Here is a 57,215-nt window from a genome sequence, read left to right as displayed (position 1 = left end):
CGCGACCGACTGCACGTTGGTGGATGCTTCCTCGGAGGCCGCCGCAACCACGGTCGCGAGTTCCTTGCCGCGCTGGGCCGTGCCGCTCAGCGTGCTCGCGGACGCCTCGAGCTCGGTCGAGGCCGACGAGACGGTCTCGACGATCTCGCCGATCATGGCCTCGAAATTACGCGTGATGCCGTCGACCCGGCGCGCACGCTCGATCTTGGCCTCGGCATCGCGCGCCGCCGCCTCGTCGGCCGCCTTTTTCGCGATCAGCGCTTCCTTGAAGATCTGGAGCGCATCGGCCATCGAGCCGATCTCGGTCCGCGCGCCGCGATGCGGGACTTCGGCCGAGAGCTCGCCATTGCCGAGCGCCTGCATCGGCTGGACGATCGAGGCGATGCCGCGCGAGACGTCCTGCACCAGGAAATAGGCGGCCGCGATCGCGATCAGAACCGAGATCACGATGATGCCGAGCAGAACGCGAAATGTGAGGGCATAGCTGTCGGAGGCCTTCTTCGTCTCCGCCTCGGCGCCCTTGTTGTTGAGCTCGATGTCCTGCTGGAGCAGCGGATCGGCGGCCTGCGCCATCTTGGCGACCCGGGTCTGCAACAGCTCGTTGGCGTCAGCCGGGAAGTGACCGACGCCCTTACGCGACAGCGTCATCACCTCCTGCACGCCATTCAGATATTCGGCCCAAGCCGTGCTCCACCGGTCATAGAGGGCCCGCTCTTCGGGCGAGGTGATCAGGGGCTCATAGCTCTTGCGCGTCGTCTCAATGCGCTCGCGCAGCGACGCCAGCCGCTTGTCGGCGGCGTCCTTGCCCTCGGCGCTTTCCTGCATCAGGTGCAGGCGGAGTGCGACCCGCAGCTCGTTGATGTCGGCACGCAGCGATCCCAGCGCGCGGACGCTGGGCAGCCAGCTCTCGGAGATTTCGACCGTATGCGCGTTGATCGCCTGCAATGTCGAGATCGCCATCACGCCGATGCCGGCGAGCGCCAGCACCAGGGCGCTCAGGACGGTCAATATCTTCACTCGGATCGACAATTTCGACATTGCAAGACCTCGACAGGTGGACGGTACGCAAAGCAGGCACGCGATCGTTGCCGCCACGATCGCCGAAATGCGGCGATCGGACGGGGGTCATTCCGACAAATGCTGGCTGGTTCTCTTTGGGCCGAAGATGCACCACAAGTTCCAAGCCACGGTTAATTCGAAACTCCGTAGTATTACGGACTACGACGTCCTACAGCCTCAAATTGTAATCTCCGACTATGCCGCACGAACGGACTCCAGGAAGCGCGCGACTTCGCTCTTCAGCCGATTGCTCTCCAGCGACAGCGACTGGGCCGAGGCATGAACCTGGGCCGAAGCAGCACCCGTCTCCCCGGCCCCCCGCTGCACGTCACCGATGTTGGCGCAAACCTGCGAAGTGCCGTGCGCTGCGTGCTGGATATTGCGGGAAATTTCCTGGGTCGCAGCACCCTGCTCCTCTACGGCGGCGGCGATGGTCGAGGCAATCTCGGACATCCGCGCGATGGTGTCGCCGATCTCCCTGATGGCACCGACGGAATCGCCCGTCGCGGTCTGGATGGCGCCGATATGCTGGCTGATTTCGCCGGTCGCCTTTGCGGTCTGCTCGGCGAGGGCCTTCACCTCGGTCGCGACGACGGCGAAGCCCTTGCCGGCCTCGCCGGCGCGCGCCGCCTCGATGGTGGCGTTGAGCGCGAGCAGATTGGTCTGGCCGGCAATGGTATTGATCAGCTCGACCACGTCGCCGATGCGGCTCGCCGCCTTGGTCAGTTCGGCGACGCGTGCGTTCGTGCGCTGCGCCTGCTGGACCGCGGCATCCGCCACGCGCGCCGATTCCTGCACCTGACGGCTGATCTCGGTGATCGAGGAGGTCATCTCCTCGCTTGCCGAGGACACCGACTGCACATTGGCGGAAGCCTCTTCCGAGGCTGCGGCAACCGCGGTGGCGAGGCCGTTGGAGCGCTCCGCCGCCCGCGTCAGCGTATTGGACGAGGCTTCGAGCTCTGTTGCCGCCGACGACACCGTCTCGATGATCTCGCCGACCGCACCCTCGAAACCGTCGGCGAGACGCTGCATGTCCGCCTTGCGCGTCTCGCGCTGCCGCACCTCCACCTCGGACTGCTCGGCACGCAGCCGCTCGGCCTCCGCCATGTTGTTGCGGAAGATCTCGACCGCGCCGGCCATCGCGCCGATCTCGTCCTTGCGCCCGAGACCGGGCACGGTGATCGAGAGCTCGCCACGCGCAAGCCGCGTCATCGCGCTCACCATGGCGGAAAGCGCTCTGGAAATCGAACGTCCCAGCAAAAATCCGACCGTGGCCAGCAGCAGCACCGTGACGCCGAAGGCGACCATCATCCAGAAGCCCACCGCATTGCGCGTCGCGGCCTCGGCGGCGTCTGCCTCCTTGTAGGTGCGATCGACGGCATTGCGGACGTCGATGATCAGCGGCTCGATCTCGCGAAACGTCTTCATCATGCTCGCGTCATAGGCCGCGCTCTGTTGCGCCGTCTCAGCCCAGCTCGAAAACTCCGACTGGTACTTTTGCAGCTTGGCCGTGATGTCGGCCATGACCGGTGCGGGCACGGCCGCGACCTCCATCGCCTTGACGAATTCGAGTGCCGCCTTCTTCAGCTCGGCGACGTATTTCGGGTCGCGTCGCAGCATGAAATCCTTTTCATGCCGCCGCATCATCAGCATCCAGCTCGTCAGCCGCGGATTGTCGATCTCCCTCAGCTTGGCCTCGATGTCATGCACGGCGGCGCGCAGCGAGCCGGAAAGGCCCAGATTCTCATTGAGGCCGAGCTTGGTTTCGGTCGCGACCAGCGCGGTGAAATCGACGGCATAGTGTTTGAAGCCATCCTCGGCCTGCCGCGTCTTGTCCGACAGCGCAGTCATGCCGCCGGCCGACATCAAGCGCTGCAACTCGTCGAAATCCCGCGTGATGGGTCCGATCAGTTCGGCATGGGCCTTGGCATAGCTCTCGTTCCTGCGCTGCTGAAAGTTCTTCTCGTTGCGGCGCGCCTCGAGCAGCTCGATCGAGAGCTGCTTGTTGAGGTCGGAGATCGCACGCGCGCGGTTCGCAACGGCCCGCGAATTGTCCTGCGACAGGCTGCCGATCTCGTAGATCGAGCCGAACGCCATCAGGCCGACGAGTCCGAAAAGGCCGATCGCCATCACCTTATGGGTGAGGCGGATGGAGAGGCCGCTCATGAATGTGCTCCGAAACGCTCGACGTGCAAATGGCCGAAAAGGACAGGGCGGGGTGACAGAAATATTACGGGGATGATGCCTGCTCGGCTTTTCTGGAAAGTTAACCGTACGGCTTTTTCATCGCTGCATCGCACAACCGCCGCGGCTCGCCCGCGGCGGTTCGGACGAGATCGGACTCGGAAGGCAGAGGCGAACAGCCGCGCGATCGTGTCCGACGGCAGTGCTAGGCCGCACGCACGGTATCGAGGAATTTTCCGACCTCGAGCTTCAGCCGGTTGCTGTCACCGGCGAGCGACTGCGCGGCCGCCAGCACCTGCGTGGACGCCGCCCCGGTCTCGCCCGCGCCGCGTTGAACGTCGGTGATGTTGGACGACACCTGATGCGTGCCCTGCGCCGCCTGCTGCACATTGCGCGAGATTTCCTGCGTCGCAGCGCCCTGCTCTTCCACTGCGGCCGCAATTGTCGAGGAGACCTCCGACAGCTTTTCGATGGTGTCGCTGATATCGCGGATCGCGTTGACCGACTCCTGCGTCGCCGTCTGAATGCCGGAAATCTGCTGGCCGATCTCGCCGGTCGCCTTGGCGGTCTGCTCGGCCAGCGCCTTGACCTCGGAGGCCACGACGGCGAAGCCGCGACCGGCCTCGCCGGCGCGCGCCGCTTCGATGGTGGCGTTGAGCGCGAGCAGGTTGGTCTGGCCGGCGATGGTGTTGATCAGCTCTACGACGTCGCCGATGCGGGTGGCCGCCTTCGACAATTCGCTGACGCGCTCGGTCGTGGTGCGCGCCTGGCCGACTGCCTCATTGGCGACGCGCGCGGACTGCTGCACCTGCCGGCTGATCTCGGTGATCGATGAGGAGAGCTCCTCCGTCGCCGAGGCAACCGACTGCACGTTGGTAGAGGCCTCTTCGGACGCCGCGGCGACCATCGTGGTCAGCTCCTGCGCGCGGTCCGCAGTGGACGTGAGCGTCGAAGCCGATGCTTCGAGCTCGGTCGCGGCAGAGGACACGGTGTCGACGATCTCGCCGACTGCCGCTTCGAAACCGTTGGCGAGCTTGTGCATCTCGGCCTTGCGCTGCGCGGCGGCAATCTGGTCCTGCCTGATCTTGGTCTCGGCTTCCTCACGCGCCTTCTGCTCGGACACGACCTTGAACTTCTCGACGGCCGCGGCGACGCCGCCGACCTCGTCCTTGCGGCCGAGCCCCGGCAGCACCACGGAGAAATCGCCGCCGGCGAGCTTGTCCATTGCCACCGTGAGCGCACGGATCGGCCGCGCAATCGTCAGGAACGACATGAGCCAGGAGAGCATCAGGACGAGCACGGCACATGCGCCGACCGCCATGCCGGTGTGCTCGCTGGAGGCCATCTCCTGCACGGCTCCGGCGATCTCCTCCTCGCTCCTGTGCTTGGCGAACTCGGCAATCCGGCTGGTGGCCTCGTCCATTTGGCTCGCGGTCGGCAGCGTGACCTCGCGGCTGATGCGCGCGCTCTCTTCAACAAGTTTGCTGAGACGAGCAGCAGAGTCCGTGCCGGTTGCAGCGATGACCTCGCTACGGATCGCTGCGATCTGCTCGGCACCTTTGACATAATCGCCGGAGAGATTCTTGACCTTCTCGATCCGCGCGTGATTTTCCGGTGATTTCGACAGCTTGAGCATCGCGTCGGCGGTGGTGTTCAGCGACCTTGCGCGCTCGAGGAGAACGTCAGTCGCTTTTTGCAGCTCAGCGGCATTGTTGGCGAGCCGGATATCCCGGACGCTGAGTTGCATGCTGCGCACCCAGAGCCTGGCTTCGACAGCGTCGCGCGCCAGCTCCTGCTGCGCGAACGCCTCCTGGTTGGAACGACGCACACTGCCGTTGCCAACGATCTGGCTCGCGATCATGGCGACGACCAAGAGAACACCGAACGCCGACGTCGCCGCCAGCTTGGTACCGATCCGCAAATTCTGGACAAGGCTCAGCATGGGTACGTTTCCCGGAGATGTGCGGCCACATCATTGTCGGCCGCCGCGGCGTTGATCGCCCTTGCCTAAAAGCTGAGCGCCGGGAATTCCAATTTGGTTAACAACACACGCCGGAAAAATACGGGAACTATGCAGAAAACCCATGAAAAGCAGCACGGAATGCGCGCTTAACAAGTTAACCACACGCGGCGGTAGGCTGCTCGGATTCTAGTCAATGCGGCTGCGCTCGTTCACGACCTCGCCCGCCAGGCTGATGCGAAACACGAGTTGCTTGTTCTCGTCCAGGAGATCCATGTGCCATTGCGCGTTGGGCTTCAGGCCGCGTGCGATACCGCCGAGCAGGCTCGCGCAAACTTCCGTCATCTCGCTCCAGGCCGCCGCGCGATCCTCGAAGTCATAAGCATGATCGGATGCTCCGGAATAGCGGCCGGTGCTGATCCGAAAGTAATACAGCGCCATCGTCGAACCCTATCATCAGGCCGCTCCCTGCCGGCCGCGACGCAAGGCTGTGGTGCAAACGGCTACCAACGCATGAAAACCGCCGCCCGTATGACTACGGCGCGGCGGCGGACACAGCTCGTCGGGTTTCAACGATAACGACGCGGAAAGCGTACGCGCTCGTTTGGCAAGGCTAGGTAGAAGGCTCGGTCGAAGGCTCAGTCGGTCGAGCGGCGCAGCTCGAGCGGGCCGCCATTCTTCGGCGCTTCGGGCTTTGCTTCCGACTTCACGGGCTCGATGCGACCGGTCTCGACGCGCGGCGTCTCGACACGCGCGGCGACTTCGGTTGCGGATGCACTGACGGAGCCGGTCGTGCGCGGCAATCGCGGCCGCGCCGCCGCGCGCGCCATCAGCATCTGGTTGCCACCCTGGTGGTGGAAATCGCAATAGGCAAAGCCCATGCCCGAGACCGAGCCGCGGAAGCTGCGATCGTCGGTCTTTTCCAGGTTGAAGCAAGGTTCGAACGGAATGCCCTTGATCGAGGCGCAGACGTTCTGGCCGCGAATCTGGAGCGTGTTGCCCGGCAGGCGAAGATGCCGGACCGGACCTGCGCCCGAGAACTGCACTGCGCCGGCGGCGCCTAGGTCGTCGAGAATGCGGCCTGCCCCGCGGGTCCCGTCGAAGCAGGTGAAGGCGAACACCTTGCCGGCGACAAAGCGGCGCGCCTCATCGGCATTCATGCTTCCAGCAAAGGCCGGCACAATCGCTGCTGCCGCCGTAACGGCCCCCAACACAAAACGCGCAAGCATGCTCTTACTCCGACAACCCCAGTAGCGGGCAAGCCTGATCTCTTTACCCGCTGCTTACCATACTAACCGTGGCGACATTGAGTTACCAAAAGCAGAATATCATCGGCCTTGGCCGATGGCAGATTTCGGTAACCATACCAATTCAACCGTTGCGACATTGAAGCAGCTTGGTTGGTAAAGTCTGAACGCCGTTAGAGAATTTTTACCACGATACGGCCGCGGACCTCGCCCGCAAGAATCTTCGGGCCCCATTCGAGGGTTTGGTCGAGTGGAATTTCCTTAGTGATTTCAGATAGTTTGGTCCGGTCTAGATCGGAGGCGAGGCGCTGCCAGGCGGCTTTTCGGGGCTCGATCGGGCACATCACCGAATCGATGCCGAGAAGGCACACCCCACGCAAAATGAAGGGCGCGACCGAGGACGGCAGGTCCATGCCGGCGGCAAGACCGCAGGCGGCGATGGCTCCGCCATACGTCGTCATCGACAACAGATTCGCGAGCGTGGTCGAGCCGACGCTGTCGACGCCGCCGGCCCAGCGCTCCTTGGCGAGCGGCTTGGCGGGCGCTGACAGCTCGTTGCGGTCGATCACTTCGGCCGCTCCCAATTCCCTGAGATAGCCTGCTTCCGCCGCGCGGCCGGTGGAGGCGATGACGTGGTAGCCGAGCTTTGACAGCACGGCGGTCGCAACCGAGCCGACGCCACCGGCCGCGCCCGTCACCACCACGGGACCGCTCTTCGGCGAGATGCCCTGCTTCTCCAGCGCCAGCACTGCGAGCATCGCGGTGAAGCCGGCGGTGCCGATCGCCATGGCATCCCGCGCCGACAGGCCCTGCGGCAGCGCGACCAGCCAGTCGCCCTTCACCCGCGCCTTCTCGGCATAGGCGCCGAGATGCGTTTCGCCCATGCCCCAGCCGGTGCAGACGACCTTGTCACCCGCCTTCCATTGCGGATGGGAGGAATTTTCGACAGTCCCGGCGAAGTCGATGCCGGCGATCATCGGGAAGCGCCGCACCACCGGCGCCTTGCCGGTGAGCGCGAGGCCATCCTTGTAGTTCAACGTCGACCACTCGACGCGCACGGTGACATCACCGTCCATCAGTTCGGCTTCGTCGAACTGCGTGAGCGCGGCGGTCGTTCCCTTGTCCGCCTTGTCGATCCGGATCGCCTTGAACGTTGCCATGGCAAAACTCCCTGAATTGTTTTCAGGCGATGTTTAGCCCATCAGGCAGGCTGCGCAACCGCTCGCGCGACGGGTTTCTCGACGATCGGAAGATTGATCAGCGCGGAGAGTACGCCGAACAGGATCGAGAGCCACCAGATCGGCGTATAGGAACCGAAGCGCTCGAACACGATGCCGCCAAGCCAGACGCCGAGGAAGCCGCCGACCTGATGGCTGACGAAGGCAAACCCATAGAGCGTGGCGAGCCAGCGCGTGCCGAACATCAGTGCCACCAGCGACGAGGTCGGCGGCACGGTCGAGAGCCACATCAGGCCCGACACCGCACCGAAGGCGACCGCGGAGAACGGCGTGATCGGGAACGAAATGAAGGCGAGCGTTGCGAGCGCACGAATGAAATAGATCGTCGAAAGAATGTAGCGCTTGGGCAGATAATTCTGCAGCCAGCCGACGCTCAGCGAGCCCACCATGTTGAAGAGCCCGATGGCGGCGATCACCCAGCCGCCGACATGCGTGGAGATGCCGCGATCGACGAGGAACGCCGGCAGATGCACGGTGATGAAGGCAAGCTGGAAGCCACACGTGAAGAAGCCGAGCACCAGCAACACGTAGGAGCGATGGCCGAAGGCTTCAGCAAGCGCCCTGGTGAAGGACTGCTCGTCGGTGGCGGGCGTGCCGGACGGGCTCGCAACCGGCGGCGTGGACAGCGCGAGCGACAGCGGAACGATCAGAAGCATCAGGCCGGCGAACACCGTGAGCGCCTGCTGCCAGCCGAAATTATCGATCAGCGCGACGCCGACGGGCGCGAACAGGAATTGCCCGAACGAGCCGGCCGCAGTGCCTGCGCCCAGCGCGAGGCCGCGCTTCTCTGCCGGCAGGAGCTTGCTGAAGGCCGACAACACGAGATTGAACGAGCAGCCGGCAAGGCCGAAGCCGACCATGACGCCGGCGCCGATGTTGAGCGACAGCGGCGTCGAGGAATAACGCATCAACAGGAGGCCGCCGGCATAGAGCACGGCACCGACACACATCACGCGAAACAGGCCGAAGCGATCTGCGACCGCACCGGCGAAGGGCTGGCCCAGCCCCCACAACAGATTCTGCAGGGCGATCGCGAGGCCGAAGACGTCGCGGCCCCAGGAAAATTCATGGCTCATCGGCTGGACGAAGAAGCCGAGGCTGGACCGCGGGCCAAAGCTCAGCATACCGATGGCGCAGCCGCAGAGAATGATGATCGCCGGCGTGCGCCAGGGAGAAGGAGACTTGGAAGAACGCGAAACCGGACCGGCATCGCCCACACTTGCTGACATGCAATATCCCCTTTTCTGCCGTTGGCGGTCCGCACCAGATCGCCGCGCCCGTAGCAGTTAATGCATCTGCATGAAAATCCCAAGAGGGGCGCCGAACATTGCAGACCTGCAGAATCTTGCGCGGAGCCACCGCACGGGAATGTGTCCGGATGGCTCTGGCGGTCGGCACTTTCGCATGCTATGTTTGATTTACTCATATTGAGCATATCGATATGAGCTACGGACCCCTTCCCGAGCTGCGGATGTTGTCCGGCAAAAGCTGATTGCGGCTCGCGAACCCAACCGGCCGGAAAGGCCGGATTTCTAACGGCCTACATATACTCAAATTGAGTATATAGAACGGGAGACCTCGATGCCGATCTCTGCAATTTACGGTCCCGACGATCTTACCAAGCTGCCGCTGGGCCACCCGGCTCCCATTGCGCGCAAGCCCGCCCATCGCGGCCCGGCCTTGCCACGGCCTTCGCTGGAATGGACGCCTGAGGTCGAGCAGGCCACGGCGCTTCTCTACGAGCGCGTGAAGCACGTGATCCCGTCGATCGAGTGGCCGCTGATGGCGCCAACCATCAAGGCGATCAACGAGCTGAAGCGGGCGCGCAATGCGGTGATCCTCGCGCACAACTACCAGGCGCCGGAGATCTTTCACTGCGTCGCCGACATCGGCGGCGACTCGCTCCAGCTCGCGGTCGAGGCGACCAAGGTGAAGGCAGACGTCATCGTGCAATGTGGTGTGCACTTCATGGCGGAGACCTCAAAGCTGCTCAATCCGGACAAAACGGTGCTGATCCCGGACTCCCGTGCCGGCTGTTCGCTCGCCGCCAGCATCACGGGCGCAGACGTGCGCCTGCTGCGCGAAAAATTTCCGGGCGTGCCCGTCGTCGCCTATGTCAACACCTCCGCGGAAGTTAAGGCCGAGGTCGACATCTGCTGCACCTCATCCAACGCGCTGCAAGTGGTCGAAAGCCTCGGCGCGGGAAGCGTGATCTTCCTGCCCGACCAATACCTCGCGAGGTACGTGGCCTCGAAGACCGACGTGAAGATCATCGCCTGGAAAGGCGCCTGCGAGGTGCACGAGCGCTTCACCGGCGAAGAGCTGCGCAGCTTTCGCGAAGCCGATCCGTCCGTGCAGATCATCGCGCATCCGGAATGCCCGCCGGACGTGCTGGCAGAGGCCGACTTCACCGGCTCGACCGCACACATGATCAACTGGGTGCGCGAGAAGCGGCCGAAGCGGCTGGTCATGATCACCGAATGCTCGATGGCCGACAATGTGCGCGCCGAATTGCCCGACGTCGAGATGCTGCGCCCCTGCAACCTCTGCCCGCACATGAAGCGCATCACGCTGTCGAACATTCTGGAAAGCCTGCTGACGCTCGGCGAGGAAGTCACGATCGATCCCGCCATCGCCGAGCGCGCGCGGCATTCGGTCGAGCGGATGATCAATCTGAACAACTAGCGCCACAACCAACACTGTCGTCCCGGACAAGCGCAGCGAAGCGGAGCGCAGATCCGCGACCCATAACCACAGGCAGATGTCGTCGCGAAGAACGACGTCAAACAGCTTCGCAAAACAGCTTCTGCCGCGGGTTATGGGTCCTGGCTTTCGCCAGGACGACAATAAGGAGAAAGCCATGTCCAACACCATCCACAACCTCACCCGCACCACCGACGACGTCGTCATCGTCGGCGGCGGCCTTGCCGGGCTGTTCTGTGCGCTGAAGCTGGCGCCGCGACCCGTGACGCTGATCTCGGCGGCGCCGCTCGGACAAGGCGCGTCGTCCGCATGGGCGCAAGGCGGCATCGCGGCGGCCGTCGGTGAAGGCGATAGCCCCGAGGCGCATGCGGCCGACACGGTCGCGGTCGGCGCCGGTCTCGTCGACGAAGCCGTCGCGCTCGGGATCGCACGCGAGGCAGCGCCGCGCATTCACGATCTTCTCAGCTACGGCGTACCGTTTGACAGGGATCTCGAGGGCAGGCTCGCGGTGGGGCGCGAAGCCGCGCATTCGGCGAGGCGCATCGTACATGTGCGCGGTGACATGGCCGGCGCGGCGATCATCGCAGCGCTCAGCGAGGCCGTACGCCGCACGCCGTCGATCCGCCTGATCGAAGGCGTTGTCGCCGAGGCGCTGCTGGCCGAAGATGGCGCCGTCACCGGATTGCAGCTCCGCGACGTCGGCAATGCGACGTCCCGTCCTGTCATCATCGCTTCGCGCGCAGTGGTTCTGGCCACCGGTGGTATCGGCCATCTCTACGCCGTCACGACCAACCCGCTGGAAGCAAACGGATCGGGGCTCGCGATCGCTGCACGGGCCGGCGCCGTCATCGCCGATCCGGAGTTCGTGCAGTTCCACCCAACCGCCATCATGGCCGGCCGCGACCCCGCGCCGCTTGCGACCGAAGCGCTGCGCGGCGAAGGCGCGGTTCTGATCAACGGCAGGGGCGAACGCTTCATGGCGCAACGCCATCCGCTCGCTGAACTGGCGCCGCGCGACATCGTCGCGCGCGGCGTGTTCGCGGAGATCGCCGCGGGCCGCGGCGCATTCCTAGATGCGCGGGAGGCGTTGGGTGCGCGCTTCGCGGAAAGATTCCCGACCGTCCACGCAAGCTGCATCGCCGCCGGCCTCGATCCGGTAACGCAGCCGATCCCGATTGCACCGGCTGCGCACTATCACATGGGCGGCATCGCGGTGGACGCGCGCGGCCGCACGTCCATCGACGGGCTCTGGGCCGGTGGCGAGGTTTCGTCGACCGGCGCGCATGGCGCCAACCGCCTTGCCTCGAATTCGCTGCTGGAGGCCGTCGTCTATGCCGCGCGCATCGCGGAGGACATCGCCGGACACACGATCCCCTCGCCGGCCCGGCTACCGGAGGCGCTGATCACGCCCCGCAACGTCACAATCGACAAGCGGGCCGAGACCGGTCTGCGCGCCATGATGAGCGCGCATGTCGGCGTGATCCGCGACCGGGAAGGGCTTGCGCAGGCCGTGCAACATTTAGCGGAGCTCGAGCGCGCTGCCGGAAGCGCCGCGCTGCGCAACATGGCGACCACGGCACTGCTCGTCGCCGCCTCCGCCTTCGCGCGGCAAGAGAGCCGCGGCGCGCATTTCCGCTCCGACCATCCGGCCGAGGCGCCGGCCTTCGCGAAACGGACCATGACAACTCTCACCGCGGTGCGCGAGATCGCCGCAACGCTGACCGAGCAACCCGCGCGCCGGACGGCGCAAGCCATGATCGCCTGACGGAGATTCTTGTCATGACCCCAGCTTCCCTGCTCCATCCCGACGCCTTCCTGTCACCGCTCGCGATCGACGAGGCCGTACACCGCGCACTCGACGAGGATCTTGGCCGCGCCGGCGACATCACCTCGCTCGCGACGATCCCCGAGGCCAACACCGCCCAGGCAATCCTGGTGGCCCGGCAAGCCGGCGTGATCGCCGGCCTGCCGCTGGCGCTGGCGACGCTGCAAAAGCTCTCCGATGCAATCAAGGTGCAGGCGCACGTTCGCGATGGCGCGAGCGTGAAGGCCGGACAGCGCGTGCTGGAGATCACCGGCCCTGCCCGCGCCATTCTCACCGCAGAGCGGACCGCGCTGAACTTCGTCGGCCGGCTCTCCGGCATTGCGACACTGACGGCCGACTATGTCCGCCAGACCGAAGGCAGCAAGCTGCGGATCTGCTGCACGCGCAAGACCACGCCGGGGCTGCGTGCGCTGGAGAAATACGCGGTGCGCTGCGGCGGCGGCTTCAACCACCGCTTTGGCCTGGATGACGCGATCCTGATCAAGGACAACCACATCGCCGTCGCCGGCGGCATCCGGCCCGTGCTGGAACGCGCCCGCAGCCACGCCGGCCATCTCGTCAAGATCGAGATCGAGGTCGATACGCTCGCACAACTGCGCGAGGTGCTGAACACGGGCCTTGCCGACGCGGTGCTGCTCGACAACATGGATGTTGCGACGCTGCGCGAGGCGGTGAAGCTCGCGGAAGGCCGCGTCGCGCTGGAAGCATCCGGCGGTGTCACGCTGGAGTCGATCCCGGCGATCGCAGCGACCGGCGTCGACTACGTCTCGTCCGGCGCGCTGACACACTCGGCACCGAACTTCGACTGCGCGCTGGATATCGAGGCGTGACGGCCTTGCCTCTCCCCGCTTGCGGGGCGAGGGAGCGGACCGACGCTTGGACTATGATTGCGCTACTCTCTAACGCTACCGCCGCTCGGTCGCACCGAGTTCGGCCGAGCTCTTGGCTTCCTGCGCGAGCTCGGCTGAGAGCGCGGCGGTCTGCGCCGGCGTACCCCAGCTCGGCTCCTCGCTGCCGTCACCCCAGGCGCGCGGCCGGTAAAAGGTGTGCACGCCGAACTTGTACATCTTCTTCATCTCGGCGACCCAGGATGGGCGCACCCAATAGGCGTGGTAGTGTGTCGACTTGCCGACCTCGGGCAGCCAGATCTGGCCGTCCAGCGTTGCCTTCGCGATCTTCTTGGCGCGCTCCCACATATCGGGCTCACGGATCACGTCGGGATTGTTGTCGCAGGCGAAGGTGAACTGGCAGGCGAAGTGGCGGTACTTGTTCTGATAGACCACGCCGCAGACGGTGTCCGGATATTTGCCGGAGAACACGCGGTTCATCACCACCTGCGCAACCGCCATCTGGCCACGCACGGCCTCGCCGCGCGACTCGAAGTACACGGCTTCGGCCAGGCATTTCTCTGATTTGGCGCGCGACTTCTCGTCGAGGGCGAGCCGTTCGGCCGGCGACCGGACACGCTGGTCGTCGGCGTTGACCTCGCCCTTGGGCGCAACGCTCTCGCCGCTCTCGGTCGCCCTTTGGGCCTCCTCCGACGACGGTGGCAGCGAGGCCATTACCTTCATGTCGGGGTCCGGCATCACGATCAGCGGCTCGGCGCCGGGCTGCCAGCTCTCCATGCTCTCGAGACTGCCGCCGAGGGACGAACTGCCGAAGAACAGGTTCGAGGTCTTGACGCTGAAGGGATCGCGCGACGGCGCGGCCGGGGCCCGCTTCAAATCGTTAAGCGGCTGCGAAAGCGACAGCGCCGCTTCGCTTGCCGGTGGCGTGGTCGAATATTGCGGCAGCGGCGGCGCGCGCAGCGCCTCCTCGAGTTCGGGATCGAGCGCGGCCGCGGACTCCGGCGACATCGCCTGTGGCAACACGGCCGTCTTGGCGCCAAAGACCGAGCTGTTCGACGTTGCCGGATCCTGCGCGGCGGGCGCTGCGGATGGCGCGTCGGATTCAGCGGGCGCGGGCGTGACGGTCGCGAGACGATCGCCCTTCAGCGTGCGATCCACGCGCGGAAAATCGGCGGCCTGATAGCGCGGCGGCGTCTGGAGCGCCGGATTGCGCGAGATGCTGCCCGTGATGTCGCGATCGTCCAGGCTCGCGAGGCGATAGCTCGCGCTCTGCGGAACCGCGGTTCCGATCGGGCGAGCAAAGCTGTAGGTGGCGAGCTGGATCGAGGACGCGGCGGAAAATACCTGCTTCTGCCAGCGCTCGGCGACGCCCGGCTGGCGCGCGAGCAGCGAAGCAATGTCCTGATATCCGGTCTCTCTCGGCATCAATGCGAAGATGCAGAGACCGATGCCGAAGGACGCGAACCGCGCGCCCTTCGGATGGTTACGCAACACAAACATCGATACGCTCACGCAACGCTTACGCTTGAGAAGATCGAACACAGTGCGTCCGCGCAATTCGATCCGTTTTGTTGGTATCTAATTTAGGTTGCCGCGGAGTTAATCGACGTTGCTCGTGCACCACACTCAAGCAATCGCAGATGTTTTCGCGAGGTGATCGGGCGCGCTGGTAAATGCGACCTCACGCGAAGAGGTAAATGCCTGGTCAACGCACATGGTGAAGGAACTCTTTATGACGCGTGTCATCGCGGGACATGCATCAACCAACACCGTCATTGCGCAACGAGCAACGAGCCTTCCAAACAGCCGCTGTCATTCCCCGCGAAAGCGGGGAATCCAGTACGCCGGGGCTTATCGATTCTAGCACGACCGTCTCGGAGTGCTGGATCGCCCGGACAAGCCGGGCGATGACATCGAGAGCGTGTAGAGCGCTTACCCCAAGCTCCTCATTGCGAGGAGCGAGCGATGAAGCAATCCAGATTTTTTTTCGCGGCGGCAGTCTGGATTGCTTCGCTGCGCTCGCAATGACGGCGCGGATAGCACGGCGACCAAAATGAAAAGAGGCGGAGCATTCGCCCCGCCTCTTCGTTTTCGAATCTCGGTCGCGTTCTACGCCTGACTTGCGACCTGCTTGCCGAGCGCGGCCTGGGCTGCCGCAAGGCGTGCGATCGGCACGCGATAGGGCGAGCAGGACACGTAGTCGAGGCCGATCGCGTGGCAGAACGCCACCGATGCGGGATCGCCGCCGTGCTCGCCGCAGATGCCGACCTTGAGCGAAGCGCGAGTCTTGCGGCCGCGCGCAACGCCGATCTTGACGAGCTCGCCGACGCCTTCCTGATCGAGCGCAATGAAGGGATCGATCTGCAGAATTCCCTTGGTCACATAAGGACCGAGGAAGCTCGCGGCGTCGTCGCGGCTGATGCCGTAGGTGGTCTGCGTCAGGTCGTTGGTGCCGAAGGAGAAGAACTCCGCCGACTGCGCGATCTCGGCCGCAAGCAGGCAGGCGCGCGGCAATTCGATCATGGTGCCGACCTGATAGGCGAGCTTGGTGTTGGTGTCGCGCATCACCGCCTGGGCTGTGACATCGATGCGCGCCTTGACGAGGTCGAGCTCGGCCTTGGTCGCGATCAGCGGCACCATCACCTCGAGGCCCACGGCCTTGCCGGTGCGCCGCTGCGCCTCGACCGCGGCCTCGAAGATCGCGCGCGCCTGCATCTCGGCGATCTCGGGATACGCGATCGCGATGCGGCAGCCGCGGAAGCCGAGCATCGGATTGAACTCCGAGAGCTCGCGCGCACGGTCAGCCAGGCGGCGCGGGTCGGTGTTCATGGCGCGTGCCACCTCCTCGACCTCGGCATGGGTGTGCGGCAGGAATTCATGGAGGGGAGGATCCAAAAGCCGGATCGTGACGGGCAGGCCCTTCATGATCTCGAACAGCTCGACGAAGTCCGCGCGCTGCATCGGCAGGAGCTTTGCGAGCGCAGCACGGCGCGACTGCTCGTCCTCGGAGAGAATCATCTCGCGTACCGTGCGGATGCGAGTCTCCTCGAAGAACATGTGCTCGGTGCGGCACAGGCCAATGCCTTCCGCGCCGAACTTGAGCGCGGTGCGCGCATCCTCCGGCGTATCGGCGTTGACACGCACGCCGATCTTGCGGACCTGGTCGGCCCAGGTCATCAGCGTGCCGAACTCGCCGGACAGTTCCGGCTCGATCATCGGCATGCGGCCGGCAAGCACCTGGCCGAGCGAACCGTCGATGGTGATGACGTCGCCGGTCTTGAAGGTGCGCGAGCCGATGCTCATGGTGCCGCGGCCGTAATCGACGCGGATGGTGCCGCAGCCGGAGACGCAGGGCTTGCCCATGCCGCGCGCGACCACCGCCGCGTGCGAGGTCATGCCGCCGCGGGTGGTGAGGATGCCCTCGGCCGCATGCATGCCGTGGATGTCTTCGGGGCTGGTCTCGATGCGGACCAGGATGACCTTGCGTCCGTCGGCCTGAAGCTTGGCGGCTTCATCCGAAGAGAACACGATCTCGCCGGAGGCCGCACCAGGCGAAGCCGGCAGGCCGGTCGCGATCACATCGCGCTTGGCATTGGGATCGATGGTCGGATGCAGCAGTTGATCGAGCGAAGCCGGATCGATGCGCGTCACCGCTTCCTTCTTCGAGATCAGGCCTTCATTGGCGAGCTCGACCGCGATGCGCAGCGCGGCCTTGGCCGTGCGCTTGCCGCCGCGGGTCTGCAGCATCCAGAGTTTGCCGCGCTCGACGGTGAACTCCATGTCCTGCATGTCGCGGTAGTGCTTCTCGAGCTGCGTGTAGATGCGCGTCAGCTCCTTGAACGCCTCGGGCATCGCCGTTTCCATCGACGGCTTGTCGGACCCGGATTCCTTCCGCGCATCCTCGGTGATGTCCTGCGGCGTGCGGATGCCCGCCACCACGTCCTCGCCCTGCGCGTTGATCAGGAACTCGCCGTAGAGCTTGCTCTCGCCGGTCGAGGGATTGCGGGTGAAGGCGACGCCGGTCGCCGACGTCTCGCCCATGTTGCCGAACACCATGGCCTGCACGTTGACCGCGGTGCCCCAGGATTCCGGAATGTCGTGCAGCTTGCGGTAGGTCATCGCGCGCGCGTTCATCCAGGATGAGAACACGGCGCCGATCGCGCCCCAGAGCTGGTCGTGCGGATCCTGCGGAAACTCCTTGCCGGTCTCGTGCGCCACCGCATCCTTGTACTTGCCGACCAGGTCGACCCAGTCCTCGGCGGTGAGGTCGGTGTCGAGCGCGTAGCCCTGGCTGTCCTTGAAGCTGTCGAGGATTTCCTCGAAGTGGTGATGCTCGAAGCCGAGCACCACGTCGGAATACATGGTGATGAAACGGCGATAGCTGTCATAGGCAAAGCGGCGGTCGCCCGACAGCTCCGACAGCGCTTCCACGGTCTCGTCGTTGAGGCCGAGATTGAGCACGGTGTCCATCATGCCCGGCATCGAGGCGCGCGCGCCGGAGCGCACCGAGACGAGCAGCGGGTTCTTGGCATCGCCGAACGCCTTGCCGGTCAGCTTGCCGACATAGTCGAGCGCCTTCTCGACCTGCGCTTTCAATTCCTTCGGATAGGTCTTCTCGTGGGCGTAGAAATAGGTGCAGACCGAGGTCGGGATGGTGAAGCCGGGGGGCACCGGCAGGCCGAGATTGGCCATCTCGGCGAGGTTGGCGCCCTTGCCGCCGAGCAGGTCGCGCATTTCGGATTTGCCCTCGGCCTTGCCGTCGCCAAAGGTGTAGACCCACTTGCCCGCCTTGGCGGCAGGTGCCGGCTTCGCAGCCGGCTTGTTCGAAGGCTTGCTCACTGCCTTGGCCGCCGGCTTGGCGACCGGCTTCGGAGCAGCCTTGACCGGGCTCTTCACGGCGCTCTTGGGCAGCGCCTTGCGGGCCGCCGGCGCGGTCTTCGCCTTTGCGGAGGACTTTGATTTCGCTGGTATTTTTTTAGGCTTCGAGGCGGCTTTGGCCATGGCTTGCACACAACCTGCGAGAGGAACGGGAAATCGCGGGCCTTACACCATTTTGGGCGGGCTCGCGCAAGTCGGACTGATGGAGGATTAGGACTTTACAGGTGAAGCCACTTCAAAAGGCCAAGCCCGATCGCGCCGTTCAGGATCAGGAAGATCGCGACGATCAGGTTGAGGAGCCGCGGCATGATCAGGATGAGCACGCCCGCGAGCAGCGACATGATCGGCGAGATGTGGGCGACGGTGAGGTGCATGAAATATCTTTCTCGAGGCATGTGGGTGATGCGAATCGCGGCCGGATCATACCGGCCCCGGTTCCGCGAGTAGAGACGCACGAGCTCATGTTTGAGTTCCGTCCTTCGCGAAAACTGCCTGAAATTGCCTCGGATGCGGCGCTCAATCTTTCGGAACAACGGGCGGGGCGCATGCATTGGCCAACCGGGTCGCGCCACTGGCGTGGCGCCGAATCATCTTCGTGAGGAGTTGCCCATGCGGAACAGGATTCTTGCACTTGCAGCGCTTGGCGTCGCACTCGGTGCGCCCGTCGCGGCACAGGCGCAAGCTGACGTCACGATCGGCCGTGCGCCCGTCGTGGTCGAGCGCAGCCCTGGCATCGCCGTCGAACAACGTCCGGCGTTTCGCGATTACGTCGTCGAGCAGCGTGTGCCCGCCTTCAGCGTGCCCGACCGGATCGTGGTCGGCACCGTGCTGCCGGAGACCGGCGTCACCTCTTACGACGTGCCGCAGCGCTTCGGCGCGACGACCTATCGCTACACCGTCGTGAACGGCGAGACCGTGCTGGTCGAACCGCGCTCGCGGCGCATCGTCGAGGTACTCGACTAGGTGTCCGGCGCGTCTCACTGGACTTGTCAAAGCAAGCCTTGGCGCGAATAGAGTTTTCGGACATCAGGCCCTGCCCGGTCCTCCCCCCGCCGGGCGGGGCTTTTTCTTACGCGCGCTCTCGTGTCCCGGGCAAGCGAAGCGCTGACCCGGGACCCAGAAGCAGAAGCAGAGTGCACGCGGCATGGGCCCCGGATCAGCAGCGCACCACGCCGCAAGCGGCGGCGCGCTGCGCAGCATCCGGGGCACGAGATCGTCAATCCTGGATCTTGGAGAAGTCCGCCACCGCGCGCGTGGCGCTGCGGATTTCGTTCAGCAGCTTCAGCCGGTTCTCGCGCACCTTCGGGTCCTCGTCGTTGACGCGGACCTTGTCGAAGAAGGCATCGACCGGCGGACGCAGCTTGGCCATCGCGCTCATCGCCCGGGCGAAATCTTCCTTTGCAACGGCTGCGCCTGCTTCCGCCTTCACCTCGCCGATCGCTTTCGCCAGCGCTTTCTCCTCCGTGAGGCTGTAGAGCGCCGCATCAGGTACGCCGTCGAACGTGCGCTTGTCCTTCTTCTCCTCGATCGAGAGGATGTTGCTGGCGCGCTTCGTGCCGGCGAGCAGGTTCTTGCCGTCGTCACTGTCAAGGAACTTGCCGAGCGCCTCGACGCGGCGAACGATCATCAGGAGATCATCCTGGCCGCCGAGCGCAAACACCGCGTCGACGAGATCGTGACGCGCGCCCTGCTCACGGAGCTGGACTTTCAGGCGATCTGCGAAGAAGGCGAGGAGATCGTTCGGGATCTTCTGCGCATCTGCGGGCTTGACCGACAAACCGCCGAGCGCTGACGCAGCCACCTTCAGGAGCGACAGGCGAAGCGCGTTCTCGGCAATCAGCCGAATGACACCCAACGCCGCACGGCGCAGCGCATACGGATCCTTGCTTCCCGTTGGCTTTTCGTCGATCGCCCAGAAGCCGGCGAGCGTATCGAACTTATCCGCCAGCGCAACTGCGACGCTGACCGGATCGGTCGGCACGCGATCGGCCGGCCCTTGCGGCTTGTAATGCTCCTCGCATGCGGCGGCGACGGACGCGTCCTCGCCCTGGGCCAACGCGTAGTACTTGCCCATCAAGCCCTGCACTTCCGGAAATTCGCCGACGACCTCAGTCAGCAAATCCGCCTTCGCCAGACGCGCCGCGCGCGTTGCCTTGGCGACATCGGCGCCGACCAGCGGCGCGATCTCGGCCGCCAGGCGCTCGATGCGCTTGATGCGCTCGGCCTGTGTGCCCAGCTTCTCGTGGAACACGATCTGCTCGAACTTCGGCAGCCGGTCCTCGAGCTTCGCCTTCAGGTCGGTCTCGTAGAAGAACTTCGCATCGCTCAGCCGCGCGCGGATCACGCGCTCGTTGCCGGAGACGATCGCCTTGCCGCCGTCGGTCGCCTCGATATTCGCAATCAGGATGAACTTGTTGGCAAGCTTGCCCGTTTTGGGATCGCTCACCACGAAGCACTTCTGGTTGTTGCGGATGGTGGCGCGGATCACTTCAGCCGGGATCGACAAGAACTCCTGATCGAACGAGCCCATCAGCACGACCGGCCATTCAACGAGGCCCGCGACCTCGTCGAGCAGGTTCTGGTCCTCGACCAGCTCAAAGCCTTGCGCAAAGGCGAGCTGCTTGGCGTCGGTCAGGATCGCATCCTTGCGGCGCTCCGGATCGAGCACGACCTTGGCGTCGAGCAGTTTCGCCTCGTAGTCCTCGAAGCGGCGCACGTTGATCGCGGCTGGTGCCAGGAAACGATGGCCGTAGGTGGTCTGGCCGGTCTCGATGCCGTCGACGGAGAACTTCACCACGTCAGGCTCTTCGGTCTCGAGGCCGAAGGTCGCGGTGATCGCGTGCAGCGGACGCACCCAGTTGAGCGAGCCCGACTTGGCCGAGCGCGCGCCCCAGCGCATCGATTTCGGCCAGGGGAAGGTGCGGATGATCACGGGCAGGATCTCGGCGATCACGTCGATCGCCGCGCGGCCCGGTTTCTCGATCAGCGCGATGTAGAAGTCGCCTTTCTTGTCGCTCTGGATTTTTGCCTCGCTGAGCGACGACAGACCCGTGGCTTTCAAGAATCCCTGGATCGCGGGCTCAGGTCCGCCGACGCGCGGGCCACGGCGTTCTTCCTTGAGATCGGGCTGACGCACGGGGATACCGTGCACGGTGAGCGCAAGGCGGCGCGGCGTCGCAAACGCCTTCGCGCCTTCATAGACGAGGCCTTCGGCGACGAGCTTGTCGGTGACCATGCGCCGCAGATCGTCGGCCGCCTTGGCCTGCATGCGCGCGGGAATCTCTTCCGAGAACAATTCCAAGAGAAGATCGGGCATCAGGCCACTCCGCCCGCTTCGGTGTGCACCCAGGCCTCGCCGCAGGCCTTGGCAAGCTCGCGCACCCGGAAGATGTAGCTCTGCCGCTCGGTCACGGAGATGACGCCGCGCGCATCGAGCAGATTGAAGACGTGGCTCGCCTTGATGCACTGGTCATAGGCGGGCAGCGCCATCAGGTGCTCCCTGCGGTTGCTGGCTTCGCGCCAGCCGGCGGCGAGATATTTCTTGCAGGCTTCTTCCGCCATCTTGAACTGCTCGAACAGCATCGCGGTGTCGGCATATTCGAAATTGTGCCGCGAATATTCCTGCTCGGCCTGAAAGAAGACGTCCTTGTAGGTGACCTTCTGGTCGCCTTCGCGGCCGTTGAAGTTGAGGTCCATGATGCGGTCGACGCCCTGCAAATAGCAGGCAAGCCGCTCGAGCCCGTAGGTGAGTTCGCCCGCGACCGGCGCGCATTCGACGCCGGCGACCTGCTGAAAGTAGGTGAACTGCGACACTTCCATGCCGTCGCACCAGCATTCCCACCCCAGGCCCCACGCGCCCAGCGTCGGGCTCTCCCAGTCGTCCTCGACGAAGCGGATGTCGTGCACGGCGGAGTCGATGCCGATCGCGGCGAGCGACTTCAGGTACAGCTCCTGAAGGTCCGGCGGCGACGGCTTGAGGATCACCTGGAACTGGTAATAGTGCTGGAGCCGGTTGGGGTTCTCGCCGTAGCGGCCGTCCTTGGGGCGGCGCGAGGGCTGCACATAGGCGGCATTCCACGGCTTCGGGCCGAGCGCGCGCAAGGTGGTCGCGGGGTGAAAGGTGCCGGCGCCGACCTCCATGTCGTAGGGCTGGAGGATCACGCAGCCGTAATCCGCCCAATAGCGTTGCAGCGCCAGGATCAGGCCCTGGAACGAGCGGTCCGGGCGCATATGGGCGGGCAATGAGGCGTCCATCGTCAGGTCAGGCTTTCGCGGGGGGTTTGAATCGCGCGGGACCGTATCGACGGAGGGGACGGGAATCAAGGCAGAGGGGGGCCTTCTTACCTCTCCCGCTTGCGGGAGAGGTCGGCGCGAAGCGCCGGGTGAGGGTTCTCTCCATACGGGGCTTTCCCAATGCGGAGACAACCCCCTCCCCGCCCTCCCCCGCAAGCGGGAGAGGGAGCGCACCTTCACGGCGGCTAGAGTGAACTTCCTATCGGCTAACCCGGCCGGTACGCCCCGGTGACGGGGTCGCGCTTCAGCGTCTGGATTTCTCCCGCGCGGGCGGTTTCGGCGACGCGCGACAGGCGCATCTCCTCCAGCTCCTGATTGATCCGGACAGCGGTCTTGTAGGCCCAGCGGACCACGGCAAGTCCGCCCAGGACGCCCGCGAATGCGACGAACGGCGGCATCGGTCGATCCTTGTTCAATGCTCAGCCCCCAAGCGCATTCTCGCGCAGACGGGCTCGCGCCGCAATTGGCTTGGTTCGGACCAAATGGCGCGGACAGGCGGCTGCTAGAACCCGAATTTCGCCCAAATCGCCCGTGTTTCCAGCGCCGAGATCAGCTCATCCGGCAGCCCGGCCATCCCGTCCAGGGCCGAAAGCTGGCCTGCGCCGGGTGATTTGCGGCCAAACAGGCCCGACAGCAGCCCGGTCGGCTGCGCGATCACGGGGGTGAGAACCTTCTCGCCAAAGCGGGCACGAAGAGTTGAGCGGAGATCGCCGATCCCGTCGGCAAGCCCCAGCGAGATCGCGGTATCGCCCGCCCAATATTCGCCGGTGAACAGCGTGTCCTCACCGCCCTTCAGGCGCGCGCCGCGGCTCTCCTTCACCAGCGCGATGAAGATTGCATGGATCTCGCGCTGAAGCTTCTTCAGCCGCGCCACGTCGTCCGGGTTTTCGGGCAGGAACGGATCGAGCATCGCCTTGTGCTCGCCGGCGGTATAGAGCCGCCGCTCGATGCCGAGCCGCTTGATCGCCTCCTGGAAGCCGAAGCTGCCGCCGACCACGCCGATCGAGCCGAGGATCGAGGAGGGATCGCAGAAGATCTCATCGCCCGCGCAGGCGATCATGTAGCCGCCGGAGGCGGCGACGTCCTCGACGAACACCAGGACCTTGAGCTTCTTCTCGGCCGCAAGCTGCTTGATGCGCAGGTAGATCTGGCGCGACTGCACCGGTGAGCCGCCGGGCGAGTTGATGACGAGCGCCACCGCCTTGGCATTCCGGAAGGAGAAGGCGCGCTCCAGCAGCCGCGCGATGCCCGCGAGCGTCATGCCCGGACGCAGCGGCGTCACCGCGCCGATCACGCCGGAGAGCCGCACCACCGGCACGACCGCAGCCCCGGGGCGAAAGCGCGCCGGAAGATATTCCATGCATTTGTCGATCAGGCCGGACGTGTTGGGATCATTCGAATGTTCGGCCATGCCGTTACCTCGTCTTAACCATTTCTTATCACGCGACTGTCATTGGAAGTACCTGGAACGTGTTTTGCAAAGTCTCCGTTGGGAGGCTGCAATGAGGCAGCGGAGAACACCATGAAGATTTATCTGCTGATGATGCTGATGGGTGCGCTTTTTGCGGCGATTCGCTTCACCACAGCGCAGGAACAGCAGTCGAATTCGCTTCCCCAATAGATCTTCAAGCTGTCGCCAGCGGCAGCACCGCCCTCCCCGAAAGCACGTCCTGTAACTCTTTTTTAGGCACGCCTGACTTTTCGTTGAGCATCAGGCTCGGCAGGATGCGCGTCGGCGCCCTGCCACCCTTGATCGCACGGACCAGCACGCGGATCGCAGGCTTTCCCGTATCGCCATGAACCGGCAATACCGAGAGGCTCCCGAAGCCGCGTGACAGCGCTGTCAGTACGTCTGCTATCCCATCTGCGCGCCAGATCAAGGTCAACACGCCACCGGATTTGAGAATACGCCGCGCTGCGTGCACCCAGGCATGCAGGGTCTTCTCCGTCGCGACATGCGCGACATGACGCGCTTGGTCCGGAGAGCCGCGATGGCGCACGGCATCGTTGAAAGGCGGATTCATCAGGACGACGTCGACACTGTCAGGCGAAAGCCCGCCTGCCGCAAACCTCTCCGCACCGGCGGTGACGTCGAGGACGACAACCTCGGCATCAATCGCATTTGCGGCCGCGTTGGCGCGCGCGAGGCCAGCGAGTTCCGGATCGATCTCGACCAGCATCAGGCTGATCCCGGGGATACGACGCGCCAGCGCCAGCCCCGCCGCGCCGACACCAGCGCCGAAATCGACGACGCGATCGCCTGCCTTGGCCGAAGTTGCCGCGGCCAGCAGGATCGCATCGTGACCGGCGCGGTGGCCGGTCCGCTTCTGCATCAGCCGCAATTGTCCGCCGAGGAACGCATCCTCCGTGAGGCCATCCTCGGTGACGCTTTGGGCAAGTTCAGTCATCGCCGCGCAATTCGTGGCTGAGGCCGGCCTCGGTCAGGAGCTGTCGCGCCTCGCTGGCATCGTCCTCATGGACCAGGATCCGCCGCGGCAGGATACCGAGCGAGCCCTCGATGATGCTCATGTTCTGGTCCAGCACCAGATGGTGGATATTGGCGCCGTCGAGCAGTGCGCCGATCGCCGACACCAGCACCATGTCGTTGGTCCGAACCAGTTCGCGCAAAACGGGCCTCCTGCCTGACGCGGGGTGGACGGAAATGTCAATGGTTCCGCGGCACTTGCCGCGTCCGCCCGCAGTTTCTATTGTCTTCTCATCAGAATAGCCCTTCCCGGGCAAATATTGGAGACCGGCGTGGCCGTAATCGTACCTTTCGAAACTCCCGGCGCGTCGATCGAAGAGCTGGTTGGCCTTGTCGCCCCCGACATGGAGCGGGTCAATGCGACCATCCTGTCGCGGACCGGCTCCGAGGTCACCATGATCCCGGAGGTCGCCAACCACCTGATTTCCTCCGGCGGCAAGCGTCTGCGGCCGATGCTCACCCTCGCCATGGCCAACCTCGCCGGCTACACCGGCGATGGCCATATCAAGCTGGCCGCTTCCGTCGAGTTCATGCATACCGCAACGCTGCTGCACGACGACGTCGTCGACGAGAGCGAGATGCGCCGTGGCAAGCTGTCGGCACGCATGCTCTGGGGTAACGAGGCCAGCGTGCTGGTCGGCGACTTCCTGCTCGGACAAGCCTTCCGGATGATGGTCGAGGTCGGCTCGTTGCGGGCGCTCGACATCCTCTCGGCAGCGGCTGCGACGATCGCCGAGGGCGAGGTGATGCAACTTGCGGCGGCCAAGAACACCGCGACTACCGAGGACGAATATCTCGCCGTGATCCGCGCCAAGACCGCAGAATTGTTCGCGGCCGCCTGCGAGGTCGGGCCCGTGCTCGCCAACCGGCCCAAGGCCGAGCAGACCGCCTGCCGCTCGGTCGGCATGAATCTCGGCATCGCCTTCCAGCTCGTCGATGACGTGCTCGACTATGGCGGCAAAAGCGCCAAGCTCGGCAAGAACACCGGCGACGACTTCCGCGAAGGCAAGATCACGCTGCCCGTCGTGCTCGCCTTCCGCCGCGGCAATGACAGTGAGCGCGCCTTCTGGGTGCGGGCACTGGAGCGCGGCGAGATTGGCGACACCGATCTCGATCACGCCATCGGGCTGATGAACAAGCATCGCGCGCTTGAGGACACGTTGAGCCGCGCCCAGCACTACGGCGCCATGGCCGTGGACGCGCTGGCGCTGTTCCCGTCCTCGCCGATGAAGAGCGCGCTGGAGCAGGTCGTGGCGTTCTGCCTGGCACGGTCGCATTGAATCCCCGCAACGGTGGACACCGCATGCCGAACATTCGGTGTCGTCCCGGCGAAAGCCGGGACCCGTTATCCCGGTCAGTGTTGTCCGGGCGCGCTTTGGCCGCCATCTCGCGCCGCAACTTCTCCCTGTGCTTATAGGTCCTGGCTTTCGCCAGGACGACTTTGGGATGAGGGTGCGCGCTGCTGATTCAACAGGGATCGCGCCACGATGCTCACTCCGAAAAGTTGCTACTACGAGTCTCACGGCCTCAAGCTGCAGTACGCAGATTGGGGCAATGAAGACGCCCCGGTCGTCATCCTGGTTCATGGCGGCCGCGATCATTGCCGGAGCTGGGACGTCATCGCCCGCGCGCTGCAGCCGCATTTTCACGTGCTCGCGCCCGATCTTCGCGGCCACGGCGATTCCGACTGGACCAAGGGCGGCAGCTACGCGCTGACCGAGTATGTGTACGATCTGGCCCAGCTCGTCCGCGCCATCGCCGCGCAACAGGTGATCCTCATCGGCCATTCGATGGGTGGCATGGTGAGCCTGATCTATGCCGGATCGTTTCCGGAGCAGGTATCCGCGCTGGTGGTTCTCGACGGCGTGACGGTCCTGCCGGATACACCGAAGCCGCCGACGCATGAGCGCATTACCAAATGGGTCGGCCAGCTCGACAAGCTGCACGACCGCGCACCGCGCTCCTACCGCACGATCGAGGATGCGGCGGCGCAGATGAGGACCTACAACAAACGGCTGTCACATGAGCTGGCGTTGCATCTTGCAACGCACGGCGTGCGGCAGAACGAGGACGGCACCTATCGCTGGAAGTTCGATCCCTACCAGCGCGTCAGCGCGCCGCAGCGGCTATGGCCGGATGATCACGTCGCGCTCTGGGCGCGCATCGCCTGCCCCACGCTGCTCCTGAATGCCGACGAAAGCTTTCTCGCCGGATCAAAGGCGACAGGCCTGGAGCGTTATTTCCGACACGCGCGCATCGAGACCATCAGCGGTGCCGGACACTGGCTGCATCACGACCGGCCGCAAGAGGCGCTCGGCGCGATCCGGCGGTTTCTCGGAGTTACCGATGGCGGCGGTTAACGGTCGGCCACCCAGCGAAGGCCGTGGGCGTGGCACGCATCTCCATCCACGTCATTGCGAGCGCAGCGAAGCAATCCGGACTGTCTCGACGGAGATTCTGGATTGCTTCGCTGCGCTCGCAATGACGGCGAATTCTAACTCAACGTCCCCGCATGCACCCACCATCCGGGGTGCTCGCTCCGGATCGCCTCGGCGGCGGCATGCGCTTCGGCCGTCGCGCCGAATATCGCAAAGCAGGTCGCGCCCGAACCCGACATGCGGGCGAGCTTGACGCCGGTACAGGCGCGCAAGGCGTCGAGCACGTCACCGATCACGGGCTCGATGCGCATTGCGGGGGCTTCGAGATCATTGGGAACTGTCGAGAGGATGTCGACCCAGTCTGCGGTCGAGGCGCCTTCCTCCGGCCAGTTCGGCGCTTCGAGAACGTCGGTGGCGCCGACCAGCAGTTCGCCGTTGCGCAGGCCGAGCGCCTGGAACACGTCCTTGGTCGCCACCGGCACGCGCGGGTTGACCATCACGGAAGGCATGTTCGGCAGCTTCAGCGGCAAGAGCTGCTCGCCAACGCCGGTCATGTCGCAGGCCTGGGAGAGCAGGCAAACCGGTACGTCGGCGCCGGTCGCAAGCGCGACCTCCTGCAAGCGGAGATCATCGAGCGACAGATTGTTGAGGCGGGCGAGCAGCCGCAAGGCTGCCGCAGCATCCGCCGAGCCGCCGCCGATACCGGCTGCAACGGGAAGCACCTTGTCGAGCGTGAAGGCGCCGAGCTTCAGGTTCGGCACGGCCTCAGCGAGAAGCCTCGCCGCCTTGAGCACCAGATTGTCTGATGTCTCGCCGCAGGCCGCGGCCAACGGGCCCGTGGTGATGAGCTTCAGCTCGCTGCCCGGCTCGAGCGTGAGACGATCGGCGCAATCGGCGAATGCAACCACGCTTTCGAGATCATGATAGCCGTCGGTGCGACGGCCGACGACGCGAAGGCTCAAATTGACCTTCGCCCGTCCTTCTTCAATCAAGGCCGACATCGGCGACCAACCCCCAACTCTGTTCTTGCGCATGATCTCCGCGCCAACGCTACGCGTTTGTCGCGAGGGAAACCGCTACATACTTTTCCGGATCATGCGCGCCCCGATCAGCCGCCCTTGCCGTCGTCCTTCTTCTTCTCGGCCTGCGCGGCCGAAGAATTCGAATTATCGTCGGTCAGACCGTTGGCGATCTTGGCCTCGATCTTCGGCAGATCGTCCGGCTCGGGCTTCAGATCGCGCGCATGCGACCACTGGAATTTGGCCTCCAGCGTGCGACCGATGCGCCAATAGGCGTCGCCGAGATGGTCGTTGATGGTCGGATCCTCGGGCTTCAGGTCGATCGCACGCTCGAGGTTCTTCACCGCCTCCTCGTAATTGCCGATGCGGTAATAGGCCCAGCCGAGCGAGTCGACGATATATCCGTCGTCGGGCCGCTGCTCGACGGCGCGCTTGATCATCTTCATGCCGTCGTCGAGATTGACGCCCTGGTCGATCCAGGAATAGCCGAGATAGTTGAGGACATGCGGCTGGTCGGGCTGGAGCTCGAGCGCCTTCTTCATGTCGGCTTCCGCCTTGCCCCACTGCTTGGAGCGCTCCTCGCAGATGCCGCGGTAGTAGTACCAGACGCTGTTGGTCTTGTCGGCGCCGGCCGGCAGGACGTCGATGCCCTGCGAATAGGTCCCACCGCAATCGCCGAACTTCTTGCGGCCGCGCTCGATATTGCCGAGCGCCATGATGGCTTCGAGATCCTTCGGATCTTCCAGGACAACGGATTTGAGAATCTTGATCGCCTCGTCGGTCTTGTCGGCGGAGTCGAGATCGACCGCGAGCTGGATCTGCGCATTGCGCTTCAACGGCGAGTTCGCCGGCACCCGCTCATAGATCTTGATCGCCATCTGCGGCCGCTTCACCGATTCATAGAGATCGGCGAGCGAAAGCAGCGCGAGCGGATGGCTCGGCTGGAGATAGAGCGCGAGTTGGAGATAGACCAACGCGAGGTCCTCGCCGCCGCGACGGGTCAGCGTGGCGCCGATGCCGTAGAGCGCCTCGGCGGCGCCTGCTTGCGCGGAATCGATCAGCGGCGGCAGCTTCTTGCCGGCGCGGGTCTCGCGCAGGCCTTCCTGGATCAGCGGATGACGGGCGAGCTTCTTGTCGAAGGCCTCGTAGACCGTGGTCGCGGCGGCCGCATCCTTGTTGCGCGACAGCCAGCGCGCATAGGCTTCGGTGATGCGCAGCATGGAATCGTCGAGCTTGTAGGCGCGCTCGAAGCGGGTTCCGGCGTCCTTCTCCTTGCCGGCGAGCTCGAGGATCATGCCAGCATGGAGATCCTTGAACAGCGGATACCATTCCGGGCCGGTCAGCTTGTCGATGCTGGCGACGGCGGCCTTCGAGTCGCCCGCACCATAGGCGGCCCAGCCGGACAACAGCGTCGCGACCAGATCGGTGATCGGTCCGCGGATCGACTGGTTGATGTTGCTCTGGGCGGTCGCATATTTCTTCATCTTCAAATCGTGCACGCCGACGACGAGGCGCGCGACACGGTTCGACTTGTCGATGGTCAGGATGCGCTCGGCAAGCTTGACGGCTTCGTCGATGTCACCATCCGCGACGGAGGAGATGAAGGCGCGATCGAGCAGCTCGTTGTTCTTGGGATCGGTGCGCAGCGCCGAGCGGTAGAAGGCAGCCGCGGACGAGGCGTCGCGTTCGACGCTGGCGTGGCGCGCGGCGAGATAGCTGCCGGCGCCGGTGAGCGACTTCAAATCATTCCGGGTCGGAAACTGCACCGCTGTGTCGGCCGGATGATCCGGCGTCTGCGCGAGGACCGCGCCGGGGACCGCCACGATCGCAGAACCGGCAAGGGCAATGGCAGCAGCAGTCCAGCGGTTGAAACGATTTGAAAACATCAGGGCTCGCCTTAAGTTTGGAAAGTCGGGGTCGTCTCGCTTGCAAACGCGACCGGTGGCATCGGGACCCGGAACCGTCATGGCCGGGAACAATGCCGCTTTTGGGGCCCAATCGCAAGGATTCGGCGGGGTTTTCGGAAGCCGATTCGGCACTCGACCCTTACCGGCCCTATCCGCCCCAAGATCCTGCCCAAGACGCTTTTACTATGGCCTTATCGTGGCCGCGGACGGTGATCCGCGGTTACTGCGCCTCACGCAATCGTGCGGCAGTTTGCCCGAATCCTACATGGCCTCGTAGTTCGGACCGCCGCCACCCTCCGGCGGAACCCAGGTGATGTTGCCATTCGGATCCTTCACGTCGCAGGTTTTGCAGTGGACGCAGTTCTGGGCGTTGATCTGGAAGCGCGGAGCCGCGCCCTCCTCCACCCATTCATAGACACCGGCCGGGCAGTAACGGTTCGAGGGACCGGCGAAGACGTCGTGCTCCGAAGTCTTCTGAAGGTTCATATCCGCAACCCTGAGATGAACCGGCTGGTCCTCTTCATGGTTGGTGTTGGACAGGAACACCGACGACAGCTTGTCGAAGGAGATCTTGCCGTCCGGCTTCGGATAGTTTTTCGGTGCGTGGCGCTTTGCCGGATCGAGCGTGGCGCGGTCGGGCTTGGCGTGCGACTGCGTGCCGAACAGCGAGACACCGAACAACGTGTTGCACCACATGTCGAAGCCGCCGAGCGCGACACCGAGCACCGTGCCGAACTTCGACCATAGCGGCTTGACGTTGCGCACCAGGAACAGGTCCTTGCCGACCGAGGACGAGCGCCAGGCGTTCTCATATTCGGCGAGTTCGTCATTGGCGCGGCCCGCGGCGAGCGCGGCTGCGACATGCTCGGCGGCGAGCATGCCCGAGCCCATCGCGTTGTGCACGCCCTTGATGCGCGGCACGTTGACGAAGCCGGCCGCGCAGCCGATCAGGGCGCCGCCGGGGAAGCTGAGCTTCGGCACCGATTGATAACCGCCCTCGGTGATGGCGCGCGCGCCATAGGCGAGCCGCTTGCCGCCTTCGAAGGTGCCGCGGATCGACGGATGGGTCTTGAAGCGCTGGAATTCGTCGAACGGCGACAGATAGGGATCGTCGTAGTTGAGATGCACGACGAAGCCGACGGCGACGAGATTGTCGTCGTAATGATAGAGGAACGAGCCGCCGCCGGTCTTCATGTCGAGCGGCCAGCCGAAGGAATGCTGGATCATTCCCTTCTGATGTTTCGCGGGATCGATCTGCCAGACTTCCTTCAGGCCGATACCGAATTTCGCCGGCTCGCTCTTCGCGTCCAGCGCGAACTTGGCGATAAGCTGCTTGGTGAGGCTGCCGCGCGCGCCTTCGGCGAACAACGTGTATTTGCCGAGCAATTCCATGCCGCGGGTAAAGGAGTCCTTCGGCTTGCCGTCCCGGCCGATGCCCATGTCTCCGGTAGCGATGCCCTTCACCGTACCGTTCTCGTCGTAGAGCACTTCGGCAGCTGCAAAGCCCGGATAGATTTCGACGCCGAGCGCTTCGGCTTTCCGCGCCAGCCAACGACAGACATTGCCGAGCGAGCCGATATAGCAATGATGATTGTCCATCAGCGGCGGCATCATGAAGTTCGGCAGCTTGATCGCGCCGCCCGCCGTCATCCAGTAGAAGCGGTCGTCCTTGACCTCTGTCTTCAGGGAGCAGTCGGGATCATTCCGCCAGTCGGGAATCAGCTTGTCCAGCCCCGCAGGATCGATAACCGCACCCGAGAGAATATGCGCGCCGACTTCCGACCCCTTCTCCACGACGACGATGTTGAGATCGGCGTTGAGCTGCTTCAGCCGGATCGCGGCCGACAGGCCCGAGGGCCCGGCGCCGACGATAACGACGTCGAATTCCATGGATTCGCGCGGGGGAAGTTCTTCGGTGCTCATCTGATCTCAGCCCTTGAGACGGTCCTTGGTCGTTTGCGCCCTCTTGTTTCCGATTTTTCCGGGCAGGACAACCTCGGAAATGCGTTTCGCTGGGATGCAAGGCCCCCTAAACTGACCTAAATGTCATAAGTTGCCATGATCAGCGAACCCGCCCCCACCGTCCGCGAGCTGCTCGCCTTCTATCTGGAGGCCGGTGTCGATTGCGCGCTTGCCGAGGAACCGATCGATCGCCTCGCCGAGCCGGAGGCACCGCCTCCGGTCGCACGCGTGGCGCCGCCGGCCGAGGCGCCGCGGCCCGTTGCAGCGCCGGCGGTGATGCGCGGCGAGGCTGCGCCCGCGCCTGACGTTGCGATTGCGTCGGCGCGCGAGTCGGCGCGGACCGCACCGACGCTGGAGGCGCTGCGCGAGCTGATGCAGAATTTCGACGGCTGCGCGCTGAAGAACACCGCGACGCGACTGGTGTTCGCCGATGGCAACCCGGAGGCGCGCATCATGTTCGTCGGCGAGGCGCCGGGCCGCGACGAGGACATCGAAGGGCTGCCCTTCGTCGGGCGCTCGGGAAAGCTGCTCGACCGCATGATCGGCGCGATCGGGCTCGACCGCAGCAAGGCGTATATCGCCAACGTCATCCCGTGGCGGCCGCCGGGCAACCGCACGCCGACGCCGCAGGAGACGCAAACCTGCCTGCCCTTCATCCAGCGCCAGATCGAGCTCGTGAATCCCGACGTGCTGGTGACGCTCGGCAATCCCTCGACGCAGACGCTGCTCTCAACACGCGAAGGCATCATGCGCACGCGCGGTCGCTGGTTCGAGTACGACACGGGCGCGCGCGTCATCCGCGCGCTGCCGACATTCCACCCGGCCTATCTGCTGCGCTCGCCGTCCTACAAGCGCCTGGCCTGGCAGGATCTGCGCGCCATCGCGAAGGTGATGGCGACGTCGTGAGGGTCGGCATGTCCCTCCCCCGTCATTGCCAGCCACCGGGTCCGCGCAAAGCGCGACCCGATGACAGGCTCCGCGAAGCAATCCAGACTGTGACCGCGGTGGGATTCTGGATTGCTTCGTCGCGGAGCCTGTCATCGGGCCGGCCGAAGGCCGGACCCGGTGGCTCCCCGCAATGACGACGGAGAGACGAGAGCATCTCACGTCCCCTTCGGGCGCACGATGGCCCAGCCGATGCGCAGGAGCGGCTGACGGCCGTTCACGAGCCATTCGAACGCACGCGGGACTTCGGGCACGATGCCGGGGAAGCGCTTTGCGATCTCCGGCGGCGGGGTACCGGCGGTGTCGGAGGCGCGCCAGACCACGACGCCGCCGGTCTCGCTGAACCTGGCCGGCGTGAACCAGGGCGTGCGCTCCGGCTCGGCGTCGATGAGCAGATGCGGCCGGCCGGAATGCAGCGCGATCAGGCTCGCAAGCTGCGTCTCACCGGCGACCGCACGCAGACGCTGGTTGGTGCGGCGGGCAAAGCTGTCGTCGAAAAAGTCCGAGATCGCACGCGCCGGCATCGAGGTCGCGATCTCGCCGGTCCCGGTCCATGGCATCAGGAGAACCGCAAGCACGATGCCCAAGGCAGGCGCGGCGACGGCGGCCGCCCACACCGTGCGCAGCACGCGGGCGCGACGCATCGCGATGAGGTCGCCGGCGGCGACGATCACGGCAAGGCCCGACATCAGCAGCACGATGCCCGCCCCGCCCGCGACGCTGTCGAACCCGAACAGGCCGGAGATCAGGACGGCACCGAGCCCGGGCGCGAGCGCGAAGAAATAGACGAAGTTGCGCCCCAGCGGCTCGACCGGCGGCCGGTAGATGATCGGCGCATCCTCACTTTTGCCGGCGAACCAGCTGGTGTTGAGGAAGGTCAGCACCGGGATCGCGACCGCACCGAGCACGAGGCCGCCGAACAGCCAGGCCGTGTTGATCACGCGTGCTTTGAGATCCTCGACCTGTGGCAAGGCCGGCATGGTCAGCGTCTCGGCACGCATCAGCCAGATCGCATAAGGCAGCGCCAGCACGGCAACGACGACGAGCGCATAGATCGGATCGAGCGCCCTCAGTGTCCTGCGGCCGCCTTCGGTCGCGACCGCGAAGATGACGAGCAGCAGCAGCAGGCCGATGGCGGCCGGCGTCGTCAGCAGCAACAGCCCGGCAGCGATCGACCAGGCGAACCAGGCGTTGCCGCGGCGTTGGCCGATGAGCTGCCAGGAGTGCAGCAGGAGCAGCGCCCAGAGCGGTCGCGCCAGCACCATCGGACCGAAGTCGAGCGCGGACGAGGAGAACGCCAGCACGGTCATGGTCAAGAGCACGGCGAGCACCGCCTGCTGGGTGCCGACCACGGCGCGCGCCAGATGATAGAGAGCGATGAAGGTCGCGATCTCGCACAGCTCGGCCAGCACATAGACGCCGATCATATGGCTGCCGGCGGCGCGGTAGGCGATGTCGGCGAGCCAGAAGGCGAGTGGCGGCCCGAGCCCGGTGCCGACCTGATATTCGCGGCCGAAGGCGAGGAGCGTTGCGAGATTGCCAGGCGGGCCACGGTAGAAGGCCAGCGCCACGAACAGCCACATCACGGCCTGGAGCAACACCACGATCCACACCACCAGCCGCGGCCGGGCTCGGATCAGCTCGATGACGAGGGAGGTAAACCGCATGCAACGTCCGAAATGATGCAGCCAACCCGTCCAAGCCGGCGCGTCCATGTTTGATAAGGCCCGCTGCACGCCGTGGCAACTGAACTTGCGTGCAAGCTAGGGCGCGGCAGAGATGTCGATCTCCACGTTGAGCTCCGAGTGAACCTCCACCTCATCCGCTGCCGTGAACAGATCGCGCTTGGGTTCGACCGTCCACGGCATATGCTTCTCGCGCGCGGCGACGACGGGCGCGAAGAAGCTGCGGTGGTGGATGGAGGGACCGAGGCGGTCCAGAGCCTCGAGATGCTCCGGCACGGCGTAGCCCTTGTGCTGCTCGAAACCATAGCCCGGACAATCCGCCGCCAGCGCGCACATCAGCCTGTCGCGCGTCACCTTGGCGACGATCGAGGCCGCCGCGACCGAGAGCACCAGGCCATCGCCGCCGATCACGGCCTCGCAGTCGCAAGGCGTATCGAGCTTGTCGCGGCCATCGACGAAGACGTGGCGGGGCGCCTCGGGCAGCGCCACCACCGCGCGCTTCAGCGCCCAGAGCGAGGCCCGCAGGATGTTGTCGCGGTCGATGCGGCCAGGCGAGGCAACGCAAACCGAGACCTGCGCGGTGGCGCAGATCTTGTCGAACAGCTTTTCGCGCTCCTCGGCCGTCAGCCGCTTGGAATCGTCGATACCGCGCGGGATCCGGTTCGGATCGAGGATCACGGCAGCCGCGACCACGGGCCCGGCCAGCGGCCCCCGCCCCGCCTCGTCGCAGCCCGCGACGGGCCAGATGCCGCGCTTGATCAGCGCGCGCTCGCGGCGAAAACTCGGCGGCGCGATCGCGATGACGCCCTTCGCGGTACCCTTGGCTGCCTTGCCGGTGCCCTTGGGTTCCTTCGCGGCCGTTTTGGGCTCTTTCTTCGCGGCGTTCTCGGCCGGTCTATTGGCCGGCTTGCTGGCGGACTTGTCCCGAATCATGGCCGGGATCGTGCGCACGCGGCTCAGGCCGGCGCAACCGGGAACCTCCGATATTCCCGCTATTCAGCCTCCGACCTTGTTCTGGACAAGCGAGCAGAGCGAGCGCCGATCCAGGATCCATTACCCCAGGGAGCACTTGCTCAGGCCAGTGGTCGCCACCTTCTGCCCACAACATCTCCCTGGGGTAACGGGTGCTGGCTTTCGCCAAGACGACATCGTGTTTGTGGCCGCATCTTCCTCAGAACAAGCTCAACTGCTCGCCGCCGCGCTTCGGCTTGGCGAAATGGTCCGTGGTCAGCTTGGAGCGGCGCTTGTTCAGGCCGAGTCGCTCGCAGGCGATCTCGAAGCGGCGGCCGATGGTCCAGGCCATGGGACCCGTACCTTTCATCCGCTCGCCCCATTGCGAGTCGTAGTCGCGACCGCCGCGCATGTCGCGGATCAGAGTGAAGACGTGGCGATAGCGATCCGGATAGTTCGCCATCAGCCATTCGCGGAAGAGATCGCGCACCTCCAGCGGCAACCGCAGCAGCACGTAGGACGCTTCCTTGACGCCGGCATGCGCGGCCGCGTCCAAAATGCGCTCGATCTCGGAATCGTTCAGCGCAGGGATCACCGGAGCGACCATCACGGTGGTCGGGATACCGGCCTCGCCAAGCTGCTTCAGCGCCTCCAGGCGCTTGGGCGGTGTCGAGGCACGCGGCTCCATGGTGCGCGCCAGCTTCGGATCGAGCGTCGTGACCGAAATCGCGACCTTGGCAAGATTGCGCTTGGCCATGCGTGACAGGATATCGATGTCGCGTGTCACCAGCGCCGATTTCGTCACGATGCCGACGGGATGGCCGGTGCGCTCAAGCACCTCGAGAATGCCGCGCATGATCTTCCGCTCGCGCTCAATCGGCTGATAGGGATCGGTGTTGGTGCCGATCGCAATCATTCGCGGCTCGTAGCCGGTCGCGGCGAGTTCCTTCTCCAGGAGCGCCGGCGCCTCGGGCTTGGCAAACAGCTTCGACTCGAAGTCGAGCCCGGGCGAGAGGCCGAGATAGGCATGGGTCGGCCGCGCGAAGCAATAGACACAACCGTGCTCGCAGCCGCGATAGGGATTGATGGAACGGTCAAATCCGATGTCGGGGGAGTCGTTGCGGGTGATCACCTTGCGCGAGGTGTCGGTCGCCACCGTGGTCTTGAATGGCGGCAGCTCTTCCAGGCTCTGCCAGCCGTCGTCAAAAGCGACACGGGCCTCGGCCTCATAGCGGCCGCTGGCGTTGGACTGGGCGCCCCTCCCGCGCCTGCGCTCGCGGTCGATCGCGACCGCAAGCTCAGGAAACGCAGAAGGCGCACCCGCCGGCTCGGAGGGCGCCGTGACCGGCGGGTGCCTGAGGGCATGAGAGGATGCTCGACTCATGAAGCGAAGATAGCACGCAAAAGGAACAAATCAAGAACGCGAACACAAAATCCGCAAAACAACCCCATGCAAAGCAGCCGACCTAAGCTTCGCGCGCGGAATTTTGACCTCCCGCAAAGGTTGCCGGTCGCAATGCCGTTTGATGCCGCCGCTAGAAACGGATCGATCACCCTGGAACCGGGTTGATGACGGTCGCCGCAACAAGGGCAGCCCATCATGACGAGCCAACAACAAGCGCGCGCCAGCGCAGGCGACCTCGATCTGCTCGATCGCTACTGGCGCGCCGCCAACTACCTATCCGTCGGCCAGATCTACCTGCTCGACAATCCGCTGCTGCGCGAGCCGCTGCAGCCCGAGCACATCAAGCCGCGCCTGCTCGGCCATTGGGGCACGACGCCCGGACTGAATTTCATCTACGCCCATCTCAACCGCGCGATCTGCACGCTCGATCTCAGCGTCCTCTATGTCTGCGGGCCCGGCCATGGCGGCCCCGGCATGGTCGCCAATACCTATCTCGAAGGCAGCTACAGCGAGATCTATCCAGACATCGGGCGCGATACAGACGGATTGCGCAAGCTGTTCAGGCAGTTCTCCTTCCCCGGCGGCATACCGAGCCACGCGGCGCCGGAGACGCCGGGCTCGATCCATGAGGGTGGCGAGCTTGGCTACGCGTTGGTGCATGCCTATGGCGCCGCGCTCGACAATCCCGATCTGATCGTCGCCTGCGTCGTCGGCGACGGCGAGGCTGAGACCGGGCCGCTCGCGGCGTCCTGGCATTCGAACAAATTCTTGAATCCTGCGCATGACGGCGCGGTGCTGCCGATCCTGCATCTCAACGGCTACAAGATCGCCAATCCCACCGTGCTCGGACGGATGCGCGATAACGAGCTCCGCGATCTCTTCCGTGGGCTGGGCCACGAGCCGCTGTTCGTCGAGGGCCATGATCCCAAGACGATGCACCGGATCATGGCCGATGCGCTCGACGTGGCGCTGGCGAGCATCCGCTCGATCCAGCAACATGCACGCGAAGCAACGACCGCGATCGAGCGGCCGCGCTGGCCGATGATCGTGCTGCGCTCACCGAAGGGGTGGACGGGTCCCAAGGAGGTCGACGGACTGAAGGTCGAAGGTTTCTGGCGCGCCCATCAGGTGCCGGTCGCCAATTGCAGGGAAAATCCCGCGCATCTCAAAGTGCTCGAAGATTGGATGAAGAGCTACGCGCCCGAGGAGCTGTTCGATAGCAACGGCACGCTCGTTCCCGAGCTAAGGGCGATCGCCCCGACCGGCGACCGCCGCATGGGCGCCAATCCGCATGGCAATGGCGGGCTGTTGAAGCGCGAGTTGAAGCTGCCTGATTTCCGCAGCTTTGCCGTCGAGGTGAAAGAGCCGGGCCAGACGGTCGCGGAAGCCACGCGCGAGCTCGGCAAATTCCTGCGCGACGTTGTCAGGCTGAATGCGGATGCGCGCAACTTCCGTATCATGGGCCCGGACGAGACCGCGTCAAACCGGCTCGACGCCGTGTTCGAGGCGACCGAGCGGGTCTGGATGGAGCCGACCGAACCCTATGACGTTCACCTCGCCCAGGATGGCCGTGTCATGGAAGTCTTGAGCGAGCATCTCTGCCAGGGCTGGTTGGAGGGCTATCTGCTCACAGGACGGCACGGCTTCTTTTCCTGCTATGAGGCCTTCATCCATATCGTCGACTCCATGTTCAACCAGCACGCCAAATGGCTGAAGGTCTCGCGCGAGCTGACGTGGCGGCGGCCGATCGCCTCGCTGAATTATCTGCTGACCTCGCATGTCTGGCGCCAGGACCATAACGGCTTCAGCCATCAGGACCCCGGCTTCGTCGACCTCGTCAGCAACAAGAAGGCGGACATCGTCCGCGTCTATTTTCCGCCCGACGCCAACACGCTGCTGTGGGTCGCCGATCACTGCCTGCGAACCTATGACCGCATCAACGTCATCGTTGCCGGCAAGCAGCCGGCGCCGCAATGGCTCGCCATGCAGGATGCGGCAACCCATTGCGATGCCGGCATCGGCATCTGGACCTGGGCCGGCACGGAAACTGCCGACGGCGAGCCCGACGTCGTGATGGCCTGCGCCGGCGACGTGCCGACGGTGGAGACACTCGCCGCCGTCGATCTCCTGCGCAAGGCCCTGCCCGATCTGAAGATCCGGGTCGTCAATGTCGTCGACCTCATGACGCTGCAACCGAAGGCGCAGCATCCGCACGGCCTTTCCGACCGCGATTTCGACTCGCTGTTCACGCGCGACAAGCCCGTGATCTTCGCCTATCACGGCTACCCCTATCTCATTCATCGCCTCACCTACAGCCGCGCCAACCACAGCGGCATGCACGTGCGCGGCTTTGCCGAGGAAGGCACGACGACGACGCCGTTCGACATGGTCGTGCTCAACGAGCTCGACCGCTATCATCTTGCTATCGAGGCGATCGAGCGCGTACCGGGGCTCGCAACGAAAGCGGCGCACGTGAAGCAGCAATTCCGCGATTCCCTGCTCAAGCATTCGGCTTACGTGCGCGAGCACGGCGAGGACATGCCGGAGATCCGCAACTGGGTGTGGCCGAACGGCGCCGGTGGAACGACGCGGGCCTGAAGCGATGAAGCATCGCAACGGCCGAGGCGCTCAGTCCCGATTCCTTCGGCGCCCTTCATTTCTGTCCGACGCGGGTCCCTGCCGGAGCGCTCGCATGGCTCCAATGAAGAGCAGTGCTGCGACTGGCCAATGAAACCAGATTCTGTGCAGACCGGTGAAAACATTGATCAGAATCAGAAAGCCCGAAATTGTGAGAACTGCTGCAATGGGGCGAGGCAGGATCGCCCATCGATCCGAGATGGAGCCCATCCAGTTGGACGGCTCGTATCGGCCGCGAACCGTTTGAGCGCCAGCTTCCAGGCCTGCAGCTGCTGCAACCTGTGGAGCAGGGCTTCCACTACCTCGCCCAGCGGCTCCGCCGCCCACGGTCACCCGATAGGTGGTTACGGGAGCCACGTTCTTCATCTGTTGCTGGCCGAGACAGTCAAAGCCAAGAGATAGTTTGTTGTGCACCTGATCGTAGACAGAGGCCGAGACCATGACGCCACCGGGCTCGGCGAGTTCTTGCAGCCGCGCCGCGATGTTGACCCCGTCGCCAAAGATGTCGGAACCATCCACCATCACATCACCTAGATTGACGCCGATGCGAAACCGCATCTGGGGCGCGTGAGGTGGTGGGGCCGAATTCCGACTGGAAACTTCCTGCTGAATCTCGACCGCGCATTGCACGGCCTCGACAACGCTGGCGAATTCGGCGATCACGGCGTCGCCCCAAGTATTCACGATCCGCCCGTCGTGGCGCTCCACCAATCCTGCAATGGCAGCGCGGCAGCGGCGCAGCATCTCCAGCGTTCCCGCTTCGTCTGCTCCCATCAAGCGAGAATACCCGTGCACATCCGCGCACAGGACAGTGGTCAGCCGCCGTTTCACCTTGTCGTCAGTCATCGACCATATCGTATCTCACTGACCGCCAAATGCACCAGAGATCGTCTGGCGCCACAGCGGTCAAATGGCCGTTCATGGCCATCGCGTCATTTGCTGCGTCTGCACAAAAATCATTGCTGTGGGGCCAAGCAGACACGACCGAAATATGAGTATGTGCCGTGGTCTAGTGGGTCCCCGACAGGATCTGGATGCAGCCGATCACGACCTCGATCACGATCAGCACGACCACGGCCACCTCGAGCCGCAGCGACCGCTGCGTGTCTATGATGTCGGTCAGCGCATTGGCGGTCTCCGACACCGCGGTGAGCTTGCGCTCGAGCGTATCGAGGCGCTCCTTCAATTCGTATTCGTCCTCGAGCCGCGAATAGAGGCGGTCGAGCCCGGGCTTCTCCCAGAGCACGTCGGGCTTTTCGGCAACCGCAACACGGCCCGCGACGCGCTGCTGAACCAGCAGCGCATTGCCGATCAATTGCAGGATTCCCTTGCGGCGGCGCGGCGTGCGGCCACGCTGGGCAAGCTCGCGCGCAAAGGGCTCGATGACATCGAAGACGGCGGCGACGCGGCGCTCGTCGCGGGCGAGCGCCGTGCTCTTGGCAAGCGCATCTGCGATCAGGAGCAGGCGATCGTCGGAGAATTTGCTGAGGCAGATCGGTCCGCCCGGCTGGATCACCTCGGCGTTCTCGTCGTTGCAGAGCTGCGCCTGCGCGGTCTCTTCCTCGTAGGGACTGAACTCACCGATCACGCGCGGCTTCAACGCGTCGATCAGGACCTTCTCCTCCGACGGCAACAGGCCGATCAGCACCACTACGCCGTAACGGAAGATCACAGCGAGGCCAGCGTGGACGCGGAATGCGGCCGGCGTCGAGGAGACCAGCGTCCCGATCTCCAGCCCTGACGCATTGATGCGGTCGCCCAGCATCACGGCGCGGATCCGCAAACCAGGTGCGGCATCCGCCTTGGGCGATATTGCAGTTGTGCCGACGGTCAGTTGATCGGTGTTCACACGAATATCCTGCCTGGCGTCACGGTGAAGCGATAGACGGCCGTGCTGGGGCCAACGAAGAGCTCCAAATCGCGATGGTAGATCGCACAGCGAGGTTCACTGCGCTCACGTCTACGCGATGATAGCGTGATCCGACATAATCCGGCGCCGCATTTCGCACCGAACGAGGCGCGAGTCTTCCGCAATACTACGGCCTTTGCGCGACATGCTTGGCTGCGGCGGGCTGCACGGTTTACCATCCCACGACACCGCGGCCCCGACGCGCCGGCAAATCGTTGCATCCGGCATCACGGCACGGTTATACGCTATAACAATTACGCTTTTCCCACAGCTTGAGACATCTGAAGCCTCAATCATGCTGAGCGTCATCATACCGACCGAAGGCGTCGAGCAGCCGGCGGTCGCCACCCTCGCCGCGCTGGTCCCCGGCGCCGCCGCAGGCCTGATCAAGGAGGTTCTCCTGGTCGATGGCACGCGCAACGGCGTGATCGAGCGCGTCGCCGACGTCGCGGGTTGCCACTTCATCGGCTACGAAGGCTCGTCACAGGGCGCAGCGCTTGCCGCCGGCGCGCTACAGGCGCGTTCGCCCTGGCTGATGTTCCTGCACGCCGGCGCCGTGCTCGAGACCGGCTGGATCGAGGAAACCACGCAGTTCATCCAGACCGTTTCCGCCAGCGGACGCGACCGCGCAGCCGTGTTTCGCTATGCGCGCTCGCCCTACTCTGATACCGGCTTGCGCGACATCATCCGCTTCGTGGCGCGGAAGCTCATGGGGCCCTTCGGCGATCAGGGGCTCCTGATCGCCCGCGACCATTACGACCGGATCGGCGGCTACCCGCCGCAGGCCCGTCGCTCCGAAGCGCGGCTGCTGCGGCGGCTCGGCCGCTCGTCAAGGACACTCCTGCGCAGCAAGATCGTCAGCATGGCGTGACCCGGAAGATACTTGCCAAAGTCAAATAATTAATTGACAATGGCAAGTATTGGAGGTTCCCCATGTCATCCAACATGTCGCCCAATACGTCGTCCCGCTTGTCGTCAAGCGCGCCTGCGAGCGCTTCGTGGCCTCGTGTCCGACGATCAGGTGGAGGCGGTTCGTGCCTTCAACCGGTTCTATACCCGCAAGCTCGGCGTGCTTGATCAGCAATTGCTGAAGACGCCGTTCTCCCTCAGCGAAGCGCGCGTGCTTTACGAGCTCGCCCATCGCGACGCGCTTTCGGCCAAGGAGATCGGCATCGAGCTCGGGCTCGATCCCGGCTATCTCAGCCGCATTGTTCAGAACTTCGACGAGGCCGGCCTGATCGCGCGCAAGCCGCTTCCAACCGACCGGCGGCAATATCAGTTGAGCCTGACGGCGAAGGGCCGGCAGGCCTTTGCCAGACTCGAACGTTCCTCACAGGATGACGTCGCCGCGATGCTGCGACCGCTGGCGGAGGCGGACCGTACGCGGCTGACGGGCGCGATGGAGACTGTCGAGCGGTTGCTCGACATGCCGCGCGCCGAGCCCGCCCACGCGATCCTGCGCGATCCACGGCCTGGCGACATGGGCTGGGTCGTGCAAAGCCACGGCGCGCTCTATGCGAGCGAATATGGATTCGACTCGGGCTTCGAGGCGCTGGTCGCCGAGATCGTCGCGAAATACATGACTTCCTACGACGCTTCGCGCGAGCGCTGCTGGATCGCGGACATCGAGGGTCGCCCGGTCGGCTCGGTGTTTCTCGTGAAGGCCAGCGACGACGTCGCCAAGCTGCGCCTTCTGCTGCTCGACCCCGCCGCGCGCGGCCGCGGCCTCGGCCAGCGGCTGGTCGCCGAATGTGTCTCCTTTGCGCGCGCCTGCGGCTATCGGCGGATGACGCTGTGGACGCAAAGCATTCTGGTCGGTGCGCGCAATATCTATCAGGATGCCGGTTTCAAGCTGGTGGCGAGCGAGCCGCATCGCAGCTTCGGCCAGAATTTGATCGGCGAGACATGGGAGCGTGACCTCTGATGCGCACGCGGCACGAAGCTGCGCACCGCGTCACGGCAGAGCTCGTCGACCTCTACAAACGCCGCGCGCGACGCTTGCGGCGCGATGCATGCCGCGAGCTGTGGCGCGCTGTGTGGCTATCGATGAAGCGGAAGATCTAACAACAACATTGCCTCAGCAAAGCGCGGTACGCGTTGATGTGCCCTCGCCCCCTTGCGGGAGAGGGCAGCTCAGTCAAAGACGCAGGCTCATTTGGGTGAGGGGTTCGTCTCCACGCGTGAGCCTCTGCACTGACTCGCGGACAGAGACCCCTCATCCGGCGCTTCGCGCCACCTTCTCCCAAGGGGACAAGGGAAACGTGCCCGCTATCACACCGTCGCGCCTTGCGCCTTGGGCCGTCGCAAATGCTCGTCGAGCCGCGGCATGATCTCGACGAAGTTGCAGGGGCGCGTGCGATAGTCGAGTTGGGCGGCGAGGATGCCGTCCCAGCCGTCGCGGCAGGCGCCGGGCGAACCGGGAAGGCAGAAGATGTAGGTCGCGCCCGCAACACCGGCGGTAGCGCGGCTCTGGATCGTCGACGTGCCGATCTTGGCGTGGCTCATCATGTGAAACGCGATCGAGAAGCCGTCCATCCGCTTCTCGAACAAGGGCTCGATCGCCTCCGGCGTGACGTCGCGTCCCGTAAATCCCGTGCCGCCGGTGGTGATCACGACATCGACGCCGGCGTCCGCGATCCAGCGACGGATGACGGCGCGGATTGCCTCGACGTCGTCGGTGACGATCTCGCGGGCCGCGAGATGATGGCCGGCAGCGCTGATACGATCGGCGAGAGTCTGTCCGGACTTGTCGTCGGCGAGCGCGCGCGTATCGGAGACGGTGAGCACCGCGATGTTGAGCGGAATGAACTGCTTTGTCTCGTCGATGGAGGACATTAGATCACATCTCCTTACCCAACCACCGACGTCATCCTGAGGTGCGCGCGTAAGCGCGCGCCTCGAAGGCTGGCCCGGGGGCGCGCCATCCTTCGAGGCTCGCCAAAGAGGCGAGCACTTAAGGACGACGCCACAAACAATCGACTACAACGACCCGCCGCCGAACGTGTTGCAGGCCTGCACCGAGCCTTGCTGGTAGCCGGTCATGAACCAGCGCTTGCGCTGCTCGGCCGAACCGTGGGTGAAGGAATCCGGCACCACGCGGCCCGTGGCCTGGCGCTGCAACGTGTCGTCGCCGATCGCGCTCGCCGTGGTCAGCGCCGCGTCGATGTCACCCGGTTCGAGGAAGTTCGGACGCTTCTTCGCCTCGCGGTTGACCCAGACGCCGGATAGACAGTCGGCCTGCAATTCCACCTTCACCTGGAGCGCGTTGGATTCCGCCTTGGAGCCGGCCTGTTGCTGCAGCCGCGTCACGCGCGGAATGATGCCGAGCAGATTCTGGATGTGATGGCCGGCCTCGTGGGCGATGATGTAGGCAGTCGTGAAATTACAGGCGGACTTGCCGGAGCAGCCGCGGAAGCGTGTCTCGACCTCGCGAAAGAAACCGGTGTCGAGGAATATGGTCTTGTCCGGCGGGCAGTAGAACGGTCCCATTGCCGACTGCGCCATACCGCAGCGGCCGCCATTGGTGGCGTTGCGGAACAGCACGATCTTGGGACCGGTATAGGACTGGCCGCTGGCCTCGAAGATCTCGCTCCAGCGATCGTCGATCTCGCCCAGGATGCCGGAGATCATGCTACCCATCTCGTCGGTCGGCGCGCCGCGCTTCACCTGCCCGCCCGAGGCCTGGCGATCGGTCTGGTAGCTCGGTGCCTGGCCGCCGCCGGTGAGGATCTCGGCACCGCCGATCAGGATACGCGGATCGATGCCGAAGGCATAGCCGAGCAGGCCGAGCACGATGATGGTACCGATGCCGAGGCCGCCGCCCCCCATCGGTAGACCGAAACCACCGCCGCCACCGCCACCAAACCCACCACCACCTTCGTCGCGACGATCCTCGATGTCGTCGCTGCGGCGGAAATCATCGTAACGCATGGCGGCTTCCCTTTAAGAGTCCCTGATTGCACCCGCGGGCACGCAACAGCGCAAGACCGACCCGCGTCACACACGTAAAATTTCCGTTCCGTTAATCAATATCCTGCTCGGCAAAAATTGCCTAGTGCGACGGCTCGCCGATGGGTGCAATTTTTTCCGGTAAAGCTGCAATTTTTTCCGCAAAAAAGTTTGGCGCACGCAAGGCGATCGCAGCGGCACGAACGCGAAATAAGCTGCAAAACACGAGTGATCCGCGCATCTTCCCGCGCGCGATGCGCGATGTCGAGGCAAGCACGACAAGATATCGGTTAAGTCGTTTTTTACTTTGCGCGGTCAATGTAACGGCCAGTCGGTTGTTTGGTCCCGCGTCGCCGACAGCGTCGCCTGAGTCAGAGTTCTTGAGTCATGGTAGTGTCGCGTCGCGGGGCGTCTGCAAAGGCGCCCCGCACAAATTTTGAGTCCGCATCGCATCGCATCATCGTCGGCGATTGCGTCGCCGAGATGTCGAAGCTTCAGGCTGGCAGCGTCGATCTGGTGTTCGCAGATCCGCCCTACAATCTCCAGCTCAAGGGTGATCTCAAGCGCCCCGACGAATCCCATGTCGATGCCGTCAACGACGACTGGGACAAGTTCGATTCGTTTTCCGCCTATGACGATTTCACCCGCGCCTGGCTGCTTGCCGCCCGCCGCGCGATGAAGCCGTCGGCGACGATCTGGGTGATCGGCTCCTATCACAACATCTTCCGCGTCGGCGCGATCATGCAGGACCTCGGCTTCTGGCTCCTGAACGACATCGTGTGGCGCAAGTCCAACCCGATGCCGAATTTCCGCGGCCGCCGTTTCACCAACGCGCACGAGACCATGATCTGGGCCGCGCGCGACGAGAAAGCAAAGGGCTACACCTTCAACTACGAAGCTCTGAAGGCCGCCAACGAGGACGTTCAGGCGCGTTCCGACTGGCTGATTCCGCTGTGCACCGGCGAGGAGCGCCTCAAGGACGCCGACGGCAAGAAGGTTCATCCGACGCAGAAGCCGGAGGGCCTGCTCGCGCGCGTGCTGCTCTCGTCGTCAAGGCCCGGCGATCTCGTGATCGATCCCTTCAACGGCACCGGCACCACCGGCGCGGTCGCAAAGCGGCTCGGCCGCTCCTACATCGGCTTCGAGCGCGAGCGCATCTACGCCCAGGCGGCCGAAGAGCGGATCGCCGCTGTCGAGCCGCTGCCGGAAGCGAGCCTCGCCCCGTTCATGACCGCGCGCGAGGCGCCGCGCGTGGCGTTCTCCGAGCTGATCGAGCGCGGCATGATCATGCCCGGCACAAAACTGTTCGACGCCAAGAAGAAACTCGGGGCGCTGGTGCGCGCCGATGGCGCCATCATGCTGGGCGACAAAGTCGGCTCGATCCACCGCATCGGCGCCGTGGCGCAGGGCTCCGCCGCCTGCAACGGCTGGACCTACTGGCACGTCGAGACCAAGCAGGGCCTCAAGCTGATCGACGAGCTGCGAGCCGAAATCCGCTCAGGCATGGCCGCGGACTAGCCCCGCTTCACCTTTTCGTCATTCCGGGGCTCGCGAAGCGAGAATCCGGAAACCTCGCGCCGCAATCTCCAGATTCCGCGTTCGCGCTGACGCGCGCCCCGGAATGACCGGAAGACTTGAACGGCCAAGCCCCTGGGACTACATTCGATATCGGCTTCCAGTCTTGACCGGTCGAGCCATGCGACGACAGTCCGAGACATTGCTGCTCCTGCCGCTGCTGCCGATCTTCCTGGTCGGCATGTTTCCGATGCTGATGATCGGACTGCTTGGCTTTGCAGGGCTCGCCTTGTTCGGCGTGCTCCTCATCTGCACCGGGCTCGCCAGCGGCAACGAGGCCCACGACACATTCAGTCACGACGTCATCGTTCACGGTTATGCGAAGGGCTCCGAGCGCGCCGCGCAGGCGTCCGACATGCACGCGGCGACGCGCCTTGCGCACCGCGTGGAGGCTGCGGGTCTCGGCGTGATCATCGTCGCCATCCTCGGCTTCCTCTACGCCGGCTGACCTGCACGGCGTGCAGGCTCCATCCACGCACTCGTCACTTGTGCTTCCCGCAAGGGTTGGGGCAAGAGAGAACCGCCGGCGGCAACGACGCTGCGTCCAATCTCGGCTCACAAAGGACTGGGGAGACTTTTGATGCTCAAATTCTATTTCAACGGCTCGCCGAACCCGACCAAGGTCGCGCTTTATCTGGAAGAGTCCGCCCTGCCGTTCGAGCCGGTCGCAGTCGACACCCGCAGGGGCGAGCAGTTCACGCCCGAATTCCTCAAGATCAATCCCAACGCCAAGGTGCCGGCGATCGACGACGGCGGCACCATCGTGTTCGATAGCAACGCCATCCTGCTCTATCTTGCCGAGAAAACCGGCAAGCTCCTGCCGGCGCCCGCCGTACGCGCGCAGACCCTATCATGGCTGATGTTCATCGCCACCGGCCTTGGCCCCTATTCGGGACAGGCCGTGCACTTCAGGCACTTCTCGCCGAAGGACCAGGACTACGCGCACAACCGCTACCAGTTCGAAGGCCACCGCCACTACCAGATCCTCGACGACCATCTGGCAAAGCACCGCTACATGGTCGGCGACAGCTACTCGATCGTCGACATGGCGCTGTGGGGCTGGGCCCGCATGGCCGCCTTCGTGCTCGGCGAGGACGCGCCCGGCAAATACCCGAACGTCAAGCGTCTCGTCGACGAGATCTCCGCGCGGCCCGCAGCCGCGCGCGCCGTCGCGCTGAAGGACAAGTTCGCCTTCAAGACCGTGATGGACGACGAAGCCCGCGACAACATGTTCAAGCACATGAAGACCAAGGTGGCCTGACCGCCCATCGTCCCGGGTCGCGCATCGACAACGCGGCCCGGTGTTCGCGAGCTGCGGCTACCGGCGATCAGGCGGCGTGCACCGAGTTCAGGAACTTGGCAACCTCGAGCTTCAGCCGGTTGCTGTCGGCCGACAGGGACTGGGCGGACGCCAGCACCTGCGAGGACGCCGAGCCGGTCTCGGAAGCGCCGCGCTGCACGTTGCCGATATTGGTCGACACGCGCTGCGTTCCGTGCGCCGCATGCTGAACGTTGCGCGAGATCTCCTGCGTCGCAGCGCCCTGCTCTTCCACTGCGGCCGCGACCGCGGCTGAAATCTCCGACAGGCGCTCGATGGTGCCGCCGATCTCCCGGATCGAGCCGACCGACTCCTCCGTGGCGGCCTGGATGCCGGAGACCTGCTGGGCGATCTCGCCGGTCGCCTTCGCCGTCTGCTCGGCCAACGCCTTGACCTCGGTGGCGACGACGGCAAAGCCGCGGCCGGCTTCGCCCGCGCGCGCGGCCTCGATCGTGGCGTTCAGCGCCAGAAGATTGGTCTGGCCGGCGATCGTGCTGATCAGCTCGACGACGTCGCCGATGCGGGCGGCCGCCTTCGAGAGCTCGCCGACGCGTTCGTTCGTCCGGCCCGCCTGCGCCACGGCTTCATTGGCGATGCGGGCCGATTCCTGCACCTGGCGTGCGATCTCGCCCACCGACGAGGAGAGCTCCTCGGTCGCGGACGCGACCGCCTGCACGTTGGCAGAGGCTTCCTGCGAAGCGGCCGCGACCTCCGTCGAGAGGTCCTGGGCTCGCGAAGCGGTGGTGGTCAGCGCGCCGGCCGACACTTCCAGCTCACCGGACGCCGATGAGACCGCCTTGACGATCTCGCCCACCGCCTGCTCGAACTGGTTGGCAAGCTCCACCATGTCGGCCTTGCGCTGCTCCGCCTGACGCACCTCGAGCTCCTTTTGCTCGGCGCGCAGGCGCTCGGTTTCGACCATGTTGTCCTTGAACACCTGGATCGCCTTCGCCATGTCGCCGATCTCGTCGCGATTTCCGCGGCCGGGAATCTTGATCTCGAGGTCGCCGGCAGCGAGCGATCCCATCGCCCGGGTCATCGAGGTGAGCGGTCCGACGATGCTGCGGGCGATCAGGAAGGCAACGATGCAGCCGAACAGGAGGGCGACGGCGCCCGCAATCTCCTGGATCGACGTCGTGCTCGCGATGACGCCCTCGGTCGCCACGCGCGATGCCTGATTTTCGGTCTTCAATCCGCTTTCCGCGGCCTTGAGCTTGTCGATGCTTCGGACGATCAACGGCGCAAGGTTGTTGTTGTAGATGTCGTCCGCCTTGAGCATCGCGGCGGATGTGGTCTCGAAGGCGTTCTTGTTGATCGCCAGCGAGGCCTTCACCGGCGCGATCGCCGATCGGACCCCCTCCGGCACCGTGGCCTCCTCGAGGGCAGCTAGTTTTTGCTGGGCCGTTTCGACACTGGCCCTGAACGCCGAAGCCCCCTTGCTGTCGCGCAGGGCCAGGAAGCGCCAGTTCGCAATTCGGACAAGAACGATCTTGGATTCGAGATCGGCGACCGCGGCCGCGATGTCGGTATCGTGGGAGATGCGCGCAGCGATGACCAGCTTGGCGGACTTGGCGGCAAGATCGTCACCACCCGGCAACAGGGTCGCCCTGCCCGTCCTCATCTCGTTGACGGCATCGCCCAGATCGTCGCGCAGCGTCCGCATCTTTGTGATGTCACTGACCAGATCGTTGTAGAGCTTTCGCCGCTCCTCGGAGGCCGTCTGTTTTGTTCCCACCTGAAGCAGCTGGATCGCCGCAGCCTCCCGGTCGCCAGCCTCTTTGAGCGAGGGCTCGTTCCCGTCATGGATGTAGCGAAGATTGGCCCGCTGGATCGCCTGAAGGTGATTCGATATTTCCAGGACCCGCGCCGTGCTGTCCGAGAGGGCCGATGCCTTTGCGACCTGGTCCTGGACAGCCCACAGATTCCACACCGCGACCGCGGCCATGGTCAGGCCAACCGCCACGAGAGCTGCGAAACCGGCGTAAAGACGCCCCCTGATCTTCAAACGAACGCCCGCCATTTCCTCTGTCCACCCCAAGCAAGAGACGCGGGGAGGCCGGACGAACCTGAAATCGCCAGGCGACTCCCTTGCAGACATTGATCGCGCGCCCGGCGACGACTCATGGTCCGCGGCGACACAATGCGCGACACTTGTTAATTGTGTCCTTCACTCGCTTCACGTGGAGTCCGGTGGAACTCGCGCCGGATAACGTACTGAGCAGGCGGGCCGTTTTGCGAAAAATCAGCCGAAAGGCGCGAACGGCAAGCAGGTCGGATCCAAGCTCTCGCGAACAAGCGCGCCCCTCCGGCGCTTGTTCGCGACCGTGAGACAATGCGAACCGGATCAGCCGGCCGCCCGGCTTGGGGCTTGCGGAAACGGACCCAGCGCCTTTTCGGTCAGGACCGAGTCGCAATACTCCCGGATCTCCTTGATCCTGCCGTCCTCGATGCGAAACACCAGACAATAGTCGTTGTCGTAGCGAACGCCTTCCTTGGTGACGTTGTCGCCCTTGGCCTCGACCACGACGACATCGCCATCGGCAATGAAGCGGTGCGCCACGGTCCGCGTGCGGTCGAGGAGGCGCGAGCGGACATGGCCATGCAGGTCGTTGAGGATCGCGTCCTTGCCGGCAAAGGTGCGCGACCAGGAATACTGCCCGGTCACGACCCATTTCGCGTCGTCGGCAAGGCTTTCGATGAACAGCGCGCGGTCGCGCGCGGCGGGATCGGGGTTCGCGGCGGCGGCGAAGATATCCTGCATCAGTTTCTTGTTGGCGGCGGCACTCATGGCGGCTTCTCCTTTGCTCGTGTCCGCCGCGATCATCGCCACCCACGTGAATTCTTCCAATCGATAGTATATATGATATCTATTCGTTTCATGAATTTGAATTCGCTTGACCTCAATCTGCTGAACGCACTCGACGCGCTCCTGCGCGAGGCCAATGTCAGCCGCGCGGCCTTGAGGATCGGACTCTCGCAGCCCGCAACCAGCCATGCGCTGCAGCGCCTGCGCGATATCTTCGGCGACCCGCTCCTGGTACGCACCGGCGCACGGATGGAATTGACGCCGCGGGCGCAGGCCCTGCGCGCGCCGCTCGCCCAGGCGCTCGACCAGGTACGCGGGCTGTTCTTGCCGGAAGAATTCGACGCGGCGCGCAGCGAACGCCAGTTCCGCCTGATGATGCCCGACCTCGCCGTCGAACTTCTGATGCCCCCATTGATGGAAAAGGTGACGCGACTTGCGCCCAACGTCCGCATCGACGTGGTGCCGTGGCGAGGACCTGCGATCTTCCACGCGGAGTTCGCCCGCACCATCGATCTCGTGATCTCGATCGGCGACGCCTTCAAGGGATTTCACCGGCAATTGCTCTATACCGACAGCGATGCGCTGGCGGTGCGGCGCGGTCATCCTGTCGGCGCCAAGCTGAAGCGGCGCGAGACGTTCCTCGCTGCGCGGCACGTCGCCGTCATCATCCGCGGCCAGGCCGAGGATCTGATCGACACCTGGCTGCGCACCAAAGGCATCGAGCGGCACATCGCGCTCGTCGTGTCAGGCTATCTCGAGGCGCTGCATGTCGCCGCCCGCACCGACCTCGTCGCCTTCGCCCCCCGCCGGCTGATCGCGGCGCTGTCAAGGCAGCTCGCGCTGGTCACCGCGACGCCACCGCTCGATCCCGGCATCGACGAGCAGTTCATGTTCTACCCGACGCGTGCGCAGATGGATCCCGGCTCGATCTGGCTGCGACGGCTGATGCTGGAGACGGGACGGGAATTGGAGAAAGAGAAGCGGAGCGCTGGGTAGAGCGCAGCTTCAAACCATTCGGTGTCGTCCCGGACAAGCGAAGCGCCGGTCCGGGACGACAGCGGAGAACGTGCCGCGTCTCACGCCTTCTGCGCGTCCATCACCTTGCGCACCGCGGGCCGCTCGGCCATGCGCTTGAAATGATCGGCGACCTTCGGTGTCGCCTTGATGTCGACGCCGTCGCCATCGAGCCAGAGCGACAGCGTGTAGAGATAGGGATCGCAGATCGTATACTGCTCGCCCATCACCCAGGGTCCCCTGAGCATCTTCTGCTCGATCAGCGAGAAGCAGGCGCCCATGGTCTTCGGGATCATCCGCTTCATATCCGCGAAGGACGTCTCCTCCGTCGCCCAGCGCGCGCCGCGCATCTTGTGGGCATGCGCCACATGCACGGTCGAGCACAGATAGGAATTGAACGACTGTATCTGCGCGAACGCGAAGGCATCGTCGAGCGGCGCAAGCTTCGCCTTCGGAAACACTTGCGCGATATAGGCAAGCATCGCCGGCGTCTCGGTCAGCACGCCGTGATCGGTCACCAGCGCCGGCACGCGGCCTTTCGGGTTGATCGCGAGATAGTCCGGGCTGTTCTGCTGGTTCGTTTTGAAGTCGAGCCGCTCGGTCGTGTAGTCGGCACCGGCCTCTTCCAGGGCGATGTGGGAGGCGACCGCGCAGGTGGCGGGTGCGTAGTAGAGCTTGAGCATGGGAGACCTCGTGTCGAAAGCCGGACGTTAACGGCCGGACGCCGCGGCGTCCATAGCCTCCCCTTCGCAGTTGCCCACGGCCGCCTCGTCGTGCGAAGACGCCACCAATCAGAGGGGTTTTCGACATGACGGTTCTCATCGCGGGCGGCGGCATCGGCGGATTGACGCTTGCGCTCAGCCTGCACCAGATCGGCGTTCCCGCAAAAGTGTTCGAGAGCGTCGCCGAGTTGAAGCCGCTCGGCGTCGGCATCAACGTGCTGCCGCATGCGGTGCGCGAATTGATCGAGCTCGGCCTGATGGACAAGCTCGATGCGAACGGCGTGCGAACCCGCGAGCTCGCCTATTTCTCCAAGCACGGCAAGCCGATCTGGAGCGAGCCGCGCGGGCTGGAAGCCGGCTACAAATGGCCGCAATTCTCGATCCATCGCGGCATCCTCCAGCAGCTCCTGCTCGACACCGCGATCGAACGGCTGGGTCGCGAGAACATTCTGACCAGCCATCATCTGACCGGCTGGCATGAGACGGCCGACGGCGTCCGTGCCGAGTTCATCGACAAGGCGACTGGCAAGACTGCCGGCACGTATGAGGGGGCGCTGCTGATCGCCGCCGACGGCATCCATTCCGCCGTGCGCGAAAAGCTCTATCCGCAGGAAGGGCCGCCGATCTGGAACGGCCGCATTCTCTGGCGTGGCGTGACGCCGGCCAAAGCCTTCCTCAGCGGCCGCACCATGATCATGGCCGGCCACGAGATCCTGAAATTCGTCTGCTATCCCATCACCAAGACGCCGGACGCGTCCGGCAATCACCAGATCAACTGGGTCGCCGAGCGGCATATGCCGCCGACCTATCAGTGGCGGCGCGAGGACTATAACCGCACCGCACGGCTGGAGGAGTTCTTGCCGTGGTTCGAGAGCTGGCAGTTCGAATGGCTCGACGTGCCCGGCCTGATCCGCAACTGCCCGCACGCCTACGAATATCCGCTGGTCGACCGCGATCCCGTCTCGCAATGGACCTTTGGCCGCGTCACAATGATGGGCGATGCCGCGCACCCGATGTATCCGATCGGCTCGAACGGTGCCTCGCAAGCAATCCTCGATGCCCGCGTCATCACCCGGGAGATCCTTGCGCATGGGCAGACGAATGCTGCACTGGTCTCCTATGAGGCCGAGCGGCGCCCTGCGACCACGGACCTCGTGCTGCTCAACCGCAAGAACGGCCCGGAGCAGGTGATGCAGCTCGTCGAGGAGCGCGCGCCCGACGGCTACGACGTCGTCACCGACGTGCTGTCACAGAAAGAGCTGGAAGACATCGCCGCCAACTACAAGCGCGTCGCCGGCTTCCAGGTCGAGGCCCTCAACGCCAAGCCACCGCTCGTGCCACGGCGCGCCGATGCGAGGCGCGCGGGCAGCTAGGTCGTCGCACTATTCGGCGGGTGCGAGGCTACCGGAGCGACGACCGCCCAATCGCTTGAGCTTATTGATGGCGCGGATGGCGTAACCGAGCACGACCGGATTGGTCTGGCGCAAGAAAGCGACCTTTTTTACATACTTTTCGATGTGCCATTTGGCGTGCGCGCCCTCGCGGAAAAAGACTACGTCGCCGACACCGTAGCGTTTCGGCGGCAAGCCATCGCTCTCGATCACCATCGATCCTTCAAGGACCATGATCGTCTCGTCCAGATCGTAGTACCAGTTGAACTTGCCCTCGGTGCAGGACCAGATCAGGGTCGTGGCAGTGCCGCACGCGCTGGTTGATAGCAGCTGCGAGCGGGCTTCCGGGGTTCCTTCAATGATCCAGGATGGTTCAATCGGCGACGGTTTGAGATCAACGTTGCAGTGGCCGGTCTCAATAAGCGCAAGGGGCATGGGTCACCTCAAGGCCTCAAATAATATAATGCACGTCTGAAAATTGTCCCGCTTAACTTTTGTTATTTCTACCGGGACTTCGATCAAAGCTTGCGCAGGGAAAAATAGGAAGTAGCCACTTTGCCGCATGTCGCGCCGACGATCCGTCGAACGAGCGATTCGTCAGCACAATGCGCATAAGCAAGTGACCCTTCTTCCCGGCTGCGACAATAAGCGCGCATCCAAATGCTCGCGGTGTTTGAGTTGATGACCATCCCCTGCTCATTGCGTGCGCAAGGAATACGCGAGCACATCCTCTTAATACACGTGCGGGTAGCTCCCAATCCGGCTCGAGGCTGATGCGGAAGCATTGTCGCCCTATTTGGGAAACGCGAGGCCCACCGTACCTCCATCAGCGAACCACCCTCGCCGCATCGAGCAGGCGTTCACTGGCGGTGGCCGTCGCAAGCAGCGTACCGTCTTCGGCCATCAGCCTCCCTTCGACAAACGCAATGGTCTTGCCGAGCTGGGTGACCCTGGCCTCAGCGATGATCGGCCCCGGTTTGGCCGGCGCGAGGAAATTCACGGTCATGCTCACGGTCGACGTATAGAGCCTGCCTTCGCTCATCACCAACACGGCCGGACCCATCGTATCGTCGAGCATCGCGGACAGCATGCCGCCCTGGATGAAGCCGGCGGGATTGCAAAACTCCGGCCGGCCCTCAAAGCCAAGCTTGATCCAGCCTTCCTCGGGCCGAGCGTCCAAGAGACGCCAGCCCAGAAATTTGGCACAGGGCGGCATGTTGAAGTCGTCGAGCGCGGTCTTGACCATCGGGAGTCTCCATTTCGCGTTCCCGATAGCGCAGCGCTGCTGCCAGCATCCTGTCAGGAGTGCGCGCAGCCCTAGAGATCCAGCCCGTGCGCGATCACCTTGCGCATGACATTCGGCAGTGCTTCGTCCGCAAGGGTTGCGATCGGAACCCAGCGCATGCCCTTTGGCGCGCGGGTGCGGCCGTCGACCTCCGCGGTGTAGACCACGAGTTCCAGCGGGAAATGCGTGAACACGTGGGTGACCACGCCCAGCTTGCGCTGCCAGCGCATGAGGCCCTTGATCTCAGGCGCCTGCCCGCGTGCAACCTTGTCGTCCTGGCCGGTGAGCCAGTCCGAGCCCGGTACCTCGGTCATGCCGCCGAGCAGACCTTTGTCGGGCCGCGAGCGGACCAGCAGCTGATCGCCACGGACGACGACGAAGGCCGCGCCGCGGCGCAGCTTGCCGCTCTTCTTCGGCGCCTTGCGCGGAAACGTCTCCTGCGTCCCCTGCAGCCGCGCGACGCAATCCTCGTTCAACGGACAGAGCGAACACGCCGGCTTCTTCGGCGTGCAGATCGAGGAGCCCAGATCCATCAGCGCCTGGGCGCTGTCGCCCGCGCGAGACTTCTCGTCGCCGGCGACAGAATCGGCAAGCAGCGTCGCCGCCAATTGCTGGATCAGCGGTTTCGCCTGCGGCAATTCCTCTTCGACGGCGTACAGCCGCGACACCACCCGCTCGATATTGCCATCGACCGGCATGGTGCGGCGGTCGAAAGCGATCGCCGCGATCGCCGCCGCGGTGTAGGGCCCGATGCCGGGCAGAGAGCGCAGACCTTCTTCGCTATCGGGAAACACGCCGCCATGCTCGCGCGCCACCGCGACCGCGCAGGCATGCAGATTGCGCGCCCGCGAATAGTAGCCGAGCCCCGCCCACATCCGCAGCACGTCGTCCTGCGAGGCGCGGCCGAGCGCCGTGACATCAGGCCAGCGGGCGACGAATTTTTCGAAATAGGGCCCGACCGCCTTGACCGTGGTCTGCTGGAGCATGATCTCCGACAGCCACACGCGGTACGGATCGGGCGTCTCGCCCGCCGCCGCGCGCCATGGCAGCCGGCGACGATGGCGGTCGTACCATTGGAGCAGCGCCAAAGGGCGCGCGGAGACTTCGGGTTGAACGGGTTCCGATTTCGCCTTCAGGGCGGATTTGGGGCTCATGCAGACATTGTATCGACGTCACAGCGAACTCTCCACGTCATGCCCGCGCTTGTCGCGAGCATCCACGCCTTTCTTCATGACACAGCGTGGATGGCCGGGACAAAGCCCGGCACGACGCCGGATAGTTTCTGGTCAGCGCCGCCCAATGCTATAAGGCCCCATGTCCAAACCCGGCCCCATCAGCGCAAAGCCGCTGTCGATCCTGCTCAACGACGTCTTTGCCGAGGCCTATGCCAAGCAGGGTTTTGCCGCGCGCGAATTGGTGACGCGGTGGGGCGAGATCGCCGGATCCGAGATCGCCGCGCATGCGGAGCCACTGAAGATGCAATGGCCGCGACCTGTCTCTTATACACAGGGGGGGGTTTTTGTTTTGGGGGGGGGGGGGGGGGGGGGGGGGGGGGGGGGGGGGGGGGGGGGGGGGGGGGGGGGGGGGGGGGGGGGGGGGGGGGGGGGGGGGGGGGGGGGGGGGGGGGGGGGGGGGGGG

48 protein-coding genes (1 of these 48 running past the window's edge) are annotated in these 57,215 nt (G+C 64.6%); 16 read left to right on the top strand and 32 right to left on the bottom strand.

Annotated features, from left to right (window positions below):
* From ACV1FX_RS37235 to ACV1FX_RS37205, 7 genes are all read right to left on the bottom strand, one after another.
* A protein-coding gene (locus ACV1FX_RS37235) for a methyl-accepting chemotaxis protein (protein WP_473122494.1) crosses the window boundary here: on the bottom strand, nt 1–1,038 show its 5' portion. 651 nt of this gene lie to the left of the window's left edge; the window shows 1,038 of its 1,689 coding nt (coding positions 1–1,038); its start codon is at nt 1,036–1,038; the stop codon falls past the left edge of the window.
* Nucleotides 1,039–1,254: 216 nt separating this feature from the next.
* Complete coding sequence (locus tag ACV1FX_RS37230) at nt 1,255–3,225, bottom strand: methyl-accepting chemotaxis protein (protein ID WP_473122493.1); 1,971 nt, start codon at nt 3,223–3,225, stop codon at nt 1,255–1,257.
* Nucleotides 3,226–3,448: 223 nt separating this feature from the next.
* The gene (locus tag ACV1FX_RS37225; protein ID WP_473122492.1) at nt 3,449–5,185 is read right to left on the bottom strand and encodes a methyl-accepting chemotaxis protein; all 1,737 of its coding nucleotides are present in this window, start codon (nt 5,183–5,185) and stop codon (nt 3,449–3,451) included.
* 207 nt (nt 5,186–5,392) lie between these two features.
* Nucleotides 5,393–5,644: a DUF6894 family protein gene (locus tag ACV1FX_RS37220; protein WP_473122491.1), complete on the bottom strand. Its 252-nt coding sequence runs from the start codon at nt 5,642–5,644 to the stop codon at nt 5,393–5,395.
* 197 nt (nt 5,645–5,841) lie between these two features.
* Nucleotides 5,842–6,432, bottom strand: a complete 591-nt coding sequence (locus ACV1FX_RS37215; protein WP_473122490.1) for a hypothetical protein — start codon at nt 6,430–6,432, stop codon at nt 5,842–5,844.
* 191 nt (nt 6,433–6,623) lie between these two features.
* Nucleotides 6,624–7,610, bottom strand: a complete 987-nt coding sequence (gene acuI / locus ACV1FX_RS37210; protein WP_473122489.1) for an acrylyl-CoA reductase (NADPH) — start codon at nt 7,608–7,610, stop codon at nt 6,624–6,626.
* A 41-nt stretch (nt 7,611–7,651) separates the two neighbouring features.
* A complete protein-coding gene (locus ACV1FX_RS37205; protein ID WP_473122488.1) occupies nt 7,652–8,917 on the bottom strand; it encodes an MFS transporter in 1,266 nt (421 codons plus the stop codon).
* A 352-nt stretch (nt 8,918–9,269) separates the two neighbouring features.
* Here ACV1FX_RS37205 and nadA point away from each other — a divergent pair, with 352 nt between their 5' ends.
* The 3 genes from nadA (at nt 9,270) to nadC (ending at nt 13,046) form a co-directional block, all read left to right on the top strand.
* Nucleotides 9,270–10,373 carry a quinolinate synthase NadA gene (gene nadA / locus ACV1FX_RS37200; protein WP_473122487.1) on the top strand — a complete coding sequence of 368 codons (1,104 nt, stop codon included), beginning with the start codon at nt 9,270–9,272 and terminating at the stop codon, nt 10,371–10,373.
* 175 nt (nt 10,374–10,548) lie between these two features.
* Nucleotides 10,549–12,156: an L-aspartate oxidase gene (locus ACV1FX_RS37195; RefSeq protein WP_473122486.1), complete on the top strand. Its 1,608-nt coding sequence runs from the start codon at nt 10,549–10,551 to the stop codon at nt 12,154–12,156.
* Nucleotides 12,157–12,170: 14 nt separating this feature from the next.
* Nucleotides 12,171–13,046 (top strand): carboxylating nicotinate-nucleotide diphosphorylase, encoded by an 876-nt coding sequence (gene nadC, locus ACV1FX_RS37190; protein WP_473122485.1) that lies wholly within the window; start codon nt 12,171–12,173, stop codon nt 13,044–13,046.
* Between the two features lie 75 nt (nt 13,047–13,121).
* On the opposite strand, the gene ACV1FX_RS37185 is transcribed toward nadC, so the two are convergent.
* From ACV1FX_RS37185 to ACV1FX_RS37175, 3 genes are all read right to left on the bottom strand, one after another.
* Entirely contained in the window at nt 13,122–14,564 is a 1,443-nt protein-coding gene (locus ACV1FX_RS37185; protein ID WP_473122484.1) for a cell wall hydrolase, read from the bottom strand.
* Nucleotides 14,565–15,173: 609 nt separating this feature from the next.
* Complete coding sequence (gene ppdK / locus ACV1FX_RS37180; protein ID WP_473122483.1) at nt 15,174–18,065, bottom strand: pyruvate, phosphate dikinase; 2,892 nt, start codon at nt 18,063–18,065, stop codon at nt 15,174–15,176.
* A 95-nt stretch (nt 18,066–18,160) separates the two neighbouring features.
* Nucleotides 18,161–18,316, bottom strand: coding sequence for a DUF3096 domain-containing protein (locus ACV1FX_RS37175; protein ID WP_473122482.1), 156 nt, complete (start codon nt 18,314–18,316; stop codon nt 18,161–18,163).
* A gap of 235 nt (nt 18,317–18,551) precedes the next feature.
* Here ACV1FX_RS37175 and ACV1FX_RS37170 point away from each other — a divergent pair, with 235 nt between their 5' ends.
* Entirely contained in the window at nt 18,552–18,905 is a 354-nt protein-coding gene (locus ACV1FX_RS37170) for a DUF1236 domain-containing protein (protein WP_473122481.1), read from the top strand.
* 253 nt (nt 18,906–19,158) lie between these two features.
* Here the strand turns inward: ACV1FX_RS37170 and glyS are convergent, their stop codons facing one another.
* From glyS to ACV1FX_RS37140, 6 genes are all read right to left on the bottom strand, one after another.
* Entirely contained in the window at nt 19,159–21,258 is a 2,100-nt protein-coding gene (gene glyS, locus ACV1FX_RS37165; RefSeq protein ID WP_473122480.1) for a glycine--tRNA ligase subunit beta, read from the bottom strand.
* The gene (locus ACV1FX_RS37160; protein WP_473122479.1) at nt 21,258–22,196 is read right to left on the bottom strand and encodes a glycine--tRNA ligase subunit alpha; all 939 of its coding nucleotides are present in this window, start codon (nt 22,194–22,196) and stop codon (nt 21,258–21,260) included. The genes glyS and ACV1FX_RS37160 overlap by 1 nt, the downstream gene beginning before the upstream one ends.
* 245 nt (nt 22,197–22,441) lie before the next feature.
* Nucleotides 22,442–22,633 (bottom strand): hypothetical protein, encoded by a 192-nt coding sequence (locus tag ACV1FX_RS37155; protein WP_473122496.1) that lies wholly within the window; start codon nt 22,631–22,633, stop codon nt 22,442–22,444.
* A 104-nt stretch (nt 22,634–22,737) separates the two neighbouring features.
* Nucleotides 22,738–23,646, bottom strand: coding sequence for a S49 family peptidase (locus ACV1FX_RS37150; protein WP_473122478.1), 909 nt, complete (start codon nt 23,644–23,646; stop codon nt 22,738–22,740).
* A gap of 214 nt (nt 23,647–23,860) precedes the next feature.
* On the bottom strand, nt 23,861–24,643 hold the full coding sequence (locus ACV1FX_RS37145; protein ID WP_473122477.1) for a tRNA1(Val) (adenine(37)-N6)-methyltransferase: 783 nt from the start codon (nt 24,641–24,643) through the stop codon (nt 23,861–23,863).
* Nucleotides 24,636–24,863 carry a putative signal transducing protein gene (locus ACV1FX_RS37140; RefSeq protein ID WP_027524291.1) on the bottom strand — a complete coding sequence of 76 codons (228 nt, stop codon included), beginning with the start codon at nt 24,861–24,863 and terminating at the stop codon, nt 24,636–24,638. Before ACV1FX_RS37140 ends, ACV1FX_RS37145 begins: the two co-directional genes overlap by 8 nt.
* A gap of 129 nt (nt 24,864–24,992) precedes the next feature.
* Between ACV1FX_RS37140 and ACV1FX_RS37135 the strand changes: the two genes are divergently transcribed.
* Both ACV1FX_RS37135 and ACV1FX_RS37130 read left to right on the top strand, forming a co-directional pair.
* On the top strand, nt 24,993–26,000 hold the full coding sequence (locus ACV1FX_RS37135; protein ID WP_473122476.1) for a polyprenyl synthetase family protein: 1,008 nt from the start codon (nt 24,993–24,995) through the stop codon (nt 25,998–26,000).
* A gap of 207 nt (nt 26,001–26,207) precedes the next feature.
* Nucleotides 26,208–27,080 carry an alpha/beta fold hydrolase gene (locus ACV1FX_RS37130; RefSeq protein WP_473122475.1) on the top strand — a complete coding sequence of 291 codons (873 nt, stop codon included), beginning with the start codon at nt 26,208–26,210 and terminating at the stop codon, nt 27,078–27,080.
* 134 nt (nt 27,081–27,214) lie between these two features.
* Here the strand turns inward: ACV1FX_RS37130 and ACV1FX_RS37125 are convergent, their stop codons facing one another.
* From ACV1FX_RS37125 to ACV1FX_RS37115, 3 genes are all read right to left on the bottom strand, one after another.
* Nucleotides 27,215–28,099 (bottom strand): 4-(cytidine 5'-diphospho)-2-C-methyl-D-erythritol kinase, encoded by an 885-nt coding sequence (locus ACV1FX_RS37125; RefSeq protein ID WP_473122474.1) that lies wholly within the window; start codon nt 28,097–28,099, stop codon nt 27,215–27,217.
* Nucleotides 28,100–28,206: 107 nt separating this feature from the next.
* A complete protein-coding gene (locus tag ACV1FX_RS37120; protein ID WP_473122473.1) occupies nt 28,207–30,003 on the bottom strand; it encodes a tetratricopeptide repeat protein in 1,797 nt (598 codons plus the stop codon).
* Between the two features lie 282 nt (nt 30,004–30,285).
* Nucleotides 30,286–31,947 carry an electron transfer flavoprotein-ubiquinone oxidoreductase gene (locus tag ACV1FX_RS37115; protein ID WP_473122472.1) on the bottom strand — a complete coding sequence of 554 codons (1,662 nt, stop codon included), beginning with the start codon at nt 31,945–31,947 and terminating at the stop codon, nt 30,286–30,288.
* A 135-nt stretch (nt 31,948–32,082) separates the two neighbouring features.
* On the opposite strand from ACV1FX_RS37115, the gene ACV1FX_RS37110 reads away from it, so the two are divergent.
* The gene (locus ACV1FX_RS37110) at nt 32,083–32,892 is read left to right on the top strand and encodes a uracil-DNA glycosylase (RefSeq protein ID WP_473122471.1); all 810 of its coding nucleotides are present in this window, start codon (nt 32,083–32,085) and stop codon (nt 32,890–32,892) included.
* 197 nt (nt 32,893–33,089) lie between these two features.
* On the opposite strand, the gene ACV1FX_RS37105 is transcribed toward ACV1FX_RS37110, so the two are convergent.
* The 3 genes from ACV1FX_RS37105 to ACV1FX_RS37095 form a co-directional block, all read right to left on the bottom strand.
* Entirely contained in the window at nt 33,090–34,598 is a 1,509-nt protein-coding gene (locus ACV1FX_RS37105) for a glycosyltransferase family 39 protein (protein WP_473122470.1), read from the bottom strand.
* Nucleotides 34,599–34,694: 96 nt separating this feature from the next.
* Nucleotides 34,695–35,549, bottom strand: coding sequence for a ribonuclease HII (locus ACV1FX_RS37100; protein WP_473122469.1), 855 nt, complete (start codon nt 35,547–35,549; stop codon nt 34,695–34,697).
* 238 nt (nt 35,550–35,787) lie between these two features.
* Nucleotides 35,788–36,951 carry a PA0069 family radical SAM protein gene (locus ACV1FX_RS37095; RefSeq protein WP_473122468.1) on the bottom strand — a complete coding sequence of 388 codons (1,164 nt, stop codon included), beginning with the start codon at nt 36,949–36,951 and terminating at the stop codon, nt 35,788–35,790.
* A gap of 216 nt (nt 36,952–37,167) precedes the next feature.
* Here ACV1FX_RS37095 and ACV1FX_RS37090 point away from each other — a divergent pair, with 216 nt between their 5' ends.
* Nucleotides 37,168–39,570, top strand: a complete 2,403-nt coding sequence (locus tag ACV1FX_RS37090; RefSeq protein ID WP_473122467.1) for a phosphoketolase family protein — start codon at nt 37,168–37,170, stop codon at nt 39,568–39,570.
* A gap of 30 nt (nt 39,571–39,600) precedes the next feature.
* On the opposite strand, the gene ACV1FX_RS37085 is transcribed toward ACV1FX_RS37090, so the two are convergent.
* Nucleotides 39,601–40,455, bottom strand: coding sequence for an adenylate/guanylate cyclase domain-containing protein (locus ACV1FX_RS37085; protein WP_473122466.1), 855 nt, complete (start codon nt 40,453–40,455; stop codon nt 39,601–39,603).
* Between the two features lie 163 nt (nt 40,456–40,618).
* On the bottom strand, nt 40,619–41,458 hold the full coding sequence (locus ACV1FX_RS37080) for an RMD1 family protein (RefSeq protein WP_473122465.1): 840 nt from the start codon (nt 41,456–41,458) through the stop codon (nt 40,619–40,621).
* Between the two features lie 355 nt (nt 41,459–41,813).
* Here ACV1FX_RS37080 and ACV1FX_RS37075 point away from each other — a divergent pair, with 355 nt between their 5' ends.
* Both ACV1FX_RS37075 and ACV1FX_RS37070 read left to right on the top strand, forming a co-directional pair.
* The gene (locus ACV1FX_RS37075; protein ID WP_473122464.1) at nt 41,814–42,389 is read left to right on the top strand and encodes a glycosyltransferase family protein; all 576 of its coding nucleotides are present in this window, start codon (nt 41,814–41,816) and stop codon (nt 42,387–42,389) included.
* A 135-nt stretch (nt 42,390–42,524) separates the two neighbouring features.
* Entirely contained in the window at nt 42,525–43,442 is a 918-nt protein-coding gene (locus ACV1FX_RS37070; RefSeq protein ID WP_473122463.1) for a bifunctional helix-turn-helix transcriptional regulator/GNAT family N-acetyltransferase, read from the top strand.
* Nucleotides 43,443–43,789: 347 nt separating this feature from the next.
* Here the strand turns inward: ACV1FX_RS37070 and moaB are convergent, their stop codons facing one another.
* On the bottom strand, nt 43,790–44,353 hold the full coding sequence (moaB, locus tag ACV1FX_RS37065; RefSeq protein WP_449380421.1) for a molybdenum cofactor biosynthesis protein B: 564 nt from the start codon (nt 44,351–44,353) through the stop codon (nt 43,790–43,792).
* 144 nt (nt 44,354–44,497) lie between these two features.
* The gene (ypfJ, locus tag ACV1FX_RS37060) at nt 44,498–45,448 is read right to left on the bottom strand and encodes a KPN_02809 family neutral zinc metallopeptidase (RefSeq protein WP_473122462.1); all 951 of its coding nucleotides are present in this window, start codon (nt 45,446–45,448) and stop codon (nt 44,498–44,500) included.
* A gap of 405 nt (nt 45,449–45,853) precedes the next feature.
* Here ypfJ and ACV1FX_RS37055 point away from each other — a divergent pair, with 405 nt between their 5' ends.
* The 3 genes from ACV1FX_RS37055 to ACV1FX_RS37045 all read left to right on the top strand — a co-directional run bounded on the left by ACV1FX_RS37055 (nt 45,854) and on the right by ACV1FX_RS37045 (nt 48,302).
* Entirely contained in the window at nt 45,854–46,984 is a 1,131-nt protein-coding gene (locus tag ACV1FX_RS37055; RefSeq protein WP_473122461.1) for a DNA methyltransferase, read from the top strand.
* Nucleotides 46,985–47,162: 178 nt separating this feature from the next.
* Nucleotides 47,163–47,489 carry a hypothetical protein gene (locus ACV1FX_RS37050; protein WP_473122460.1) on the top strand — a complete coding sequence of 109 codons (327 nt, stop codon included), beginning with the start codon at nt 47,163–47,165 and terminating at the stop codon, nt 47,487–47,489.
* 132 nt (nt 47,490–47,621) lie between these two features.
* Nucleotides 47,622–48,302: a glutathione S-transferase family protein gene (locus tag ACV1FX_RS37045; RefSeq protein WP_473122459.1), complete on the top strand. Its 681-nt coding sequence runs from the start codon at nt 47,622–47,624 to the stop codon at nt 48,300–48,302.
* A 67-nt stretch (nt 48,303–48,369) separates the two neighbouring features.
* Here ACV1FX_RS37045 and ACV1FX_RS37040 read toward each other — a convergent pair whose 3' ends face one another.
* Together ACV1FX_RS37040 and ACV1FX_RS37035 are read right to left on the bottom strand one after the other, a co-directional pair.
* Entirely contained in the window at nt 48,370–50,379 is a 2,010-nt protein-coding gene (locus tag ACV1FX_RS37040) for a methyl-accepting chemotaxis protein (RefSeq protein ID WP_473122458.1), read from the bottom strand.
* 324 nt (nt 50,380–50,703) lie between these two features.
* Nucleotides 50,704–51,147: a nuclear transport factor 2 family protein gene (locus ACV1FX_RS37035; protein ID WP_473122457.1), complete on the bottom strand. Its 444-nt coding sequence runs from the start codon at nt 51,145–51,147 to the stop codon at nt 50,704–50,706.
* A gap of 90 nt (nt 51,148–51,237) precedes the next feature.
* Here ACV1FX_RS37035 and ACV1FX_RS37030 point away from each other — a divergent pair, with 90 nt between their 5' ends.
* Nucleotides 51,238–52,161: a LysR family transcriptional regulator gene (locus tag ACV1FX_RS37030; protein WP_473122456.1), complete on the top strand. Its 924-nt coding sequence runs from the start codon at nt 51,238–51,240 to the stop codon at nt 52,159–52,161.
* 80 nt (nt 52,162–52,241) lie between these two features.
* Here the strand turns inward: ACV1FX_RS37030 and ACV1FX_RS37025 are convergent, their stop codons facing one another.
* On the bottom strand, nt 52,242–52,862 hold the full coding sequence (locus ACV1FX_RS37025; RefSeq protein WP_473122455.1) for a glutathione S-transferase family protein: 621 nt from the start codon (nt 52,860–52,862) through the stop codon (nt 52,242–52,244).
* 125 nt (nt 52,863–52,987) lie between these two features.
* On the opposite strand from ACV1FX_RS37025, the gene ACV1FX_RS37020 reads away from it, so the two are divergent.
* Complete coding sequence (locus tag ACV1FX_RS37020) at nt 52,988–54,274, top strand: flavin-dependent oxidoreductase (RefSeq protein WP_473122454.1); 1,287 nt, start codon at nt 52,988–52,990, stop codon at nt 54,272–54,274.
* Nucleotides 54,275–54,283: 9 nt separating this feature from the next.
* On the opposite strand, the gene ACV1FX_RS37015 is transcribed toward ACV1FX_RS37020, so the two are convergent.
* From ACV1FX_RS37015 to mutY, 3 genes are all read right to left on the bottom strand, one after another.
* Entirely contained in the window at nt 54,284–54,727 is a 444-nt protein-coding gene (locus ACV1FX_RS37015; RefSeq protein ID WP_473122453.1) for a cupin domain-containing protein, read from the bottom strand.
* Between the two features lie 391 nt (nt 54,728–55,118).
* A complete protein-coding gene (locus tag ACV1FX_RS37010; RefSeq protein ID WP_473122452.1) occupies nt 55,119–55,538 on the bottom strand; it encodes a PaaI family thioesterase in 420 nt (139 codons plus the stop codon).
* Nucleotides 55,539–55,609: 71 nt separating this feature from the next.
* Nucleotides 55,610–56,731 carry an A/G-specific adenine glycosylase gene (gene mutY / locus ACV1FX_RS37005; protein WP_473122451.1) on the bottom strand — a complete coding sequence of 374 codons (1,122 nt, stop codon included), beginning with the start codon at nt 56,729–56,731 and terminating at the stop codon, nt 55,610–55,612.
* Between the two features lie 160 nt (nt 56,732–56,891).
* On the opposite strand from mutY, the gene ACV1FX_RS37000 reads away from it, so the two are divergent.
* The coding region (locus ACV1FX_RS37000; RefSeq protein WP_473122450.1) for a DciA family protein at nt 56,892–57,215 on the top strand (324 nt) is incomplete at its 3' end.

The organism is Bradyrhizobium ingae, from assembly GCF_055791185.1.
The sequence above is the reverse complement of the archived record's forward strand: the minus strand, read 5'-3'. Positions and strand labels throughout refer to the sequence as shown.

What these genes read in the sequence shown, in the direction of transcription:
- ACV1FX_RS37205 (WP_473122488.1), bottom strand. Translation starts at nt 8,917, where the DNA reads ATGTCAGCAAGTGTGGGCGATGCCGGTCCGGTTTCGCGTTCTTCCAAG.
- ACV1FX_RS37035 (WP_473122457.1), bottom strand. Translation starts at nt 51,147, where the DNA reads ATGAGTGCCGCCGCCAACAAGAAACTGATGCAGGATATCTTCGCCGCC.
- ACV1FX_RS37145 (WP_473122477.1), bottom strand. Translation starts at nt 24,643, where the DNA reads ATGACTGAACTTGCCCAAAGCGTCACCGAGGATGGCCTCACGGAGGAT.
- ACV1FX_RS37175 (WP_473122482.1), bottom strand. Translation starts at nt 18,316, where the DNA reads ATGCACCTCACCGTCGCCCACATCTCGCCGATCATGTCGCTGCTCGCG.
- ACV1FX_RS37020 (WP_473122454.1), top strand. Translation starts at nt 52,988, where the DNA reads ATGACGGTTCTCATCGCGGGCGGCGGCATCGGCGGATTGACGCTTGCG.
- acuI (WP_473122489.1), bottom strand. Translation starts at nt 7,610, where the DNA reads ATGGCAACGTTCAAGGCGATCCGGATCGACAAGGCGGACAAGGGAACG.
- ACV1FX_RS37095 (WP_473122468.1), bottom strand. Translation starts at nt 36,951, where the DNA reads ATGAGTCGAGCATCCTCTCATGCCCTCAGGCACCCGCCGGTCACGGCG.
- ACV1FX_RS37040 (WP_473122458.1), bottom strand. Translation starts at nt 50,379, where the DNA reads ATGGCGGGCGTTCGTTTGAAGATCAGGGGGCGTCTTTACGCCGGTTTC.
- ACV1FX_RS37115 (WP_473122472.1), bottom strand. Translation starts at nt 31,947, where the DNA reads ATGAGCACCGAAGAACTTCCCCCGCGCGAATCCATGGAATTCGACGTC.
- ACV1FX_RS37090 (WP_473122467.1), top strand. Translation starts at nt 37,168, where the DNA reads ATGACGAGCCAACAACAAGCGCGCGCCAGCGCAGGCGACCTCGATCTG.
- ACV1FX_RS37225 (WP_473122492.1), bottom strand. Translation starts at nt 5,185, where the DNA reads ATGCTGAGCCTTGTCCAGAATTTGCGGATCGGTACCAAGCTGGCGGCG.
- ACV1FX_RS37015 (WP_473122453.1), bottom strand. Translation starts at nt 54,727, where the DNA reads ATGCCCCTTGCGCTTATTGAGACCGGCCACTGCAACGTTGATCTCAAA.
- ACV1FX_RS37100 (WP_473122469.1), bottom strand. Translation starts at nt 35,549, where the DNA reads ATGATTCGGGACAAGTCCGCCAGCAAGCCGGCCAATAGACCGGCCGAG.
- ACV1FX_RS37050 (WP_473122460.1), top strand. Translation starts at nt 47,163, where the DNA reads ATGCGACGACAGTCCGAGACATTGCTGCTCCTGCCGCTGCTGCCGATC.
- nadA (WP_473122487.1), top strand. Translation starts at nt 9,270, where the DNA reads ATGCCGATCTCTGCAATTTACGGTCCCGACGATCTTACCAAGCTGCCG.
- ACV1FX_RS37130 (WP_473122475.1), top strand. Translation starts at nt 26,208, where the DNA reads ATGCTCACTCCGAAAAGTTGCTACTACGAGTCTCACGGCCTCAAGCTG.
- ACV1FX_RS37230 (WP_473122493.1), bottom strand. Translation starts at nt 3,225, where the DNA reads ATGAGCGGCCTCTCCATCCGCCTCACCCATAAGGTGATGGCGATCGGC.
- ACV1FX_RS37085 (WP_473122466.1), bottom strand. Translation starts at nt 40,455, where the DNA reads ATGACTGACGACAAGGTGAAACGGCGGCTGACCACTGTCCTGTGCGCG.
- moaB (WP_449380421.1), bottom strand. Translation starts at nt 44,353, where the DNA reads ATGTCCTCCATCGACGAGACAAAGCAGTTCATTCCGCTCAACATCGCG.
- mutY (WP_473122451.1), bottom strand. Translation starts at nt 56,731, where the DNA reads ATGAGCCCCAAATCCGCCCTGAAGGCGAAATCGGAACCCGTTCAACCC.
- ACV1FX_RS37215 (WP_473122490.1), bottom strand. Translation starts at nt 6,432, where the DNA reads ATGCTTGCGCGTTTTGTGTTGGGGGCCGTTACGGCGGCAGCAGCGATT.
- ACV1FX_RS37120 (WP_473122473.1), bottom strand. Translation starts at nt 30,003, where the DNA reads ATGTTTTCAAATCGTTTCAACCGCTGGACTGCTGCTGCCATTGCCCTT.
- ppdK (WP_473122483.1), bottom strand. Translation starts at nt 18,065, where the DNA reads ATGGCCAAAGCCGCCTCGAAGCCTAAAAAAATACCAGCGAAATCAAAG.
- ACV1FX_RS37025 (WP_473122455.1), bottom strand. Translation starts at nt 52,862, where the DNA reads ATGCTCAAGCTCTACTACGCACCCGCCACCTGCGCGGTCGCCTCCCAC.
- ACV1FX_RS37105 (WP_473122470.1), bottom strand. Translation starts at nt 34,598, where the DNA reads ATGCGGTTTACCTCCCTCGTCATCGAGCTGATCCGAGCCCGGCCGCGG.
- ACV1FX_RS37155 (WP_473122496.1), bottom strand. Translation starts at nt 22,633, where the DNA reads ATGCCGCCGTTCGTCGCATTCGCGGGCGTCCTGGGCGGACTTGCCGTG.
- ACV1FX_RS37160 (WP_473122479.1), bottom strand. Translation starts at nt 22,196, where the DNA reads ATGGACGCCTCATTGCCCGCCCATATGCGCCCGGACCGCTCGTTCCAG.
- ypfJ (WP_473122462.1), bottom strand. Translation starts at nt 45,448, where the DNA reads ATGCGTTACGATGATTTCCGCCGCAGCGACGACATCGAGGATCGTCGC.
- ACV1FX_RS37185 (WP_473122484.1), bottom strand. Translation starts at nt 14,564, where the DNA reads ATGTTTGTGTTGCGTAACCATCCGAAGGGCGCGCGGTTCGCGTCCTTC.
- ACV1FX_RS37030 (WP_473122456.1), top strand. Translation starts at nt 51,238, where the DNA reads ATGAATTTGAATTCGCTTGACCTCAATCTGCTGAACGCACTCGACGCG.
- ACV1FX_RS37125 (WP_473122474.1), bottom strand. Translation starts at nt 28,099, where the DNA reads ATGTCGGCCTTGATTGAAGAAGGACGGGCGAAGGTCAATTTGAGCCTT.
- ACV1FX_RS37195 (WP_473122486.1), top strand. Translation starts at nt 10,549, where the DNA reads ATGTCCAACACCATCCACAACCTCACCCGCACCACCGACGACGTCGTC.
- ACV1FX_RS37045 (WP_473122459.1), top strand. Translation starts at nt 47,622, where the DNA reads ATGCTCAAATTCTATTTCAACGGCTCGCCGAACCCGACCAAGGTCGCG.
- glyS (WP_473122480.1), bottom strand. Translation starts at nt 21,258, where the DNA reads ATGCCCGATCTTCTCTTGGAATTGTTCTCGGAAGAGATTCCCGCGCGC.
- ACV1FX_RS37010 (WP_473122452.1), bottom strand. Translation starts at nt 55,538, where the DNA reads ATGGTCAAGACCGCGCTCGACGACTTCAACATGCCGCCCTGTGCCAAA.
- ACV1FX_RS37055 (WP_473122461.1), top strand. Translation starts at nt 45,854, where the DNA reads ATGGTAGTGTCGCGTCGCGGGGCGTCTGCAAAGGCGCCCCGCACAAAT.
- nadC (WP_473122485.1), top strand. Translation starts at nt 12,171, where the DNA reads ATGACCCCAGCTTCCCTGCTCCATCCCGACGCCTTCCTGTCACCGCTC.
- ACV1FX_RS37110 (WP_473122471.1), top strand. Translation starts at nt 32,083, where the DNA reads ATGATCAGCGAACCCGCCCCCACCGTCCGCGAGCTGCTCGCCTTCTAT.
- ACV1FX_RS37150 (WP_473122478.1), bottom strand. Translation starts at nt 23,646, where the DNA reads ATGGCCGAACATTCGAATGATCCCAACACGTCCGGCCTGATCGACAAA.
- ACV1FX_RS37170 (WP_473122481.1), top strand. Translation starts at nt 18,552, where the DNA reads ATGCGGAACAGGATTCTTGCACTTGCAGCGCTTGGCGTCGCACTCGGT.
- ACV1FX_RS37075 (WP_473122464.1), top strand. Translation starts at nt 41,814, where the DNA reads ATGCTGAGCGTCATCATACCGACCGAAGGCGTCGAGCAGCCGGCGGTC.
- ACV1FX_RS37220 (WP_473122491.1), bottom strand. Translation starts at nt 5,644, where the DNA reads ATGGCGCTGTATTACTTTCGGATCAGCACCGGCCGCTATTCCGGAGCA.